Genomic DNA, 57671 nt, shown 5'->3' with positions numbered 1-57671 from the left:
TTTCGATCTGCGCCAGTTCTTCGCGATTGCGCTCCAGCAGATCGGCGAGTTTGAACAATACAGCTGCTCGTGCTGCCGGGCTGGTCCGTGACCACACTTTGAAGCCTTGTTTGGCGCTAGCTACGGCGTGATCAATGTCGGCTTGGGCAGCATCACTGACCTGAGCGATGACTTCGCCGTCGGCCGGATTGATGACTTTGATCTTGGTGGTCGAACTACTGGCGATGTGGCCGCCATCAATGTACAGACCATGCTCGCGGCGAAGGAATCGGGTCACACTTGGAAGAAGAGTCACATCACTCACGCTGGCAGGCTCCGGCAAGAAACAGGGGGGGCGGGTGCCGCCCTGCAAAAATGGTTTGTAATCACTAAGGTTACTTCTCGGCAGACCGCCGATCTTGACTCTGACTGTCATGGGAATGACTGTGCCTGCCACCTCCGCGGGTGGCTGAATAGGCACTTTGAGGCACGGTACAGCCCAACCTGCTGCTCATGGATTGAGTTTTGGCCCAATAGGTCTGAGGCTGCTGCGCTGAACTCATAGCAGCCCCTGGGCTAATAGGCTTAATCAGGTCTTAGGCCCACGTGGTGGCTGTTATCGCAAGCTAATCAGCCACGGTCTGCGTAGAAGCCCTGCAATTGAACCGAGCTTTCCGGTGTGCACGATCCGCCGTCGACGATAATGCTCTGCCCAGTGACGTAGCTCGCCTCATCGCTCGCCAGGTAGAGCATGGCGTGGGCGATGTCGTGGGGATGGCCGAGGCGTCCGATCGGCACTTGAGTGGCCATTTCCGCCTGCTCCTCGCGGCTGACCAGTTGGTCCATTGCTTGGGTGAGGATGTAACCGGGCTCAACGGCGTTGACGGTGATGCCATCCCGTGCGTATTCGAGCGAGGCGGCGCGGATGAACCCGTTCAGTCCGGCCTTGCTGGCCGCGTAGTGAGCCAGCAGCGGCATTGCCACACGTGGGCCGGTTACTGAAGACGTGAACAGGATGCGGCCATGACCGCGTTCGCGCATCGATGGCGTCACCGCCTGTGTCAGCCAGAAGGCAGCCTTCAGGTTCACCGTCAAGGTTTCTTCCAGTTGCGCGTCGGTCAGGTCGTCGATCGTCGCCATCGGGAATACCCCGGCGTTGTGCACCAGGACATCTAATGCACCGTGCTCTGCGAGTACCGCTTCGACCAGTTGTCTTGCGTTTTCGGCCGTACTGAGGTCGGTCTGCAACCATTGCGCTCGGCCGCCGTTGGCGACGATGTCGGCGACTACCTTGCGGCCTTTTTCAGCATTACGGGCCGCCACCACAACCTGAGCACCTGCTTTGGCGAACACTTCAGCGATGCCCTGGCCGATGCCTTGGCTGGCGCCGGTCACTAGGGCTACTTTTCCTTGCAAATTGAACATGTTTCACCTCTTGGTTGGCCAGGCCCGCGAGTGCGAGCCGTCGTATATCAATGGTTGGGCATTGGCTCTGCTTGGGCAGTGCCGCCATGGGTCTCGACAAATTTGGCGGCAAGATCGCACGCCAGTTCGGTCAAGAAGGGGGCGAGTTCTTTGGCAACGTCCGACCCTTCTCGGGTTTGCACCCAGCCCAGGTAAGTGAAGGCGCGCGCCATCATGAAGACCGGCAGTTTGGCCAGGACCTTCTCCGGCAGTGCGCGATGGGCTCGGTAGCCTTCGATCAGTGCGTCATGAGCAACGTTGAAGTTCGCATCCCGGCGGATGAAGTAAAGTGCTGTGGCCAGTTCGAACAGATGCCAGCCGAAACCAGAGTCATCGAAGTCCAGCAGGCGAACCGTATCGCCCGATATCATCAGGTTCTCCGGCACAAAATCGGCATGGATCAGACCGTAGTAGTCATCATGCTCGGGAGTCCGAGTTATTGCCTGCAGTTCGGAGCGCACAATGTCCCGGGCGGTCAAGATCAGCTGGCGTTGCTCCGCACTGAGACTACCCAGCTCCCAGAAGCGCCCCCAGAAGGGATCTTCGCCGGCCAGGCCTTCCGCGTCCCAGGCATGGCGCTTGAATCCCTCAGGCAGATGCCACTGCCTTCCGTGCTCATGGAGGCGTGCGGCGATGTTTCCGATAGTCCGGTAGGTGTGCTCGATCTGCTGTATATCGTCGCCGAGCCCGCCTTCAGCGGTACCGAGCTGGCAACCTTCGATCCACTCGAACAGGTCGATCTGCAGGATCTCTCCGGTCGAGGGAAGCGTGGCTAGAATGAACAGATCACCCTTGCTGGTCGGTACCACTACGGGCACTTCGATTCCGAATTGCTGTAACGCAGCCATCCACTGCAGCTCGGAACGTAGCGCTGCGTCTGAGTGGTAGCCGCCACGGTGCACACGAAGGGCGTAGCGGTGTCCATTTGTCGTCTCGACTGTGAATACCGCGTTTTCCCGGTACTTGATCAGGGCGATGTCAAGGCAGTCCATGTCCCAGTGATGCAACGACGCCCGTGCCAGGCCTTGCAGATTAGCCAGCATCTGCTCTTGGTTGATTTCAATGTGTTCGCTCATGGGCGGCTCCTACAGGGTTGCCAGGCAATCGTCGAGGGTGTTGATGAACTGATCGGCGTGCTCGGTAGTGAAAGGCAGTGGTGGACGTACTTTAAGCACGTTGTCATTCGGCCCCAGGCGGCTGATCAGTACACCGCGATCCTTCATCAGGTTGACCAAATGTCTTGCCAGGTCACTCGCCGGCTTTTTGCGCTCACGGTCCAGTACCAGCTCAATGCCGAAGAACAGCCCAGAGCCACGGACGTCGCCGATTACCTCGTGGCGCTGCTGGAGTGTGAGGAGACCTTTGAGCGTATGCTCGCCAACTTGAGCGGCGTGTTCGACCAGTCGTTCTTCCTGGATGACGTCCAGTACCGCCAGTCCTGCTGCGCAGGAGACCGGGTTTCCACCGAAGGTGTTGAAGTACATCACCTGCTCGCGGAAGGGGTTTACGATGTCTGCTCGTGACACCACTGCGCCGATCGGATGGCCGTTGCCCATGGGTTTGCCCATGGTGACGATGTCCGGGACGACGCCGACCAGGTCCTGGCCCCACATCTGCCCGGTGCGACCGAAGCCCGACTGCACCTCGTCAAAGATCAGCAAGCCACCTGCCTCGCGAACCAGGCGAGCCACCTTTTGCACGTAGTCCGAGGGAGCGCCAGGCAGACCTTCATTAGCGAAGATTGGACAGATCAAGAGACCGGCGAAACCGACGCCATCTGCCTTTAGTGCCTCAATGGCCTTTGCGACTTCAGCAACGTAGGCATCGATCAGCGCCTCGCCATGCAGCCCGTCGAGCGGGCGATAGAGATCAGGGAACGGTACCGCACGCACGTTGGGGCTCCTTGAGAGTCCGCCGGTGAACATGGTCGATAGCTCATCCACTGCCGCTGTGTTGCCGTGGTAGGTGCAGTTCGAACAGATGATGCCCTTGGCACCGGTCGTCATCCTGGCCATACGCAAGGCCAGTTCGTTGGCTTCGCTACCAGTGCAGGTGAAGATGGTCATATCCAACGACGTGTCGAACGTCGCTGTCAGGCGTTCGGCGTAATTGACGACGTTCTCGTGCAGGTAGCGGGTATGTACGTTGAGTTGAGCTGCTTGCTTGCAGAGCGCGTCCACAACCCTGGGGTTACAATGCCCAACCACCGGCACGTTGTTATAGGCATCGAGATAGCGTTTGCCATCAGCGTCAAACAACCAGACGTCTTCACCGCGCACAATATGCAACGGCGTGTCATAGAAAAGTGGCGCAGCCTTGCCTAACAACTGATTTCTGCGCTGCAGCAATTCAGTATCGGTCACCATTCACTCCTTTTATTTTGATATCGGTTTTGCATGACAAAGAGAGGGTTTCAGTCGACCGCTCAAGTCCTGCGTCTGCAAAAAATTTGATGTCGAGACCTCAGTGGTGGTACCCAAGATACAAAGAGGAGAGGCGGGGGGGTTATCCAATATTGGCATGCGCCAAATAGGGGGTGCGGTGCTGCAGTGAAGAGTGCAGCGCTGTGATGCCCCCATCCGTATTTACAGCGTGCCCACGCTAGAGGGGGCACCAGGGCTCACTTGTCATGGATTGAGCCGGGCTGGGCTGAAGCCGTATTTCGAGTTTTCACCGATGTAACGCTGCGCTTTTAAAATCCGATGCCAAATTAGGCTAACGCGCGCCTTGCCGCCTTCGTACTCTAATTCCCGTGAGGACGCTCTGACACGTCTCTGGCGTTCGCTGGATAGTGGTGGACAGCTCCACCGGTTAATGACTATGAACCAAGCAATGGAAGAATAAGAAATGAATAAAAATATAGTGTTGTGTCCACTTGCTATCTCTATCAAGGCGATTATGTCGCCGAGTGCTGATGCATTCGTGATGACTAGGGCAATCCTAATTTAAAGCCCCGGTGGGACAACACGAAAGTTCAACAATGCCTTCCGAGTCGATGTCGATTTGGAAAAATTGAATTTCATAACCGTGTATTCACGATAGTCTCAGTAGGGACAATAACAATATGAACCAGATACGTGTGCCAGATGAAGTTTCAATGAGTACAGGCTCCGTAAAGGAAGCGTTGTCTACTCCTAAGAAGAAGTTAGGATTTCTGACAATGATGGCCATTTGTATGGGGGTAGTGGTTGTCCAGGGTTCGATGATATCGGCCACGCAAGGAATTGGTGTCGGGGGTATGGGTTTCATCGCTGCTTTGTGCATAGCTTTCGTACTGGCTCAGTTCAATGCCATGTCTTTTGCTGAATTGTCCTTGATGTTTCCGAATGCAGGGACGTTAGGCACTTATACGCAAAAAGCAATCGGTCACTTTCCAGCCATCGTTGCGGTATTCGCAGGTTATGTAGTCGTGGCGATGCTGGCACTACCGGCTGAAATGTTCCTTGTTGATGCAGTGATCAATAAACTCCTTCCTGGTGTTTTTCCGGAAAAAGTGATTCCGGTGGCTATCCTAGTATTATTGACAGTGACCAATCTGGTGGGCGCGGATGTTTTTGCCAAGGTGCAAAACCTCTTGGTATTTGTTCTGGTGTGTGCGCTGGTACTGTTAAGTCTATGTGCCTTGACTGGGCTGGCGCAGCCATCCCCATCTATCACTGGTACCCCGGTGGTATGGAGCTTTGCAACAGTGCAAGATGGTAGCTTTCTCGGGCTGATCGCTCTTGCGATGTGGCTGATGGTGGGTACAGAGTACATCTGCCCGATGATCAATGAGGTTCAAAAACCGGAACGCAACATTCCCCGTGTGATGAGTTTGGCACTGCTGGTAATGCTGGGAATTTTTTCCGCGTTTGCAATCGGTGCCAGCAATTATCTCAGCGTAGAGACACTGACCACTTCGCCGTTACCGTACGCCGATTACGCAAGTGCCGTTTTCGGTAAGGAAGGGCTTCTGATCGCCGCAGTAATGGGTATTACGGCGACCTGTAGCACTATTAACACCGTGTTGGCGGCTATACCACGGATGTTGCAGGGAATGGCTGAGAACGGTCAGGTGTTCCCGCAGTTGAAGCTAAAAATCAAGGGGACTGACACCCCTTGGGTCGCCATTCTTTTCATTTCAAGCATCGTCCTGTTGCCGTTCCTGTTCTTCAGTATGAGCTCGCTTATCACTCTGGTAATTGCAGCCTCCACCAGTTGGTTGCTGGCCTATGTGGTAGCCCATATCAACGTAATGGTGTTGCGTCGACGTCTTCCCGATTTTCCTCGCCCGTATCGAGCACCCTTTTATCCTCTGCCGCAAATCATAGGTGTCATGGGTATGGTGTACATCGCATTGAACAATTCACCGTCTCCGGACATGACAGCCATGGTTTATAAGATCACCGGTGGCATTCTATTGCTCGTCAGTGTGATCGCTGCCCTGTGGGTCAAGTTTTATATGAAGCGGCGTCTATTCGAGGCTGATTTCGATTGATAGTTGGACCGAGCGCCCTCTAGAGGGCGCTCGTTCGTTACAGATTCTCTTCATCCTGAATAGCGCAGTCATAGCCACCAAACGATGATTGTGCAATGGATGCTCTCTCGTGCGCAGATCGCGTAGATCGCCCGATCGCGAAAATGGATTGCGCACTCACCCTTGCCGGGGAACGACCAGTGAAGTTGGTCAGCGAGTTTCTCGGTTTGGGGCGTTCGTAATTAACGGTTCGAATCAAGCAATCGGTATTGCCCAAGGTACGGCGAAGCTAGCCTGTGAGCGACGTTGAGTTGGTGGTCGAAATCCAACACAAGATCAGCGAGTTGCCCAGCTATGGCTACCGTCGTGTCTGGGGATTGCTGCATCGCGCCTGTGTAACCCAGTTGCTCCCCGCGATCAACGTGAAGCGGGTTTGCCGGGCATGCCGAGAGCTTTGTGAAGACGATCAAGTGGGACTACGTGGAGCACATGCCCAGGCCGGGTCGAGAAACGGCGCTGCGAACCCGGCAATTGCCTTGAATTCTACAACGAGCAGCATCCGCCCAGCGCCTTGAAGAATCGCTCACCGAGGGAGTTCAGGCGCTTGGCCACCGCATCAATTTAACAGGAAGTTGGTGTCCGGTTTTGTAGGGGCAAGTCCACAGGACGTGAATCTGGAAGCTTGCAGCATTGAGGCGCGGTAGTCCTTGGGTGACTTTTCAAATTGTTTTTTGAAGGCTCTGCTGAAGTGTGCTGAATCCATGAATCCCCACTTATAGGCGATGGAGGTGATAGATTCACGCCCCAAGTGGGGGTTGCTAAGGTCGCTCGCACTCCGCAGTAGACGGGTGCGGAGAATATAGCGGCAAACACTGTCATTTTGATTCTCGAACAGCCGATATAGATGACGAACTGAAAGCTTCATTCGCTTGGCAATCTGCTCTGGCGACAGATTAGACTGATTTAGACCTTCATTTATCAAACGCTGCGCATACAAGTGCAGGCTATTACCTGGCGGGGAATCCCCATAGCAGCCAGTTTGATCTTGCTCCTCCAGGGCCGGGCAGAGGAGGGTGGTAATGGCATTCAGTGTGGCTTCGCACTCTTCATGTCCTGCGGAACTGGCCTGCTTATCCATATACAGCTGATCAATCAGTAATCCAAGAATGCGACCGGTGACGCAGCGTGCGGAGATCCTGCCAAAAAGCGCACGCTTGGCTCCAAGGGACTTCGCCACTGCCTCTCTAGGCAGGCGCAAGGAAGATTGCTCCACTAACCCAAGTGGGGATATTTCGCAGGCGCCTACAGAGTCCATGAGGATCATGTCTCCGGGAGCCAAGTGCAAAATAACGCCATTCTGGACGATACGACTGTATCCAGCGCGCTGACTCTTGATGAAGCAGTATCGGTCATCGTCACGGTCGGAGTTAGGAGTGCGCTTTATCAATCCTGCATTGGTCCTTAACTGTGCCAGCGTCAGACCCATGTGCTCCTTTGACGTCGCTTCACCAATGAAGAGGGCCCTGTTGTGGGCAAGCTGAGTCTGGTACGAGCCACAGAGTGATCGAATGGCGTGATTCCAGTTCTCGAGCGTGTCCAGCTCAGTCTGTTGGTTGTTCATGGCGATCGGCTCCAAATCGTTAATATGTTACTCAAATGCACGAGCAACAATGCAGCAAAGGATTAAGCACGCTTTGTGCCGCTTTTTCTCCTTTTGAGATGCGTGTCGTTTTCGCGCGTTGGAATAAGGAAAGGACAAAGAAGCGTTACTGCCAAGCGAGCAGATCAAGGCAATGCCGGTGGCGAGCATGCTGTCCGTCAAGAAGGCCCGGGGCCGCTGCCAAAACATCGGGAGCGAGGTAGTTGGCTCCCGTGTATGCAACGATCAGTGCGGGCATCAGGATGTAGATGTCTTGCGGGAAAGACCGGTTGCACTGATGCTACCTGCCGCCATCAGCAAAGGTTTGCATAGGTACCAGCGGCGTTTTTATGATGATTGGATGAACGATCGACGGCGATCATGCACACACAGCCGAATAGAACGAAGCGGGGCGACGCCGCGGCTGTCAGGGCGGTCCGGAGCGGGCCAACCTGGTCACAGGTCCAGCACCAGTCGATTGCCGAGCGATCCCGAGCAGCAGACGAACATGGTTTTGCCTGCTTGCCTTTCCGAGTCACTCAGAATGGAGTCGCGATGGTCGGGTGATCCTTCCAGTACCGGGACCTCGCAGGCACCGCAGATACCTTCCCGGCAGGAGTTCATGACTTCGATGCCCTGGCCGAGCAGTGCGTCGAGGATGGTCTGCCCGGATGTCACCTCTATCACCTTGCCGCTGCGTGCCAACTCGACGACGAATCCACCTTCCAGGGAAGCCTCGTGCTCGGCGCTGAACGATTCGAAATGTTTACGTTCGGCGGGCAGCTCCCGAGTCGCCTCTTTGAATGCCTCCAGCATTGCGACAGGGCCGCAGCAATAGAAGTGCGTGTGCTCGTTGTCTCGAGCCACGATAGCTTTCAGGTCAAGGAACTCTCCGTGTTCGCCCTCGGAGTAACAGGTATGGATAGCCCGGTTGAGCGGGTGTCCTTCCATAAGCTCCAAAAGTGCGGCGCAGTCTTTGCTGCGCACGCCGTAGTGCAATTCCCAATGGGCGTCGATTTCGGTCAGGCGTTGAGCCATCGACCAGATTGGTGTGATACCGATGCCGCCAGCGATGAGGATGCTGCGCCTTGCATTTTCAGCCAGCGGGAAGTTGTTTCGCGGCCCGGCAATGGTCAGTGTATCTCCGCAGTGCAGGTTTTTATGGATATAAATTGAGCCGCCGCGACCCTTTTCGTTCAGGGAAATGGCGATGACATAACGAGAGCGATCAGAGGGCGAGTTGAGAAGCGAATAGCTGCGTACCGGAGCACCCTCCATATGCAGATCGATATGCGCTCCCGCCGTGAACGGCGGCAAATCCTCGCCGCTGTGGCTGCGTAACTCGTAAGCCAAAATTCCTTTGGCTTCATGGGTGACGGATTTTACAAAAACTTCGAAGGTTTCATTGAGCGCGGGCATAGGTAAGTCTCGGTAATACACTCTTGAACGCTTGGCGCCGAAAGCGCCCCCATCAGGGAGAATCTTATTCACGTCAGCTCGCGCGGGGACGGGCCGGTGAGCTGACGACATTGGTCAGGCGAGGTCCGCCTGCCGTTGCTGGCGCTTTTCCTCAGCGAAGATTTTGATGTCTTTATCAGCAGGGATCACTTCGGCCAGCGCGCGCAGTGAGCGATAGTCGGTTTCCCCGGCTTGAACACAATCCTCACCAGCCTCGGATTTCCTGATGCGCTCCATCAACTCTCGACGTAGCCGTACGATCGCAAGGTCGCCACTTCCAAGAAACTCTCGGGTGCGGTCCACGATAGGGATGCTTTCCGCGACGGCGTAGTCTTCGAAGATGACCCCAGGCACGCCACTCCAGCTTTCCCCTTTGCGCATGGCTTCGCGGTCTTGTCCGTAGTTGGGGGTGCCTTGACGTGAGGCTGCAAAATTGTCGTCATTGTCGTCGGTACACATCAGCGCGAAGTCCGGCAGATTGCTTTCGATCGGTTGGCGCTTGTCCCAGTAGACGTACCATTGCAGTGAACGTGTGTTGTTTACCGGGATGACCATGATCACGAAGCCTGCCTCGGCCTCGGTTGTGCCGATGAACGCAGTGCCTGGTGAGACGAACTCGGTCACTCGCAGATAGTTCTTTTCTTCGGGCATGGTGCGAACCGAAAAGGAGCGCAATCCATAGGGTTTGGATTCAAGAACGTATTTTGGAGTGTCGTTACCGGTAACCAATTGCAGACCTGCCTGAGGCAAGTTCTTGTCGGCCGTGGTGTCGTTGTGCAATAGGCCAATATGTGCGGAATCGAGCAGGGTCTCGACATTTTGCAGCCAGTTGGCTTCGTTATAGGAGGCACGTGGCCGAGTGTGCTCGCGAGTCAGGTAGGTGAAGGCGTAATCATTGAATTTGGGTGGCGCGCCCTCAGCGAGGTACACCCAGACAATGCCACCGGCTTCTTTGACGGCGAAACCTTGGCCCTTCACTTTGCTGCAGAAACTTTGATCTTGTTCTGTGGGCATGCGGGTGCATTGGCCGTCTGCGTCGAAACTCCAGCCATGGAATATGCAGGTCAGACGATTATTTTCATTTCGACCCAGTGCCAGTGAAACGCCTCGGTGCGGGCAGGCTTCGAAAAGGAATCCAACCTTGCCATCGTCGCCACGAAAAGCCACGTACCGCTCGCAAAGCAACTCAACCTTCTGCGGAGTTCCACCGGCTTCCAGCGCCTCGCTACGAAGCGCGGGAAGCCAATGTTTTTTCCAGAAGCGATGCAAGGGCGTGCCAGGGGATACATCAGTCAAAAGGCGGTTTTGTTCAGCGGTCAGCATGGGGGGCTCTCCTTATTTTTGTGGCATTGCCGCTGGCATTCCAAGACAAGGCCGGGTGCCAGAAAAGCAGGTTTGACTTAACTGTTAACTATCTTAGTTGTTAAGATAAATCGAGGTTAACGCTGGTCGTGACGAGCGTCAAGCGTTTTGGTTAACATGTTAAATAGGTGTTGGTGCGAAGGTTTTCAGTACGGGGCAAGGTGAGCGCGTGTCCTGAGGTATCATCGCCTAACCGCTACCCGATGGAATTCCGATGAACGATATTCTTTCCCCCTCTGCGAGCCCTGAAGCAATTGCCCTGGCGTGGCGCAAAGAGCGCCCCGACCTCAATCACGACGGATTGGCGATAACTTTGCGTATTCGCAGTCTCTCCATGCTCATCGACAGACATATTTCGCAAATAGCCGACGACCTCGCACTGGACCATAAGGACCTGATGCTGCTGTTTGCGCTCAGGAGAAGTGGCAAACCCTATTGCATGCGGCCAACGGATATTTTCCGCCTGCTTCGGGTGACCTCGGGAGCCGCCACCTACCGGGCAGATCGGCTAGTAGAAAAGGGAGTGGCTCAACGCATTTACGATCCTGAAGATCGACGCAGCCAACTCATTCAACTGAGTGATGAGGGAATGCGGTTGGTTGATATCGCGATTACCCGACTGGCCGAGACGAGTCTTGAATGCCTGGAGCAATTGACCCATGAGCGAGGCGAACTTGATCAACTCGGCCATCTGTTGCATGTGGTCGAAGCAGGATGGTTGCAGGCGACACCCGAGGACAGCAATCCGCTAGCGCGTACTGAGAAGCCCGTGCGTAAAGTTCCAGCAAAGACAGGTGCGAAGAAGGCGTCGGCCGAAATCATTTCAGGGAGAGAGTGAATCGCAATAGACAAACGTTGGCAAAGGATGTTGGCGCAGTCGCCCAAAAAGACAGAGCGTAGGGCGGCCATTCTTTAGTTGCATCTGTGTAGTCTAATGAAATATGTGATCACCCCTATTTTTCCGATTTCAGGATGCGTTTGAGATGCGCAAACCACATTTCGACCTTTTTACTTTCGTGGCGAGAGTGCTGATACGCTGGCGTTGCTGCGATGCGCCGAGCCACATCACAGGCGGCTTCATGGACGCTGCGTGCGATCTTGCGAAACGCAGTGTTCGGGCAGCACTTGGCTTTCATCGGACACGCTACGCAATCTGTCTGCCGACGTGCGAACGCTCGTTCTTAAAGGCTCGCCATTCGCTGCGCAGCGCGTTGCCGGCCTGGCAGCGATATTCTTCAGCCTCTTCATTCCAGCGGAAATCGATGCTCGAAAAATTGTCGCTCTTGCCTTCGGTTTTGTCCCACACCGGCACATGCGGCTCGATGTCTTTTTCCTCCACCGTCCAGCCAGCATCGGCGTTGTACCGTAAGCAGTGTCGCCGATGAGGCGTTCCGGCTTGATGTGCTTATGCCATCGATGGCATTCGCTAAATCAATCTTGTTGGTCGCAGTAGCGCTATTGGCAGGGCCATCTGTATGTCTTTCTTCTGCATCGTACTGGCCTCGATGTGGGTTGTAATACATTGCGAATCCACTGCTCGTTTGGTTGTGACGCATCGCGGCCAACGCCAGTGCATTGCCGGCACGGTACATGTGTCGTAGATATTCAAGTCGGTGTAATGGGGGAATATTCAAGTCCATCAACGTACTCCCTCGAAGGGGGCTCTGTAGAACACTCCAACGGCTGTTCAACGATCGTGAAAAAAGTCCAAATAATTTTAAAAGCTTATGCCCACAGAGGGATTTTTCTCAGGCCATGATCTGATCCGCAACACCACTCCTCAGCTAAGTCTTTGCTTCTGTTCACTAATCCCGGACAATCGCGCCCCTGTTTCGGTCAGGACGCTGCCTGTCGGATTTTTCCGACTCGTTCTGACCGGGTAGCAAATGACCGGAATGCGGAGATCCCACCGGATGAATGATCAGGCCAATAGCGTCGACGAACGCTATGTAGCGGCGACACCAGCGACTCTTTCGAACTGGAATCGCCATGACACCACATGGATGCTGGGCCTGTTTGGCACGGCCATCGGCGCCGGCACCCTGTTTTTGCCGATCAACGCGGGGCTTGGCGGCTTCTGGCCGTTGCTGGTCCTGGCGGTGTTGGCGTTCCCCATGACGTTTTACGCGCACCGTGGCCTGACCCGCTTCGTGTTGTCCGGTCGCGAAGGCGCGGACATCACCGAAGTGGTTGAAGAACACTTCGGCATCAAGGCGGGTGCGCTGATCACCTTGCTGTATTTCTTCGCGATTTTCCCGATCCTGTTGATCTACAGCGTGGCGCTGACCAACACCGTGGGCAGTTTCCTCGAACATCAACTGCACATCATGCCGCCACCGCGCGCCGTGCTGTCGCTCGTGCTGATCGTTGGCCTGCTGGCTGTGGTGCGTTGCGGCGAGCAAGCGATCGTCAAGGCCATGAGCCTGATGGTCTATCCGTTCATCGTTGCGCTGCTGTTTTTGGCGGTGTTCCTGATTCCTCACTGGAACGGCGGCATCCTCGCGACCGCATCGACCCTGCCTGAGCCGTCGGCGCTGCTGCACACCTTGTGGCTGGCGATTCCGGTGATGGTGTTCTCGTTCAACCACTCACCGATCATCTCGGCGTTCGCCGTGGATCAGAAACGTCGTTACGGTGAGCACGCCGAGGAGCGCAGTTCGCAAATCCTGTCCCGCGCCCACGCCTTGATGGTGGTGATGGTGCTGTTCTTCGTCTTTAGCTGTGTGTTGACCCTGTCGCCTGCACAACTGGCCGAGGCCAAGGCGCAGAACTTGTCGATCCTGTCGTACCTGGCCAACCACTTCAGCAACCCGACCATCGCCTTCGCGGCGCCGTTGATTGCGTTCGTGGCCATTTCCAAGTCGTTCCTGGGCCACTACATTGGCGCCAGTGAAGGCCTCAAGGGCTTGATTGTAAAAAGCGGCAAACGCCCGGCGCCGAAGACGCTGAACCGTATGACTGCCGGGTTCATGCTGGTGGTCTGCTGGATCGTTGCGACGCTGAACCCGAGCATTCTCGGGATGATCGAAACCCTTGGCGGGCCGGTTATCGCGGCGATCCTGTTCCTGATGCCGATGTACGCGGTCCGTAAGGTACCGGCCATGGCGCGTTATCGCGGTCAGGCGTCCAACGTCTTCGTGACGGCGGTGGGCCTGGTGGCTATCTCGGCGTTGATCTATTCGTTGACGGCGTAGAAACATAAGATCAAAAGATCGCAGCCTGCGGCAGCTCCTACAGGTGTACGCCAATCCATGCAGGAGCTGCCGAAGGCTGCGATCTTTTGGGGCATGAAAATGCTCGGCGCCTGACCCAGAACACACATCCCTCGAGATTAGCGACTAAGCTGTGGACTGCATCAGCGCGGCGTAGAGCCCTTTCTCTGGAGACGCTTCATGGCAGGTGCTCACGGCGAATCGACAAATCCCCGCGCCGATACGCCAAACCGATGGCTGGACGTCTTGGCCGGGTTATCGATTGCCGGCTTGTTGTTGCCCGAGGCCGTTGCTTATTCAAGCATTGCCGCGTTGCCGCCACAGACCGGGGTCATCGCGTTGTTTGCCGGCCTGCTGTGCTACGGCCTATTAGGCACCAGCCGCTTTGCCATCGTTTCCGCGACCTCATCTTCGGCAGCGGTCCTGGCCGCCGCCACCGCCACGCTGGCCAATGGTGACCCGGGCTTGCGCATGACCTTGGCGATTGGCCTGGTGTTGGTGACCGGTGGTTTCTTCCTCCTGGCCGGCCTGCTCAAGCTCGGCAGCATCACTTCATTTATCGCCAAACCGGTGCTGCGCGGCTTTGCGTTGGGCCTGGCCATTACCATCATCCTCAAACAGGTCGCGAGCGCCGTCGATGTGCACTTGGACAGCGGCAACCTGATTCGACTCATGCCGCAATTGCTGGAGCAATTGCCCCAGTGGAATCGGGTCGGCGCGCTCGTGACGGTCGTGTCATTGCTGGTGTTGTGGCTGTGTGCACGCGTGCGGCGTTTACCGGGTGGGTTGCTGGTGGTGGCGCTCGGTATTGCGGCTGGCCAATGGCTGGATTTGTCGGCCCACGGAGTGAAGCTGATCGGCGTGATCGATTTACGCCTGGACGTGCCTCATTTGCCGGTGTTGCCGTTTGCTGATTGGTTGCGTCTGGGGGAGTTGGCGTTTGCCATGGTGATGATTCTGTATGCCGAATCCTATGGATCGATCAGCTCCTTTGCGCTCAAACACGGCGACCGGGTGTCCTCGAACCGTGACCTGTTGGCCCTCGGTGCGGCCAATCTGCTGTCGGGCTTGTTCCATGGCATGCCTGCGGGTGCAGGCTACTCCGCGACCTCGGCCAATGAGGCTGCGGGGGCAGGTTCGCGGATGGCGGGTGCCGTAGCGGCGGGGGTGGTGTTGCTGATCGTCTTGACGGCGTTGCCTTACATCGCACTGACGCCCGAGCCGGTGCTGGCCGCTATCGTCATTCACGCCTTGGCCCGAGGCTTGAGTCTGCAACCATTGGGGCGCTATTTCATTTGGCGCCGCGACCGCCTGCTGGTGATCTGCGCGGTGGCAGCGGTGCTGGTGCTTGGCGTGCTGGACGGTTTGTTGGTAGCGGTGGTGATCAGCGTGGTGCTGATGCTCAAACAGATGTCATCGGCGGATATTCAAGTGCTGGGGCAAATGGCTGGCGGTCACGATTTTGTCGACCTGAGCCGCCATCCTCAAGCCAGGGAAATACCCGGCGTGCTGATTGTCAGGCCGAGTGAAGCGCTGTTTTTCGCCAATGTGGAGCGCATTCTGGGCGGCGCCTTGCACTTGGCTCGCCACGCCTCGCCGCCGATTCATACGATTATTTTGAGCCTGGAAGAATCTCCGGACCTGGACGGCACGAGCATCGAAGCGCTGGAAGCTTTCTTTTTGCGGGTGCGTGCCGAAGACACATTACTGATTCTGGCGCGGCTCAAGGACCAGGCTAAAGGCGTTCTCGCGCTGTTGCCGGCGCAGGAGCTGGAGCAGGTGATTCTCAGTGATTTGAGTGTCGACGGTGCGGTGCAGCAAGCACTCAAGTCTTTCTCATAACCTGTGGGAGCGAGCTTGCTCGCGAAGGACGTTAACGATAACGCGTTCTTCCTGAATAAACGCGTTGCTCTCAAGTCCATCGCGAGCAAGCTCGCTCCTACACTTCCAGTCCACATACAAGATTCTATGTTGAGGGTTCCCCTGCAACATAGAATCTCCCACAGGTTGTGCGGTGCACAACATGCAGGCATAAAAAAACGCCGCCCCTCGTAAAAGGGGCGGCGTTTTTTATCGCGTTGTAACGTTAGGCTTGAACGACCGGAATGTTGGCGTTCGCAGCGGCTTCACGGAACTCGGCGATCTGGTCGAAGGACAGGTAGCGGTAAACATCGGCCGCCATGCTGTCGATCTTGCCAGCGTACTCCATGTACTCCTCGACGGTCGGCAGGCGACCCAGGATGGAAGCAACAGACGCCAGCTCGGCCGAAGCCAGGTAGACGTTCGCGCCGTCACCCAGACGGTTCGGGAAGTTACGGGTCGACGTCGACACCACGGTGGAGTTCGGCTCTACACGGGCCTGGTTACCCATGCACAGCGAGCAGCCTGGCATTTCCATGCGTGCGCCAGCCTTGCCGTAGATGCCGTAGTAGCCTTCTTCGGTCAACTGGTGAGCATCCATCTTGGTCGGCGGCGACAGCCACAGACGGGTTGGAAGCTGACCCTTGACCTGTTCCAGCAACTTGCCGGCCGCGCGGAAGTGACCGATGTTGGTCATGCACGAACCGATGAACACTTCGTCGATCTTCTCGCCAGCAACGCTGGAGAGCAGACGGGCGTCGTCCGGATCGTTTGGCGCGCAGAGCACAGGCTCTTTGATGTCGGCCAGGTCGATTTCGATGATTTCAGCGTATTCGGCGTCAGCATCGGCCACCATCAACTCAGGATTGGCGATCCAGGCTTCCATCGCTTGAGCACGACGTTCCAGGGTGCGCACATCGCCGTAGCCTTCGCCGATCATCCAGCGCAGCAGGGTGATGTTGGAGCTCAGGTACTCGGTGATCGACTCTTTCGACAGCTTGATGGTGCAACCGGCAGCCGAACGTTCGGCCGAGGCGTCGGACAGCTCGAAAGCCTGTTCGATGCTCAGGTTGTCCAGGCCTTCGATTTCCAGGATGCGGCCGGAGAAGGCGTTCTTCTTGCCTTTCTTCTCGACGGTCAACAGGCCAGCCTGAATCGCGAAGTAAGGAATGGCGTGAACCAGGTCGCGCAGGGTGACGCCCGGTTGCATTTTGCCTTTGAAGCGCACCAGGATCGATTCCGGCATGTCCAGCGGCATGACGCCGGTGGCTGCAGCGAACGCAACCAGACCGGAACCGGCCGGGAACGAAATGCCCATCGGGAAACGGGTGTGGGAGTCACCACCAGTACCGACGGTGTCCGGCAGCAGCATGCGGTTCAGCCAGCTGTGGATGATGCCGTCGCCCGGACGCAGGGAAACGCCGCCGCGGGTCATGATGAAGTCTGGCAGGGTGTGGTGGGTGGTCACGTCGATCGGCTTAGGGTAAGCCGCGGTGTGGCAGAAGGACTGCATGACCAGATCAGCGGAGAAGCCCAGGCACGCCAGGTCTTTCAGTTCGTCACGGGTCATCGGACCAGTGGTGTCCTGGGAACCGACGGTGGTCATCTTCGGTTCGCAGTAGGTGCCTGGACGCACACCGGCTACGCCGCACGCCTTACCGACCATTTTCTGCGCCAGGGTGAAGCCCTTGGTGCTTTCGATCGGGGCATCCGGTTTTTTGAACAGGTCGAACGCTGGCAGACCCAGTTCGGCGCGAGCCTTATCGGTCAGGCCACGGCCGATGATCAGCGGGATACGACCGCCGGCACGGACTTCGTCCAATAGCACAGGGGTCTTCATTTCGAAGGTAGTGATGACTTCGTCGGTACCGTGCTTGCAGACTTTGCCAGCGTGCGGGTACAGGTCGATCACGTCGCCCATGTTGATGTTGGTCACATCAAATTCGATTGGCAGTGCGCCGGCATCTTCCATGGTGTTGTAGAAGATCGGAGCGATCTTGCTGCCGAAGCAGAAGCCGCCGGCACGCTTGTTCGGCACGAAAGGCACGTCGTCGCCGAAGAACCACAGCACCGAGTTGGTGGCCGATTTACGCGACGAACCGGTACCGACCACGTCACCGACGTAGGCGATCGGGAAGCCGCTGTTGCGCATTTCTTCGATCTGCTTCATCGGACCGATGGAGCCTTGCACGTCCGGCACGATGCCGTCGCGAGCCATTTTCAGCATGGCCAGGGCATGCAGCGGAATGTCTGGGCGGGACCAGGCGTCCGGGGCAGGGGACAGGTCATCGGTGTTGGTTTCGCCGGTGACCTTGAACACGCGCAGGCTGATCTTGTCGGCCAGCACAGGGCGGTTTTTGAACCACTCGCCATCAGCCCAGGATTGCAGCACGCCTTTAGCGTGAACGTTACCGTTCTTGGCTCGTTCCGCAACGTCGTGGAAGGCGTCGAACATCAGCAGGGTGTGCTTGAGTTCTTTGGCAGCCACTGGCGCCAGTTCGGCGTCGTCCAGCAGGTTAACCAGGGTCACGATGTTGTAGCCGCCCTGCATGGTGCCGAGCAGTTCAACAGCGCGTTTCTTGTCGATCAGAGGGGATTTGGCTTCGCCTTTCGCGAGGGCAGACAGGAAGCCGGCCTTTACATAGGCTGCTTCGTCCACGCCTGGCGGAACGCGATTGGTGATCAGGTCAACGAGGAAAGCTTCTTCGCCAGCCGGAGGATTCTTCAGCAGCTCGACCAGGCCTGCAGTTTGTTCGGCGTTAAGCGGCTGGGGAACGATACCCAGTGCTGCGCGCTCTTCGATATGTTTGCGGTAGGCTTCAAGCACAGTTATTACCCTCATCAGTGGTCCCAAATGGGTGTCCGGGACGCTCATCCCGAAATTGCCGTACTCATGCGCTGCGTGGCGTTGTGGGCCACTTAGCCAGAATTACCGACAATTCCTTACAGAAGCTGCTTTCAAAGTTTTACGCCTGCAGAACGGGAGCTGATGAGGGTTGGCGTTGGGCTTTTCCCCGCTGGAAAAACCCTTCGCCAACACCGCTCTGAAGGAACGACTGTGCTCGTGACGCTTTGAAAACAGCTTCTAACGGACATTGGCGCCTTAAAAGGCTGGCTGATTCTACGGCAAAAAAAAATTAAAGGTAAGTTAGGCCCTGAATTTTGAGGGGTGATGAATGTTAGACAAAGGGCTAACATGCCGATCTGTTCTGCTTTCCCGTGTTTTCCTTACCTATGCCCAATCAGACCATCAAGACCCCTTGCGTCGGCCTCTGCTCCACTGTTTACGGTGATCTGGTGTGCCGTGGCTGCAAGCGTTTCCACCATGAAGTGATCAACTGGAATGGTTACAACGAGGAAGAGAAGCGTGCGGTGTGGCTGCGTCTGGAGCAGCTGTTATCGCAGGTAATGGCCAGCAAGCTGGAAATTTTTGATCCTCAGCGTCTGCGCATGCAGCTGGAGCAGCGCAAGATTCGCTTTGTGCCGCATCAGTCGGAATATTGCTGGGCTTATCAGCTGATCGCCCGGGGTGCCCGGGTCATTAACAACCTGGAAGCCTACGGGATGGTGCTGATGCCGGAGTTTCGCGAATGGAATTTGCCGGAATTGCGGGATGCCATTGATCGGGAGTTCTTTTTGCTCTCCGAGGCGCATTACCAGCGGTACATCGCACCCGGGTTCCTCAAGGACGCCTTTGGCGGTTGATTGTTAAGGTCAAAAGATCGCAGCCTTCGGCAGCTCCTACATGGGATTGCGTGCACCCTGTAGGAGCTGGCGAAGCCTGCGATCTTTTAATGCCGGGTCACAACTTCCTCCAGATGATCCGCGATCTCCTCCGGTTTCAGCACCAGGACATCGCTCTCCACCGAATCCAGCACCACCTCCGCCGTATTGCCGATCAAAGCCCCCGACAACCCGGTTCGCGCCACGGTGCCGATCACGGTCACCGCCGCCTGCAGTTTGTGCACCATGAACGGAATCAACACATCCGCCGGACCTTCCTCGATGTGCAGGTGGTCATCGTCGATTTCGAACTCGGCCTGGAACGCCTTGCACTGCTCGCGATAGCTCGCCTCAATGGTTTCGCTGAGTTGCAACGTCGGGTCGGGCGATGACAGCATGGGTGACGGGTGGGCGCTGATGACATGCAACTGGGCCTTGGCCAGGCTGGCGATGTCGAAACCGTAGTCGACGATGGTGTTATGCAGGTGGCGGTGTTCGCCATCGGTATTGCCGACGTCGATGGCCGCCAGAATGACCCCGCCGGTCCAGGGTTTTGAGGTTTTGACCAGCAACACCGGCGTCGGGCAGTAACGCAGCAGTTTCCAGTCAGCCGGGGTCAATAGGGCCTTCTTCAACGGACTGTCCGGGTAATGCTGTTTGACCACCAGCCCGCAACCTTCCGCCTGCTGCACATCGACAATGGTTTCATGCAGGCTTTCATTCCAGGCCTGCTCGGTGGTAATGCTGTAGCCGTCCTCCAGCAGGGCGGCCTTGAGCACGCCCAGCATGGCGCTATGGTCATGTTTGCGGTCGCAGACCAGCAGGTGCAAATGGGCCTGGGTCACGCCGGCAATCAATTTGGCGCGCTTAAGCGCCAGGCTTTCCGAGTGTTCGGGTTCGATGACCACCAGAATGCTGCGAATGGCTTGCATGATCGGGATCTCCAGGAAGTAAAAAATACTGCGTGGGACAACTATAGTTGCTGGTCGGGCATTCGGGACTTGATGCATATCAACGGTTGGCGACTGGTGGTCTGCGGGCAGGCCGGTATAATCGGCGCCCTTCGTTTTGAACCTTTTATCCGTGAGCCCCATGATCCTTCCCGAAATTCACGAGTTCCTCGGCTGCCGTACTCCCGACGGCTGGGTCCAGGCCGCGCTGGCTGATCAGGAAACCCTGCTGATCGACCACAAGAACTGCGAGAAGAAGTCGGCAATGCAACTACGAATTGTGAGAAATATCCATGCTGCCTGAAGTCCATGATTTCCTAGGGTGCCGGACCCCCGATGCATGGGTTGAAGCGGCTCTGAGTCATCAAGACGTGATGCTGATTGATCACAAGAATTGTGAATTCAAGGCCGCTAGCACTGCGCTGAGCATGATCGCCAAGTACGGTGCGTATTCTGATCTGGTGATCATGATGTCTCGGCTGGCCCGTGAAGAGCTTGTGCATCACGAGCAGGTCTTGCGGCTGATGAAAAAGCGTAAGGTGGAATGGCGTCCGCTGTCAGCAAGTCGATATGCCTCTGGGCTGCGAGCGGTTGTACGAAGTCACGAACCAGTGAAGCTCGTTGATACGTTGGTGGTAGGGGCTATCATCGAGGCGCGTAGCTGTGAGCGTTTTGAAGCGCTTGTGCCGCATTTGGATGAGGAATTGGGGCGGTTTTACTACGGGTTGCTGAAAAGCGAAGCACGGCACTTTCAGGGCTATCTGAAGCTTGCATATCAGTATGGTGATGCGACGGATGTGGATCGAGTGATCGAGAAGGTGAGGGCGGTTGAGGCTGGTTTGATTGACAGCCCGGATAGCGAATTCAGATTCCATAGTGGTGTCCCGACACTGGCGTGACGTGGGTTCTAACATTCTCTCCACCATGCAAATGAAAGCACCGCAGATTAAGGTCTGCGTTTTTTTGTTTTTGCATTGTACGTAGGGGTTGTACGTAAAATTCATCAGCAAAATTTAAGGATCCGGGAAATTTGTGGTTCCAATTTTTTTAAATCGGGCTATGCCCATGAAAAGGGGGACCCATAAGCCCCTTTAGGCCGTTTTGACAGCACGTAGTCGGGTCCCCTCCCTTCCCTGACCATCTCCGTTATGACTTCGCCTAGGGCGCATGCGATCTGTTTCAGTGGTGGCGTTCCGCACGGGCTCGAGCAGCGCACGCCGTAGTGACGACCGGCTGCAATCGACCTAGGCTGTGTGAAAACGTGTTAGAGCAGATTTTACGGTCAGAACCAGAACGAAAATTGCGTTCCTACGCAAATTTTAGGTCTGCTCAAATTAATCAAGCACTGGCAGATTTACGTAGCAACGCAGACTTCAGCGCGGTGCCTGCGTTTTTACGCAGCCTGGACCCAAAACCGCCCTTCATACAAGATGGGAATCGGCCATAATCAATCGCTAAAAAGCTGTCTACAGGTATTTTGGCGATTCAGAAGTTACAGAGCGCTGTTACCTCATCATATTTGTGCAAGCGGATGCGCAGGCATTTTTTCGGTTATTCGGTAGAAAAAAATTGTGTAGCCGGGGGCTATTCTTTAGGATGTGGAAAATATGTTGCTTGCAAAGAGTAATTGTATGGTGGGCAAGATTAAGTTTTCGTTCTAAGTTTTGCGTACATGTAACTCCTTTGAGAGCGTGGGGCTTATCTGGAAAAGTTTATCTTATAGAAAGGGAGTGGTATGGCATCTCACAAAGGTCTTGTGGAACCGCATGTTCTTTTGGCGTCAAGTAATCCTATTCGACTGATAAAAAATCTGACGTACATACTCTCATCTGATCAAATACAAAAAATCGAAGATGAAGTAAATCGAAATGTTGCTTCGCTGTATGCTCTTGGTTGCTCTCATTATAGTTTTGCAATGAGTGTCGATAATAATGAGTGGCGTCAGGTGATTTCTAGGCTCTATTATGCTGCTTACAATGTTAAACGGTCTGTTTCATTGCGTTGCGACGGAGCGTATTCAACGGAGTCGTCTGATCATTCAAAGATCGAGTTTCTGCCTAATACTTTGGAAAATTTTGAGGCTTACAAACTCAGGCTAAAAAACCTTCGCGACGACAGAAATTTGGCAGATTACAGCCACTCAGCGGTTGAGGAAGATTTGCTGCATACGGTGGAATCAGCAAGGACGATGGTCACTGATTTTATATCGGATGCAAAGAAATTTTTAATGGCTAATGGGGTTCAGATATGAGTGATCTAAAAGAAGGTATGGGGCCATATGTCGAGGAAGTTGTTTTAAAATTAAGTTTGAAAATGAGCGGAACGAGATTGTCGCATCATATCAAGTCGCGTCCAGATGGTGACTATTTGGTGTTCGAAGTTGCTAAGCCCAATGGTATGTTTTTCTCGAATCTCAATGACTTGAATGACAGCCTGCCCTTAGATCATCTTTTTAAGGATAAGATTGTTCTGCAAGAGCGAAAGAAAAAGCCTTCTGCTGTTTTCGAAATGCCAGAGATAAGTATATTACGAAGTGAGTTAGTGCAAAGCTTGACCGTGCAGCGCAGTACGTTTAAAGAAGATTTCTTTAACCGTTACACACGCTCTGTATCTAACTATGAGGCGATAATTTTAACTAACGCAAATTTTATCGCATATGGGCGGCGTGGCGCAGGCAAGTCAAGTTTACTAGCATACGCGATGCACAAAATGATCGATTCATCCATGCCGGTGGCGTGGGTGGCGATGCAAACTTATAGCTCTCGAGATGATGTCCAAGCTATATGTAGCGTCTTTTCCGAAATTTTCAGCGAGTTCGGGAAGTATAGTCAAAACGGTTCAGGTCTCAAAGACCTGGAAGAGTCGCTAAGCAAAATGGGGGAGGAGGATGTTTCAGATGGCTTGGATAAGAAGCTAGCTCGAATGGTTCCTAGGATTCGTAAGGTTCTCGGTGCAATTTCAAGTACTGAAAGGCCTCTAACTATTTTCCTCGACGATCTGCATCTTTTGGATGCTTCACTGCAGCCGAGGCTGCTTGCTGCACTTTATTCTTTGACTCGGGATAATAATATTTATATAAAATTGTCAGGGATAGAACCCTTGACGAGGCTGTGGGATAGCGAGGCGAATTTAGGGCTACAATCGCCGGGTGACATTCAAGAGTTGAAGTTGGATTACAATTTGACTATTCCTGAACAGTCAAAGGAGCATATCAAAGAGATTTTGGATGCTCATGTGAAGTATTGCGGTCTTCCTGGTATCTCATATATCGTTGAAGATGCCGCTGTATCTAGACTTGTTTTGTCAGCTGCAGCTGTTCCCAGAGATGCGTTGAGTCTTTTTGCTCAAGCGATACACAAGTCTGCGATGAAGAGGCAGAAATTTGTTTCTATAACAAGCATTAACTCAGCAGCCTCTGAGAATATTGAGAGCAAGCTTAAGGATCTTGAGCTTGATGCTGGATTGGAAAAAGGCGAAGTTTGGGGTTTGTTAGAACGCGTCAAAAATTTCTGCATTGTTGAACAACGAAAAAATGCTTTTCTTGTGCGTATTGATCACTCGAGCCGTGGATATTCTTTGCTACAGAAGCTTGCTGCCTTGCGCTTCGCGCATGTCCTGCATGAGGGGATTACCCCACATAAAGCGGGCGAGCGATATATCGCGTTAATGTTGGATTTTGGATTCTATGTAGGGATACGCGCTGCTCGTAGTGTGGAGCTATTTTTAGAGGAGCCTAGAGACTTGTTAGCGAGAGAGTTGCGTAGACTTCCAATATTTAATCCTGATTTGTAACTGTTGAACAGCCGGTTTAATTATCAAGTCCCCAGTCAAATCCTGCGCTGGGGCAAAAAACTTAGTTGGCGAAAGACGGCGTTATTAGCACAAGCTATCTCGGCTACGCCGTCCAATCCAACGTCAGGAGGGCACATCACCCCTGTTGTCATAGACAAATACCAATGGTTGGTTTTGGCCGTTCTCTGCCGGTCGTATCTTCGGAGTGCATTGGCCAAACCGCACGCAAACGGTGATCAGCACCAATGTAAATGGCTGGTCAGTGCTAATGCGATTAGGTGATCAAGTGGTACTGAATTACGCACAATGGAAATTTAGGACGTCTGGAATTCCTTCATTCCATACAACGGAACCAGGTACATGTACCCACTAGTAGATACCGGTTATTGGATAGAACCACCGTGAATCCTTACCCCCAGTGTAGGGGGCCTACCACCTAGACCTCCCGCTTGACCCGGTAAACTGTTGCAACGCCCACTTCTGCGAGTCTGGCAATGTCGTCGGCCGACATTGTGGGATGTTTGGTGATTAACGATTGTACCTTTACCCATTTTTCGACATTCCTGCCCTTGCCCTTGGGTGTCCAACTTGGGTCTGCAATGCGTTTGTTTGCCAAACCTTGTTTGATACGTTCCACCCGCTTTTCTTGGTCCAGCCGAGCCATAGTCGCCATCAGGTCCAGTAACATGCTGTTGATCACCTCCATTATTTGCCCTGTGATTCCTTTGTCCTCAACCATCATGTGGCTTGTCGGCAGGTCGGCAATGACGAGCCGGAGTCCCTTGGCCTTGATTGTTGCCTTTAGTGTCTCCCAATCTGGTTGTGACAAACGACTCAGACGGTCAACGCTTTCACACACGATGCACTCACCAGACTGAGCCGCATTCAGCAGACGAATCAGTTCCGGGCGGTGCAGTTTTGTACCACTGATATTTTCCGCATAGATGTTGGCAACAATTAGGCCTTTGTCTTTTGCGAATGATTCCAGGCTCGTCTTCGCACGGAGAGCATCTTGATCTCTGGTGCTGGCACGAAGGTAAAGATGAGCTTTCATCCGATTATTATCCTTTATAGTTGATTTCGATAGATTTATGATAAACCAATCATATAGCTATCCACAAATGTCTTTTGATAGGGTGTGCGCACATCCTATCGAGCTACCAATAAAGTAGAGTTAACCGATAGTGAAAAACCATCGTTTTCGATGCTGGGTTAAGTCGGGTTAGAGGCGCGCTGTTGACCGTTAGGACGCGTTCCCATTCTGGAACGCAATAATCTCCAGTCATCCCGAGCGTCTGTAAGCTGTTTCCGCGAACCCGGTGACTTGCAGAAACCTATGTCGCGGACTAGGCTCACGCAAAGTAGCAATCCTATGTATAAACTTCATGGTGTACATTATGAAAAAATACGTCACGTATAGCATCTTCGTACTCTGCATAATATCAACTTCAATATTTGCGACAGACGAAGCCAATGGAAAAACTTGGAACAAATCATCAAGTTCAAGCAAATTAGAAGAAATGCGAAGGGTTCTTGGAAACATAGAATCCAGAGGTTGCAAAGTTACATACTCGGCAACCTATTATGTCCGTCAACTGGATGATTTTTACTCAACAACCGCAACATTAGGAATTGAACTGTCAAAGGCTATTGGCTTAATAGCAACAGGAGCTGGTGAGGATTGGGACTGTTAAGCCGCGTTAATCGAGAATGCCTCCAGAGCCATCTACAATTGCTGCGGTTAGGTTACAACGCAAAGCCGGTAGGCCTTGCAGGGTGGTCAGTTAAATCGCCTTGGACGACCACCTGGAGGGTATACACAGCACAACATTCATCATTTAGACATCAGGCTTTATGGGTTGAACCGTTCAAAGCCCCAGCAGAAAGAAAATTGGGGCTCTGGTTATTTGGCTATAGAGACTACTAGCATTAAAGAAAACGTGTGAACGACCAGTCCTCGATGTCCCCACACGTATTTCGAGCGCCGTTGATCACAAGGTTAAATCGTCAGGCGTGAGTGTCATTTTGAACGAACGGTAGGGTTGGAAATCACTCGGTTTCAGCTTGTCCATTTCTGACAAAGGACTAAAGCTTTTGACCGCCTTCACCGCCGAATTATCGAAAGGTACGTCTCCACTAGACTTGGCAACACTGACTGAAGTCACCGTGCCATCTTGCAACATATTGATCTGTAGCACCACGGCCATGCCTTTGCGTGCCGATGGTGGGCGAGCCCAACCTTCAGCAGTTCGCTCCCTGATCAGATCATCAATGCCATTAGCCATATCATCGTCAGTTGAACCCGCAGTTGTGTCTGTGCCTAATTGGATGTCAGGCCAGCCACGTTCTTTATTTTTCTGTGTGATCAACTGGGCAATATCGGGGAGATTGATGCTCAACATTAACGGCAAGACAAATCCAACCCGACCACCAATAATGACGCGAGGGATGAACACCAGCGACGGGAGCTTTAGATCAGCTCGTTTTACATCGGCGTAGCGAATGCCCGTGAAAAGTGCGCTGGATGGTGGGACATCCCAACAATCCCCACTACGAATATGTTGCTTCACAGACGACTCGATGAAGTTGTGGCGTTCTGGCTCTTTGGTGGGGATTTGCTCATAGAATTTAAATAGAGTGTCAGCACTCTTACACATAAAGCCACCAGTTACCACGTCCCGAGCGGGGCCAATATCGAAATCACCAGACTTATTGGTGATTTCAGCAAGTGCGCTTGCCGCCAGTGCCATGCCAGCAATGCACCCAACGAGCATCTTTTTGATCATGGTTCGCCTCCTCTTTGTTATGGTTGCATAATAATCCATTATGCTATAGTGGCGTAATGCCTGTAAAACAAAAAATACATCTATTTAGTGGCGGGTTGCTCCTAGTTGCACTGGAGATGTGCGGTTAGCGTAGTGTGATCATTTTTCGAAAGTAGCAAATTTTTGAAGTTGGTTATTTTTTTGATGGCGAATTTTATAAAGTTCGATTTTTTTTTGGGTATGAATTGATATCCACTGGGTCTCATGCCCCTTTAGCCATTTTGTCAGGGGACTAGTACCCTGCCGGCCTTTGAAGGTTGATCCATTTGCAATTCCCTCTTTAAATTCACAGGCTAGTTGGTTGGATGATGGAGGTGGGATTTTATTCGTAACGGCGAAGTGAAAGTTAGATAAAATCAGTTAGGTTTTGGGATGATGTTTCAATGGCGGCAGACTGAGTGTCCGGGCCTGCATTATGTGCTTGTATGTCCCGAGAATGTTGAGTTTCCGTATTGATGTGTAAGCTTTTGTAGGTGCATCAAGGAAGATTTGCTCTATCTGATATTGTGTCTGTAAATGGTTGTTGTTGGATGTACAATTTTATTTTCATATTTCCCATTGGGTAGTTAGGTTTGGGGGATTAACAAGCCTATTGGGTAATTGTTTAATTGGGCGTAAGTCGTATTACTCAAAGGTCTTATTTGAGTCAGGTGTTAATATTCTTTTATAATAGAGGTTCAGGCTTGACTTGCTGGCGCCTCTGGAGCCGTCCAGGGCGCCGCACAAGGGGTTATATTATTGTTTTTATGCTAGCCCACAGGGTTATGCCACAAGCGCGCTTAAATCGAACTCTGTGGAGTTTGCCGCATTGTACCTTGATTTCATGATGCGTAAGTCAGGTTTGCCATTGCGACGCCAATCTTTCAACATTGATGTAAGCAGGCGGCTTCCACTCCAAAGCTGATGTCTATCGGGCTTTGACTTGGTTTTGGCAAGATACGTCATCCACTCGAAGTAACTGTCGAGGTCTTCCGTTGAAGTCAGGCTGTGACCGTAGCTATCATGTTTTGGGCAAATAATTGAATAGTCATTCAGTTTTCCATTTTTTTTGAGTTTTGCGTGTAAATATTGAAGGCTGGATTTTCTATCCAGCTTGTCATTTAAAATGATGGCGTGGTGATGATGAACGCCTGTGTCGTCATTTTCGATAATCGTCATTCTTTGCGGAGAGTATTTCGATTTGCTCTTATAGAAATTGTTGATGTGGGCGCTATATTCTGAGCTAGTCATTTGATCGGTGAAGCGTGTTCTCACATGATAGCCGCGCGGGTACTTTAAAGTTTCCGTCACTCCGTATATTAGGACGTACAGCGCTTCCAGGATGTTTTCAAGTGTTGGGCGTGTTAGATTGCAATTGATTGATGTGCCCATGTATTGGTCTTGGGTGTAATTTGATTTAGATAAATTCTTCATGTTGGTTTTGATGTCTATATGATGTTGTTCCCTTCGTTCGTGCGCAAATGATCGGACATTCGGCAGGGTAGAGATAGAACAGAGAATTAAATATCCGGCCTATGGATGGGTATCAAGGCCATGATGGATAACGGTTTCAACGGGGTCGCGGGGTTTGTAAGTCGATCGATCGCAGAAGGTGGAAAATCAGTCATCAATTGCTGCTAAGAATTCCAATATTTCCGAATCTGCTGGTGATGTTTCAATTTCTTTAAAGGCGGTGGTTCCCTCTCTTTGTGCTTGTAGCATTTCTTTGAAAGTTCTGAGCCGTTCTTTGGTAAAAGTACCTTCTCTGTTTGCTATATTGTAAATGTTGCCGTTTGCGCGAAGACGGTACGCTTGAATTTTTCTACAGTAATTCATGTAAACGGATTTGCTCAGTTCGTTACCGGTGGTGTTGGCTAATATGCTGCGATTGGCAAAACATTTAATTTGATATTTTACAGATTGAAGCAATGCGTTTAGACGCATAGGGTCATCTTCGATTAGTTCGTATTGGTAGTCCCATGCCTCTTCATAATTTGTTGTGTTGGCTATGTCGTCTTCTACTAAGTAACGCTTTTCATCTTCCAGCTTTTTTCTTTCGGAAATAAGTAGTGTTATCTGGCTATCTATCTCCGGTATGGCTCCATATTGCTGTAAAGAAGTTATCAGGTTGCTTAGTTTTTTTCCGATGTCATTTAATTTGCCATCGATAATTATGCTTTTTTTCTTGGCCTTTGAAAGTTCAATGTTTTGCAAAGCAGTCTCCATCGCGAGTGTTGCAGTATCGTGGCAGATACGGAGCAATACAGGCACGGGAAAAGATGTTCCGTTCTCACACCTGTCAATACCATATATAGCTCGTGCCGAACAGTGCATGCTATTTGGACTCGACTTGTTAACCTTTACTTGAAAAGATGAGCCGCAGTTTCCGCACTTCACAAGCCCGGACAGGAAGTGTTTTGTTGGTGCTGACGCTGGTATGTAGGCATCTTCAAAGCGCTTTTGGACTTGATAGAACAATTCCTGACTGACAATGGGTGGGTAAGTCAAGATTTCACGCCAAAATCCAATTGCAGCTTTGTTTGTTAGCCATTTTCTAACGCTTGCTGGATGACATTTTTCAAATGTCGGATGACTTGTTTTTAATCTTTTGAGAATTCTACGTTCGCCGAGTCCAGATAACGCATCTTCAAAGGCGGTTTTCATTGCAACTGCAATGTCCTCCTTTAGTGTTCCGTCTGTATTCAACCAGATTGGTGTTCTTCTTTTTGGTATTAATCCTTTTCTTGCATTTTGTTCACGAATTGTATAGCTGTCTTTAATTCGTTTGCCAAGTTCAACGCTATATGTGAAAGCCTGCTCTATCTTGCCTAGCAACTGCCAAATCTGATCTGATTTAATAACTGGGCCATACATTGTATTATCTTGCAGTGTAACAATCCGTACGCCGGCTTCAAGAATTTGATTTATTAATGAAAACATCTTTGTTGCGGTCAGGCGTCCAATCCGATCAATGGCTTCAACTAAAATAATATCGCCGTCGCCAATTTCTTTAAGCTCAATGGCTTGGAGCAGTTTTCCAAGTCCGTGCTTCAAATGATCGCCTTTTGATGCGGATCGCCCTAAATCTTCAAAGGTTTTTGGATAAACTTTGTATTCCGGGTTTTCACCAAACCATTTGGCTATCAAGGCTTGCTGCCGTTCTAAGCTGCTACCTGAACCTTGTTTGATACTGGAGAAACGCGCGTAGCCGATTGCATAGGGCATTGTTTTTGACCTTTGGTGCTTTAAAAGTATGATGCAAAGTCACATGCTGGAGGCGCGATTGTATGCGCCCCTATCGGGTGTTCTGTGTTTTGCGATGACTAAGTTATACCACTAGAAAACGAGTTTCTAAACACAATGCCAGTTTTCACTGGTTTTTTTTTAATGTTGTATTTGATGTAATAAGATTCGTAGTGGTATTGCAGATTATAGTGAATTCAAGGCCGCCAGCACGGCGTTGAGCCTGATTGCCAAATATCACTCCCATGTCGATCTGATCAACCTGATGTCGCGACTGGCCCGGGAAGAGCTGGTGCATCACGAACAGGTCATGCGCCTGATGAAAAAACGCAAGATCGAGCTGCGTCAGCTCTCCGCCGGGCGTTACGCCTCGGGTCTGCGCAAAGTGGTACGTAGCCACGAGCCGGTGAAACTGGTGGACACGTTGGTGGTCGGCGCCTTTATCGAAGCCCGCAGCTGCGAGCGTTTCGAAGCGCTGGTGCCGCATCTCGACGAGGAGCTGGGCAAGTTCTACTTCGGCCTGTTGAAAAGCGAAGCAAGGCATTTTCAGGGTTATTTGAAACTGGCTTATCAATACGGTGACGCCAAGGACATCGCCCAGGTGATCGACAGAGTCCGCGCTGCCGAGCAGGCACTGATCGAGTCGCCGGATGTGGAATTCCGCTTCCACAGCGGTGTGCCTGCCGTCCAGTGTAGGAGCGAGCTTGCTCGCGATGGTCGTTAACGAAAACGCGTGTTTACTGAGTAACCGCGACGCTCTTGAGTCCATCGCGAGCAAGCTCGCTCCTACAAGTACCCCTTAGCGACTCAAACCCAGGCGTTGGTGCCAGTCGGCGATGGATTCTTCGGGATAGACCTCGAACTGTTGATCGCCGGGATGTGCCTCCACTTCCACCCAGGGCGCCTTGGAACCCAGCATCAAATGCGTGTGTTCCGGCGGCACCGGCAATGGAGTGTCGATGGCCGACGCAAACGGGTGAATCAGCTCTGGCCATTCAGGGCTGAACAACCACAAACCTGACCCGCAAAGTGAACAAAAATGCCGCTCGGCGCTGCTGCTGTGGGCGCGCTTATCCCCTTCGTCCTTGAGTCGCGCATGGTAAATCGCGATGTGCTTGCGGCCGCGAACCTTCAGGCTCGCGGCATCGCCCCCCAGGTTGATCGTATAACCGCCACCACCCTGGGTCTTGCGGCAAATCGAGCAGTAGCAACGTTGGTAAGGGTAGGGGTGGGCGCTGTCCAGGCTGAACGACACGGCGCCGCAGTGGCAGGAACCTTCGAGTTGCATGGGAACCTCCGAGAGGGTTTGATCTGATGCATGACAGCCTAGCGGTTGATCGGATCAAAGTTGGATTTGTGCTGAAGGCACTGGCCCCTTCGCGAGCAAGCCCGCTCCCACAGGGGGAATGTACTTCAACTGTGGGAGCGGGCTTGCTCGCGAAGAACGATAACGCGGTGGCACTGGACGTCCGCCAGTGGCCGGGTCAGCATGCGCGCCTCGACATCGGAAGCTGACTCATGCGACGACTACCCTCCCTGGCCGCCCTCAGAACCTTTGAATGCGCCGCACGCCACGCGCATTTCGGCCGGGCCGCCGCTGAGCTGTGCGTGACCGACAGCGCGGTCAGCCACCAGATTCGCCAACTCGAAGAGCAATTGGGCGTGTCACTGTTCGTCCGCGAAGGCCGGCAGATACGCCCGACGATGGCGGCGGGGCGTCTAATGCAGAGTTTGCAACAGGCCTTCGAGCTGATCGGCGATGCCTGCGATGAACTGCGCGATCCGTCATCGCTGGCGGTCTTGCGTTTGGCGGTCACCGCCGAACTCGCGCAAAAGTGGCTGATGAGTCGCCTCACGGATTTCTACGCCCGTTACCCGCACATCACCTTGCACCTCTACGAACAACCGATCGATGCCACGGCGCCGGGGGAAGACATCGACCTGGCGATCACTTACGGCACCGGTCCGGTGGACAGCAGCGCGTACTTCGTCAGGCCCTTGCCAGCCTTGCAATTCTTCCCGGTGTGCAGCCCCGGCCTGTTCAACCAGGGCACTCTGAAAAACCCGAAGGATCTGGCGCGCCACTGCCTGTTGCACGACGATCAGGACGGCAAGACCTGGACCGCCTGGCTCACCAGCCATGCCGGTGATCAGCGCCCGCAGCGGCAATTGTATTTCGCCCATGCGGGCCTGGCGCTGGAAGCGGCGGTGCAGGGGCAGGGCGTGGCCATGGGTGACAATCTCACCGCCCAAGAGGATTTGCTCAGTGGTCGTCTGGTCCGGCCCTTCACCTCCAGCATGACAGCGTTGGGGCAATACGCGCTGGTGTGCGAACGGGTGCGGCTGGAGCGCCCGGCCGTGGCACAGATGCTTGAATGGTTCAGCGATCAGCTGATCGATTGATGAGTTGAATTCAAGTATTGCGCAATAATCATCGTTGGCGAGCTGGGCGCTCGCGCACTTAGCCTGTGGTCATTCCAATCCCCGCTGATGAGGTTTGACCATGGCACGTTTGCTCGATTCCACTCCTAAACAAGACGGTTTCCGCCTGCCCGGCGAATTCGAAACCAAGTCCGGCTGCTGGCTCGGCTGGCCGGAGCGCACCGACGTGTGGCGCAACGGCGCCAAGCCTGCGCAGAAGGTCTGGGTGCAAATCGTCACCGCCATCTCTCAGAGTGAACCGGTCACCGTGTGTGCCTCGGCCGCGCAATTCGCCACCGCCCGCCGGCAGCTGCCACCCCAGGTGCGGGTCGTGGAAATGACCTGCAATGACACGTGGTTCCGCGACAGCGGCCCGTGCTTCGTGGTCAACGACAACAGCGGTGAAGTGCGTGGCGTCGACTTCGAGTTCAACGCTTACGGCGGCCTCGACGGTGGTCTGTATTACCCGTGGGACAAAGACGATCAGATCGCCAGCAAAATCCTTGAAATCGAGCGCTTCGACCGCTACCGCGCACCGCTGATTGCCGAAATGGGCGGCATTCAGAGCGACGGCCAAGGCAGCATCCTCACGACCGAGCAATGCCTGCTCAACCGCAATCGCAATCAGCATCTGGGCAAAGAAGAAGTCACTCGCCGGTTAACCGATTACCTCGGTGCCGAGCAAATCATCTGGCTGCCACGAGGCTGCAAGTTTGATGAAACCGACGGTCACGTCGATGATCTCGCTTGCTTCGTGCGCCCCGGCGAAGTGGTGCTGCAATGGACCGATAATCGCGATGACCCGCAGTGGGAAATCTACCAGGAGGCCTACGACATCCTGCGCAGCACCCGCGACAGCCGTGGTCGCGAACTGATCGTGCACAAACTGCCGCAACCGGACGTGCTGGAGTGGACCGCAGAAGAAGCCGAAGGCCTGGATCAGCAAGACAGTACGCACACCCGTCAGGCCGGAACAAAAATCTGCGCGTCGTACATCAACTATTACGCCGGCAATACCTCGATCGTGGTGCCACTGTTCGGCGATCGCCAGGATCAGGCGGCGCAGGCGACCCTGGCCGAACTGTTCCCGAACCACAAAATCGTCGGCATCGAAAACTCCCGGGAAATCCTCTTGGGTGGCGGCAACGTCGCCTGCATCACCATGCCGCAATACGCTGGCAAAGGAGTGTAATGATGCGCCTGCACATACTGACTCAAGCGTTATTGCTGGTGCTTGCACCCCTGTGTGTGCAGGCCGCCGACGCCGCCAAACCGGTGGTGAACCTGTACATCTGGGGCGAGTACCTGGCCCCGGATACCTTGACCAACTTCGAGAAACAAACCGGCATTCATGTGGTCGCCGATCACTTTGATTCCCTGGAAACCGTCGAGACCAAACTGCTCACCGGCCGCAGCGGCTATGACCTGGTGTTGACCGCCGGGCAGCACCTGTCGCGGGCGATCCAGAGTGGGGCGATCCAGGCCCGGGACCCTAAGCAGACCCCGCACTTTGCCGGGGTTGGCGAGGAATTCCGTCAGCACATGGCGGTGTTTGATCCAGGCAATCGTTATGCCGGCATCTATGCCTGGGGCACCACGGGCGTGGGGTATCAAGAGGAGGCGATCAATAAACGTTTGCCCAATGCACCGCGGGACAGTTGGTCGATGCTATTCGACCCGGCCGTGGTGTCGAAATTCGCTGATTGCGGGGTCAGCCTGCTCAACGATCCCAACGAAGTGTTCGCCGGCGTCATGAAGTACATGGGCCTGGACATCAACCGCCAGAGCCTCGACGACCTGAAACTGGCCGAACAGCAATTGGCGAAGATACGTCCCTACATCCGCTACTTCGACAACGACCTGAACATCAGCGACCTGGCCAATGGCAACACCTGCGTGGCGATGTCCTGGAACGGCAACGTGGCCATCGCCGCCGGGCAGGCTACGGCTGCGAACAAACCGTTCACGTTGAGCTATCGGATACCGAAAGAAGGCACATTGATCTGGTTCGATGCCATGGTTATTCCCAAGGATGCACCGCATCCCCAGGCGGGGTTGGCATTGATGGATTATCTGATGACGCCTGAAGTGATAGCGCCCATCACCGACACCATTCATTACGCCAACGCGATTACGGCGGCGGATGGCTTGATTGACCCGGCGATTCGCAATGATCCGGGGACGTACCCAACGGCTGAGGTTCGCGCCTCGTTGTATAGCAAGAATGACAACGGGAAGGATTTTAACCGGGCTTTGATTCGGGCGTTCAGTCGGTTGAAGTCGGGGTTGTGATTGGCTGTGAGTGATGTGTTGGATGTGATATCGCCTTCGCGAGCAAGCCCGCTCCCACTCTGGACCGAGTCGTTATGGGGGAACTCGGTTAAATGTGGGAGCGGGCTTGCTCGCGATGAACGATAACGCGGTCTACCGGTTAGGCACCCGCCACAAATACCACGCAGCCACCGTCCGAAACGGACTCCACGCCACCCCGATCTCGACCATCTGCTTACGCGTCGGCTGCATCTCCAACCCCTTCAGCCGCCGATACCCCTCGCGCACGCCAAAGTCATCGGCCGGTAAAATATCCGGCCGCTCCAGGCTATAGATCAGCAACATCTCAACCGTCCAGCGCCCAACCCCGCGCAAGGTGATCAGCCGCTCGATCAGCGCCTCATCTTCCATGGCCAGCGCGGTGGCGTAATCCGGCACCACAGCGTCCAGCGCGGCCCGGGCGATGCCCTGAATGGTCACGATCTTGCTCGCCGAAAAGCCGCAACTGCGCATCCGGTCAACGTCTGTCGCCAAAATCTGCTCAGGTCGCGGAAACGCTGCCGATGGAAACAACGCCAGCAGCCGACCGACAATCGCATCCCCGGCCTTTGCGTGCAGCTGCTGATAAGCAATCGCCCGCACCAAAGACTCATAAGGATCGCGCGCCGCATGCGGCTGATGCAGGCAGGGGCCGATCACGGCGATGTGGCGACGCCAATCTTCATCGATGGACGACAGAAACTCGGTCGCGGCCAGATAAGGATCAGGCATGGAGATCAGGCTTTCCCGGCAGGCTTGAGCAGGGCGTTGATTTCCCCATACGTCAAGGCCTTGAGACCGCTGCTGTCGAGTTTGCCGGTCTGCAGAAAGCTTTTGGTCACGGACACCATGGCGCCGTAAAGAAACTCGGCGATGCCCGATCCGGCGCTCAAACGCCGTACGCCCAGCGCTTTCAATGCTTCAGGCGATGGCAAACCCGGTAAGCCGAGGACGTTCACCGGCAGCGGGGTGCCCTGGCACAGTGCTGCGATTTCATATTCCGCCGTGACGCCCGCGGCAAATAGCCCGTCGGCACCGGCCGCCTGATACAACGCGGCGCGCTTGAGCGTCTCTGCTACCCGGTCTTCAGCGGGAACCAGGTTCTTGAGGTACACGTCGGTGCGGGCATTGATGAACAGCTTTACGCCACGACGGTCGGCAACCTGACGGGCGATGTCGATCTTGCGCACCAGCAACTCGGGCGCGGCTGCACCGTCCTCGATATTGATCCCGACAGCGCCGGCAGCGATCACGGCCTCGATGACTTCGGCCACCCGCGCCAGGTCATCGGAATAACCGGCCTCGATGTCCACGGTCAACGGCACCGAGATCAACCGGGCGATGGATTCGACCGTCGATACCAAGCGTTCGAGGGGCAGGGCATTGCCATCCGGATAACCATGAACCCAGGCGACTGCGGCGCTGCTGGTGGCAACGGCTTTGTTGCCGAGTTGCTCTACCAGTCGCGCTCCGGTGGCATCGGCGACGTTGGTGAGCATCAGTAAGCCGTCCTGATGCAGTGTGTGGAATTGCTGGTCGAGCCTGTCCATCGAATTTCCATCCTTATGAAATGTACGAGGTGATCAGAAAGCCAGTTGTCGAGTGACCTGAACCGCCGCATTTTCCAGCCTGAGCAGAAACGCCTCGCGCGGTTGTCCTCCACCATAGCCGGTCAACGAGCCATCTGCACCGATCACCCGGTGGCAGGGCACGACAATCGAAAGGCGGTTGTGCCCGTTGGCCAGACCGACGGCGCGGCTCGCGCCGGGTTTGCCCAGCAGGGCGGCGATGGTGCCGTAGGTGCTGGTCTGGCCGTACGGAATCTTCGCCAGTTCGGCCCAGACCTGCCGGGAAAATTCGCTGCCGGGCAAATGCAGTGGGACGTTGAACTCAGTCAACTTACCGGCGAAGTACTGCGCAAGCTCCACTTCGATCTGCTGCAAGTGAGCGTTATGCCCCGGCGCGACGGCATAGCCATGACGGCTCTGGAGTGCCTCGACTTCCCGGGTCAGCGCTGGCCGGTCAAGAAACTCCAGCAGCACCAGTCCGCGTCGCTCCGCCATGGCGATCATCGGCCCCAGCGGTGTGGTCAGGCGCGTGAACAGCAGCGGCTCGCTGTTAGCTGCCCGCCCCGGCGTGATGTGGAAGGACTTTTGAAACGCATCGCGAAAACCGCTGAGGGATTCGTAGCCGGAGTCGAACGCGGCGGCGTCGATAGAATCACCCTGTTTAATCCCACCCAGGGCCATGCCGAGACGCCGGGTGCGCAGCCAGGCGTGAAAGGTCATGCCGAAATGCTGCTTGAACCAGCGGCGCAGTTTCAGCGGTTCGACACCCTCGGCCAGCAGCTGGGCGTCGGTCCAGCGCAGGTCCGGATCGGCCTCCACCGACTTGAGCAGCCGCTGTACCCAGTCCGGGGCGATGGCGGCTGCGTCCAGCGGCTTGCATCGCAGGCAGGCGCGATAACCAGCTGACAGGCACTCGTCCGCGTGGGCGAAGAACTCGACGTTCTCGGGTTTGGGTTTGCGCGCCGTGCAGCTGGGACGGCAGAAGATGCCGGTGGTTTTGACCGCGGTAAAGAACACCCCCTCGTAGGCGGTGTCTCGTTCGAGCATGGCGCGAACCATCTCGGCGTGGGGCGGAAGCAAAGCGTTTTGTAGGTTCATGGGCGCAGCATAGATCGCGACATGGCCAGCCTCCACCGGAAAATCGACAGCGAATTCCCGCCTGTCACCTTGTCGCCGTTTTTTGTGTAGGAGCTGCCGAAGGCTGCGATCTTTTGATCTTGATCTTGATCTTGATCTTGATCTTGATCGGCGCAATCAAAATCAAAATCAAGATCAAAAGATCGCAGCCTTCGGCAGCTCCTACAGGGTGCTTGGTTCAGGCCCGGCGCGCCATCAGCAACACCGAAGCCGCCGCCGACAACAACCCTGCGCAGCAACGGTTGAACATCCGCTTGCCCCGGGGTTCGGCAAACCAGCGGTGCATGTGCACGCAAAAAAAGGCGCTTTCACCGCTGCTCAAGAACCTTGATCAAGGTTGACTGACTTCCTCAGGGCGTGAAGCGGCCATTCTCTAACGTTGGCGTTAACCGGCAGCAGGTTGCGGACGATGTCGGCAACGTCGTGGGGCGGGTGACGCCCGTGCCATCATCGAAGGAATGGTGATGAGGCGAACGTCCACGTCAGGGAAATAAAACACAAACGATGAATAAAGATGGTCTTCGAACCTATCGAAGCCCGAGGACCGACAGGACAAACAGGGCGATCACAACTGCCCCGACGATGTAGACGATGCTGCTCATGAAATCCACCTCTCAAACTGAACGGGATTGCGACACCAAGGTATTGCAAATACAAGATACGGCACCTTTGCTCGCAGTTCTGTTCGGCAGCACACATAGCTCCGTTCCTGATTAGCTCTTGAGTCTTTTGGGCCGCGCACCATGGCGTTGGGCTGGAATTCACACAGTGATTGCGGATGTATTTGGTGTCGGTGCGTTGTCGCGCCTAGGCGCTGACGATATGGAGGGGAGGGGCTGCTGATGTCCTAAGATACTTGGCTAGTGGGTCTATCCTTATTAGAGGAAGACCTTTCGCAGACACGCCCCCTCACTGGTGAAGCCCATGTCCGATTTGTCTCACCCCATGCAGAATCACCTGCTGGCTGCCATGCCCGCCGAAGTGCAAGCGCGTCTGACCCCCCAGTTAGAGTTGGTATTCTTACCGTTGGGTAAGGTCGTGTATGAATCCGGGGATACCTTGCAGCATGTCTACTTCCCTACGGACTCCATCGTCTCTCTGCTTTACGTGATGGAAGACGGCGCCTCGGCGGAAATCTCCGTGGTGGGCAACGAGGGGCTGATTGGTCTAGCCGTGTTCATGGGCGGCGAAAGCACTCCGAGCCGGGCCATCGTGCAGAGCGCTGGCCATGCATACCGGCTGAAGGGGCAGCAACTGAAAAGTGAGTTCAGTCGTCACGGAGAACTGATGCTACTTTTGCTGCGGTACACTCAGGCGCTGATCACTCAAATGGCACAAACGGCGGTTTGCAACCGCCATCACTCGGTCGACCAGCAGCTATGCCGTTGGCTTCTGCTGTCACTGGACCGCTTGCCGAGTAATCAATTGACAATGACCCAAGAGCTTATCGCCAACATGCTTGGCGTGCGGCGAGAAGGCGTCACTGACGCCGCTGGGAAATTGCAGAAGCTCGGTGTGATCGAGTACAGCCGAGGGCACATCACGGTGCTGGACCGACCGAAACTCGAGGAACTTTGTTGCGAGTGTTATGCAGTGGTCAAGAGGGAAAGTGATCGGCTTCTTCCGAATGTTAAATCTCCCCTGATTCAAAGACGCTTCTGATCGTCCACAGCCGAATGCGGTCTATCAATAAAGTTTACATAGCCAATCGTTAGGCTTACCGGCCGCCACCAGAAACTCCTGGCGCGCCAACGCCAGTCTTCCCACCAGCGCACTCGCTACCACGTTTCCGCCCCCGGGGCCGCGCGCCACAATGGGCCGGGAGAAAGAGCGTGAGAGTGGCGAGATCCATGACGGGGCTCCTGATACAAGATGCGTATTTTTATCACGGAAAGCGGGTCGTTCGGCCCATCTAGCGGGTGCCAGAAGTCACCGTACACTTGCCCATCGCTCGTCGAAAAAACAGGGTGCCGTACCTGTTTCACGCGTGTCGATCGCCTTGGGCAGTTTTCTTCAATACGCAGCGTCACGCGCCCCCTACCTTGGGTGCTGATTTCACTGAATTGAAGAAGGTGTGCGATGAGTCTGATGATGTCGATGGCGGCGTTTGCGCTGGTGGCTTCGATTACGCCGGGGCCGGTGAACATTGTGGCGTTGAGTTCGGGCGCGCAATTTGGTTTTCGCGCCAGTCAACGGCATGTCGCAGGCGCGACGCTGGGTTTTGTGCTGCTGTTGGTGCTGATGGGGTTGGGCTTGCATGAGGTGTTACAGCGATGGCCGTCGCTGACGCGGGTGGTGCAACTGGCGGGTGTGGCGTTCTTGTTGTTCATGGCCTGGAAACTGGCGGCGGACGATGGACGCCTCGATACAAAAGAGCCGGGTCGGGCACCGTCGATGGTGTACGGCGCAGTGATGCAATGGCTCAACCCGAAAGCCTGGCTGGCCTGTGTGGCGGGAATGGGCGCCTTCGTCGCTGACGGCGAAGCGCGGCTGGTGTGGCAGTTTGCTGCGGTGTACCTGGTGATCTGCTACGTGTCCGTTGGCTGCTGGGCCTACGCCGGGACTTTTTTGCGTGGCTACTTGAGCAACCCAGCGGGCATGCGCCTGTTCAACCGGGGCATGGCGTTGTTGTTGGCGGTCAGCGCGATCTATTTACTCCTGCCTTAGACGCTTCTGTGGCGAGGGGGTTTATCGGAACGCCGCACCGCCCCGTTCGGCGGCGAAGCCGTCGTAATCCATTGGATGCGGTGTAACTGGAAAAAAGGAGGGCCGCTTCGCAGCCCAACGGGGCGGTGCGGCGTTCCGATAAACCTCCTCACCACAGATCGCTTCTAGCCACAGGGTGGGTGTCCTGGCCTCAGCCGCGATACTGCCCCGGTGTCGCCGCCAGGTGTTGTTTGAACGCCCGTTGGAAATGCGCCTGATCAGCAAACCCCGCTTCCAGCGCCACGTCGGCGATCAGCTTGCCGCACCGCAATTGATCCTGGGCGAACTGGATGCGCCGGTTGACCAGATACGCGTGGGGCGTCATGCCGTAACGTTGCTTGAACGCGCGGATCAGGTACGACGGCGACAGCTGAGCAGCCTCGCAAATATCTTCGAGTTTGAGCATATGCGTGCAGTGCTCGCGGATGTATTCGGCGGCGCGCTCCAGTTTGAAATGGGGCTCGCGCAGCGGTTGATCGCCGGGGTTGAGTCGTTGCTGCACCTCGGTGAAAAACTCCACCGTGGCGCTGTGTTTACCCAGCACGTCTTGCTGTTGATCGACCAACACTTCGTACAAACCCTTCAGGCCGTGAAACAGGCTGGTGTCGCGATTGTGGCTGATGGCGAACCGGCGGAAGGCCAGGTCGTGGCTGAACCCCAGCTGGTGCTGCAAATCGGTGAGCCACGACGTGTCGACGTACAACATCAGGTAAGACCAGGGCTGATCGTCGATCGGATTGCAGGCGTGAACATCGCCCGGATTCATCAGCACTACGGTGCCGGCGCTGACCTGAAACTCCGATTGCTCATGAATGTAAGTGCTGCACCCGGCGGTGATTGCACCGATGGAAAAGTGCGCGTGGGAATGCCGGGTGTAGCAGACCTCGCGTCCATCGGCGATGGAGCGGGCTTCGATGAAGGGCAGGGCGTCGTCGCGCCAGAAGCGCGGGGCTTTGTCAGCGTCCTTGGCAAGAGTGTGCTTCATCGTCAGTATCCTCGGCAGGCAAGCGAAGGAGTGTATTAGCTCTCGCCGTCAAAGGCTCGCTGCAACACCGCGATGTCGAGTTTTTTCATTTGCATCATCGCTTGCATGGCGCGTTGGGATTTTGCGGTGTCCGGGGCTTTCAGCATGTCCATCATTGCAATCGGCACGATCTGCCACGACAGGCCGAATTTGTCCTTGAGCCAACCACATTGCTCGTTCTGTGGATGAGCGGACAGAGCCCCCCAGAAATGGTCGACTTCATCCTGGGTCTGGCAATTGACCTGAAATGAGATCGCTTCGGTGAATTTGAACACAGGGCCGCCATTGAGGCCTGTGAACGGCTGCCCATCCAGTTCGAAACTGACCGTCATGACCGAGCCTACAGGTCGGCCATGCGCCTCCTGGCCCGCCTTGCCATAGTGGGTGATGGCAGTGATTTTCGAATGATCGAAGATTGAACAATAAAACGTTGCCGCCGCTTCAGCCTGATCGTCGAACCAGAGGCAGGGAGTCAGTTTTTGAACGCGTTGCATGGTGTTGCTCCTCTACGGATTGCTCATGCCGGACTTTCAGAGTAGTCAGCCTCTCGTCGTCTGGCCGTACCGTAGATCGACAAATGCAGCGGGTTAATCAAGTTTAATGGAGTCGATATGACTATTTATGGAGTCATATCGACCAATACGAATGATGGTCTTTTTGACTTGATGGGTGTCAGGGTCTTGATTTTTAAGGGATCAATAACTGGCACGACACTTGATACATCCCACGTACAACTGAACTGCTTCAGGAGTACGGAAAATGTTCGATTTTTTCAGCCATCCTCAGAACGTTCTGCGCCTGTCGAGCCGAGTGCTGGGTGTTGGCCTGGTGATGCTGTTGGCGGGCATCTACGCTGCTTACCTCTACGCGGGGCACCTGCCTATCGCCGCGTTGGTGCCGATGCACGCCATGACCATCATCGGGCCAACCCTGCTCAAAATCGGCTACGTCATGCGTCTGCTGTCCCAGCATCGGTTGAGTCCAAACCTGGTCGGGGCGATGGCCTGATGCGCAAGTTCGCTGCCGCGCCAGTTTTCAGCTTTGGTTTTCGACCCTTCTTTCTCGCCGGCGCCGGGTTCGCAGCAACCGCCGTGGCGATCTGGGCGCTTTGGTTGTACGGCCGTTTACCCGGCGCACAACCCCTCGGCGGGATGCTGGCCTGGCATCGACATGAGATGCCATTCGGGTTCGCCACGGCCATCATCGCCGGGTTCCTGCTGACGGCGGTGCCAAACTGGACGGGGCGTCCGGGGCTCAAGGGCTGGCCGCTGATCGGGCTGCTGCTGGTGTGGCTGGTGGCCAGACTGGCATGGCTGATGCCGATACCGGCGGCGTTGCTGCTGGGCTTGCAAATTCCTTTTCTGCCGTTGCTGGCCTGGGGGCTGGGGCGGGATCTCGTGGCTGCGGGCAAACGCGACAATTACCCGATTCTGCTGATGGTTGCGCTGCTGGCCGGCTGTCAGGCGATGACCTTGTGGGGGCTCTCGACGGATGACACCAGCCTGCAACGGCGGGGTGTGCTGGCGGCATTGTGGTTGGTTGGCGCACTGATGAGTGTCATTGGCGGGCGGGTGATTCCCTTCTTCATTCAACGTGGCTTGAACCGTCCCGTAGCGCCCGCGGTGAGTCCATGGCCAACCAGGGCCCTTTTGATAAGCGGATTACTGGCAGCGGTGTCGTTTGCCGCCGGTTTGAGCGACGTCCCCCGGCGCTGGCTAGCGGTGCTGTTTCTACTGATGAGCGCGTTGCATCTGCTGCGCCTGTGGCACTGGCATGACCGGGGCATCTGGCGCGTGCCGCTGCTCTGGTCGCTGTATCTGGCTTACGTCTGGTTAGTGCTGGCGACATTGGCCATGGCGCTGTGGCACGCGGGCGTCATGCCGCAACAAAGCCTCGCGACCCATTCGTTGGCGGTGGGCGGCATTGGCGGGCTGATCCTGGCGATGATTGCACGGGTCAGCCTGGGCCATACCGGGCGAGTGTTGCAGCCCTCGAAAGGCATCATTTTCGGTTTTTCCCTGGTATCGATCGCGGGTGTGTGCCGGGTGTTGCTCGTGCCGTTTTCCGGGGTTGGATTGGGGGTGTCGGCGTTGCTTTGGTGTGCTGCTTTTGGTCTGTTTCTGGCGCGCTACACCGGCATCTTGCTCAAACCTCGGCTCTAGTGCCGTGAACCTGCCTCGCAACATAAGTTCATTCCAAGGCCGTTTTGGGATTGGGATTGGGTGGGGGTACATATCCATTTTTTTGGTAGCGGCCGCTGGCGGTTTCGCTCTTACAGCGAGTCACTTTTTACAAACGCCTAAAAAGTAACCAAAAACGCTTGCCCCTCCATTCGGTGCCTCGCTAAGGCTCGGCATGCCCTCACTCCGGCATTGCTCCGGGGGCCCGCCGCCATCGGCCATCCATGGCCCAGAGTGTGTAAAAATCCAAGCCAACCCTTGCTATGATTTCCCGGGATTTCATCGTAAGGGTTAGCCATGAAACGCTTCATTCAAGGTGAACACCGAGGTCAAAGTACCTTGCTCCCCGAGAGCCTGGACGATTACGTCAGCGACACCAATCCGGTGCGCGTTGTCGATGTCTTCGTGGATGAGCTCGACCTGATCACCCTGGGTTTTGAAAGCGCGGTCCCAGCTGAAACGGGCCGACCGGGCTACCACCCCGCCGTCATGCTGAAGATCTACATCTACGGCTATCTCAACCGTATTCAGTCGAGCCGACGCCTTGAGCGCGAGGCGCAGCGCAACGTCGAGCTGATGTGGCTGACCGGTCGCCTGATGCCGGACTTCAAGACCATCGCCAACTTCCGCAAGGACAACGGCAAGGCCATTCGAGGCGTTTGCCGCCAGTTTGTTGTGCTGTGCCAGCAACTAGGGCTTTTCTCGGAAAACCTGATTGCCATCGACGGCAGCAAGTTCAAGGCGGTGAACCACCGCGACCGCAACTTTACCAGCGCCAAGCTGAAGAAGCGGATGGAAGAAATCGAATCGAGCATTGCCCGTTATCTGAAGGCACTGGATGCCGCTGATCGTGAAGAGCCCAAGCCCTCGGACCCAAAAAGCGGCGGCCTGGAAGAGAAAATCGCCAAACTCAAGGAGCAAATGAAAGCGCTTCAGGAGATAGAAATTCAAGTTGAGACATCGCCGGATAAGCAGGTCTCGCTGACCGACCCGGACGCCCGCTCGATGATGACGAGCGGTAAAGGCATCGTGGGTTACAACGTACAGACCGCGGTCGATACCAAGCACCACCTGATCGTTGCGCACGAAGTGACCAATGTGGGCCACGACCGTGATCAGCTCAGTTCGATGGCGGTGCAGGCCCGTGAGGCGATGAAACTCGAATCGTTGTCGGTGGTGGCTGACCGCGGGTATTACAAAAGCGGGGAGATCCTTGCCTGCCATGAAGCAGCGATTACCGCGTATGTGCCGAAGACGCAGAGCTCGCGGGCCAAATTCGATGGCCGCTTTAACAATGATGCTTTCATCTACGACGCGGACAAAGACGTGTACGTCTGCCCCGCCAAGGAAGTGCTGACCTGGCGCAACGCTTGCGTCGATAATGGCAAGACGCTGAACAGTTACTGGAGCTCGAACTGTCGGTCCTGCTCGATAAAGGCGCAATGCACACCGGCCAGAGAGCGAAAGGTTCGTCGCTGGGAACATGAAGCGGTGCTGGAGGAGATGCAGGTCCGCCTGGACGAAGCGCCGGAGATGATGAAGATCCGCAAACGGACAGTTGAACATCCTTTCGGGACGCTCAAACAATGGATGGGTGCGACGCACTTTTTGACCCGACGACTTGCCGGGGTGAGCACCGAAATGAGCTTGAATGTGCTCGCTTACAACTTGAAAAGGGTGATGAAAATCCTCGGTGCGCAGAATCTGATGAAAGCGCTGGCGGCCTGAAAAGCCCCCGTTTTGTCTGGTAGACGAGCTGTGATGCGCCGCCAGAGGCCCCTTGATAACGGGCTGGAGCTACGAAAAACGCTTTTGGTTTAATGAGCCAGCCAACACTCGTCGGCGCACGCGCCGACGATGTTTGAGCCCGTTTTTACACACTCTGGGCCGGGGGCGGCTACCTCGGCATCCTTGCCGAGGTGCCCCCTGCGCAACGCCTGCATTCGGCCTCTGGGAAAGGGGCGGCAAGTCTGAAGCAACATCAAGATCAAAAGATCGCAGCCTTCGGCAGCTCCTACAGGGGGAATCGTGTGCTCTGTAGGAGCGAGCTTGCTCGCGATGAATTCGAAGGCAACGCATTTTTCCAGACAGTACGCGTTATCGTTCACGTCCATCGCGAGCAGGCTCGCTCCCACAAAAAGCAGATCGGCGTACTGCTTTGGCTGTTCACCACTCAACAGGCCGAGCGTTAGCTCGCCTGCAGCTGTTGATCTCGATGCACCGCCCCCTCGAGAGGCCGAGTGGAGGTTCTGCGCAGTGGGCAACCCGGCAAGGATGCCGGGTTAGCCGCCCCCGGCCATGGATGGCCGATGGCGGCGGGCCCACGGAGCAGGACCGGAGCGAGGGCATGCCGAGCCTAAGCGAGGCACCGAACGAAAGGGGCAGAAGCGCTTTGGTTACTTTCGCGCTTTTCGAAAGTGACTCGCTGTAAAAGCGAAACCAATAGCGGCCGTTACCCAAAAAACGGATATACACCCAAGAAAAACCCCAGGTAAATCCCCCACCACACATATGCACGCGCAAGAAGAGTCAAGCCTAAGCGAACAGCATTCCGCCCATTGAGGCGGCCTGGGTGTGACCGGTGGTCGATGAATAGGTCCGCCAGATCAAACTGGGCTTAGCTGAAAGGATAACGCCGACCGTTGCTCCTACAAAAAACACCGGCGTCACCGTAAGTCTGAGGAAATTCGCAATGCTGACCCTCAACATTAACGGCAAGGATCAGGAGCTGGATGTCCCCGCAGACATGCCGTTGCTCTGGGTCCTGCGCGATGTCGCGCACCTCACCGGCACCAAATTCGGTTGTGGCATGGCCCAGTGCGGCGCCTGCACCGTGCACGTCGATGGCGCGCCACTGCGCTCTTGCATCACACCCGCCACGGCCGTGGCCCATGGGCAGAAAATCCTCACCATCGAAGGCCTGTCCACCGACGGTTCGCATCCGGTGCAGCAAGCGTGGGCCGAACTCGATGTGGTCCAGTGCGGTTACTGCCAGTCAGGGCAAATCATGTCGGCCGCGGCTTTGCTCGCGAAAATCCCCAAACCCACCGACAGCGACATCGATCAGGCGCTCTCCGGCAACATCTGCCGCTGCGGCACCTATCCAAGGATCCGTGCAGCGGTCAAGCGCGCCGCCGAGATCGGTTGATGCCACGTTAGTTGAGGGAGACTGAGCAATGAACAGCATCAATCGTCTGTCGCGCCGGGGATTTCTGAAAGGCAGTGCACTGTTGGGCAGTGGTCTGGTGGTGGCGTTCGTCATTCCCGGCGCCCATCGCTTTGCCCTGGGCGCCGAGAATCAAGGCAACGTGTTCGCGCCCAATGCTTTTTTGCGAATTGGCAATGACAACAGCGTCACCGTGCTGCTTGGCCATTCGGAGATGGGGCAGGGTATCTGGACCGGTCTGACCATGCTGATCGCTGAAGAACTGGACGCCGACTGGTCGAAAATCCGCGTCGAACATTCGCCCGCTTCGGCCGCTGATTATGGGCTGGCCGCATTTGGCGGGATGCAAATCACCGGTGGCTCGACGTCGACCTGGATGGAGTTTGACCGCTACCGCCAGGCCGGCGCGGCGGCGCGTTTGATGCTGATCGATGCGGCCGCCAAGCGCTTCAACGTCGCGCCCTCCGAGATTCGTACCGAGTCAGGTGTGGTCATTGCCGGTGACCATCGCGCCACTTACGGTGAGCTGGCCGATGACGCCGGCAAGCTGCCGGTGCCGGATCCGGCCTCGATCAAGCTCAAGGAGTCCAAGGACTGGAAACTCATCGGCAAACCGACCCAGCGTCTGGATACCCCGGAAAAAATCACCGGCCGCGCGAAGTTCGGCATGGACGTGCAGTTCGACGGGCTTATGACTGCCATGGTCGCGCGCTCGCCGGTGTTCGGTGGCAGCGTCAAAGCCTACGAAGGCGCTGAAGCGCTGGCGATTCCGGGCGTGCACAAAGTGGTGCAAGTGCCCACGGGCGTGGCGGTGATTGCCGATCATTACTGGGCCGCGAAGCTGGGGCGCGACGCACTGAAAGTCGAGTGGGATCTGGGGCCGAACACCGGGCTCGACAGTCAGAAACTCCTGGAAAGCTTCCGCAAACTCGCCACCACGCCTGGCATTTCGGCCAGCAAGGCGGGCGATGTCACTGCCGCACTGGGCAAAGCCGCCAAGACGATCGACGTCGAGTACAGCGTGCCGTATTTGGCCCATGCGCCGATGGAACCGCTCAATTGCACGGTGAAAATCAGCAAGGACACCTGCGAAATCTGGACGGGCACCCAGTTTCAGACGCTGGATCAAATGATCGCGGGGAAAATTACCGGGCTCAAACCTGAGCAGGTCAAGATTCATACCGAATTTCTCGGTGGCGGTTTCGGTCGCCGGGCCAATCCGACCTCGGATTTTGTCGCTGAAGCGGTGGAGGTGGCCAAGGCTGCGGGCGCGCCGGTGAAAACGGTGTGGTCGCGGGAGGACGACATTCGCGGCGGCTATTACCGCTCGGCCTTCCTGCATCAGGCACGCATCGGGCTGGATGCCGGCGGTATGCCCATTGCCTGGAAGCACGTGATGGTCGGGCAGTCGATCATGGATGGCACCGCGTTTGCAGCGACCATGGTCAAGGACGGCGTCGACAAAACCTCGGTCGAAGGCGTCGCCGACAGCCCTTACCTCGAAGGCCTGGCCAATCATCAGGTGGAATTGCACTCACCGAAAACCGGCATCAGCGTGTTGTGGCTGAGGTCGGTGGGGCACAGTCATAGCGCTTTCGTCATGGAATCGCTGATTGATGAAATGGCCGAGTCGGCCGGCAAAGATCCGGTGGAATACCGACGAACCTTGCTCAAGGCGCATCCGCGACACTTGGGTGTGCTGAATCTGGCGGTGGAGAAAGCCAACTGGAATGCGCCATTGCCGGACGGCCATGCATTGGGTGTGGCGGTGCATGAGTCTTTTGGCAGCTACGTGGCCCACGTTGCCGAGGTGTCCCAGGACAACCTGGCAATCCGCGTGCACCGGGTGGTGTGTGCGGTGGATTGCGGGATTGCGGTCAACCCGATGAGCATCGCTGCCCAAATGGAGTCGTGCATCACCTTCGGCCTCGGATTCACCTTGCACAGCAAGCTGACCTTCAAGGACGGTCAGGTGGTGCAATCCAATTACCACGACTATCAGGTCCTGCGGCTCAACGAAATGCCAGTGGTCGAAGTGCATATCGTGCCAAGCACCGAACGGTCCGGCGGCATCGGCGAGGCCGGTGTCCCACCCACAGCGCCGGCAGTGGCCAACGCGGTGTTTGCCCTGACCGGGCAGCGCCTGCGGGAACTGCCCTTGCAATTGTCGGGGGTGTGAGATGAGACGCCATCTGATTCTGGGTGCGGTGGTGTTGGTCGGCCTCGCGGTCTACGCCTCGGAAGTGTTAGCTGACGATAAGGAAGCCTTGCAGGCTTTCGACACCGTGCAGAAAGTCTTCCAGAGCCCGCGCTGCCAGAACTGCCATATCCCCGGTGATTCGCCGTTGCAGTTCGACGCTGGCATTCCCCATGCGATGAACGTGGTGCGAGGCATGGACGGCAAGGGCGCCGCCGGATTGCCGTGTGCCACCTGCCACGCCGAAAACAACCCGCCGGCCAGCTACGGCCCTCATGCACCACCGGGAGCGCCGCACTGGGGGCTGCCGCCCGCGGCGCACAAAATGGCCTGGATCGGCCTGCCGGCCGACCGGTTGTGCGCCCTGATCAAGGACCATTCCAGCAACGGCGACCGCGATTTCGCGGCGCTGATCAAACATGTCAGCGACGACAAACTGGTGTTGTGGGGCTGGAACCCGGGCGGCAATCGCGCTCCGGTGCCCGTGCCGCACGACATTTTCGTCACTCAATTCAAGCTGTGGGCGGAGGCGGGTGGCCCGTGTCCGGTGGTGGGGAGCTGACCGGCGGTCCGTTACCAGGGAGTCAAACCGGGTACGGACGACTCTAAAGTACATATCCGCCAATGGAGTATCCGATGCTGATCCCAGGCAAACCGCACAAATCAGGTGTACGTGCAGGGACGCCACAACAGGAGCGCGAGCTGCTGCGCGATCTGGCCCGCAAAGCCGAGCAAGAGTTGATCGGGGTGCAGATGGCGAGCATGGATGAGCTGACGCTGCTGCCCAATCGGCACGGTTTCATTGCCCTGGCTCAATTGGGCCTGGACGCGTGCCAACAACTGGGCAGGCCGGCGACGCTGCTGTTCTTCAATCTCGACGAGTTCAAGCGCATCAACTACCTGTTCGGCCGCACAGAGGGCGACAACGCGCTGAAAACCTTTGCCGATGTACTACGCATCGGCTTTCGGGAAAGCGATGTGGTCGGGCGGCTGGACAGTGCCACTTTCGTGGCCTTGCTCGTAGGGTCCGCCTCGGTGGAAGTCAGCGCAATCAAGGTGCGCCTCGAAGAAATGCTCGATGAGCGCAATGCCATGGCGCATCGCGGGTATGAGATACGTTTCAGTATTGGGCAGATCGAATATGACCCGGTCCTTCATGGTTCGGTGGAAGAGCTTTTAGATGAGGCAGAGAGGGTATTGGGCCGCTAGTGTGGTGTTGAGTCGGCGGGCCCCTTCGCGAGCAGGCTCGCTCCCACACTGATTTTCTGTGATTACATAAATTTGTATGCAACACAAACCCACTGTGGGAGCGAGCCTGCTCGCGAAGGCGGTCGGGCAGACAATACTATTTGGCAAACAACTGGCTGATGTCCTTGAAGGCCTTGAACTCCAGCGCATTGCCGCAGGGATCGAACAGAAACATCGTCGCCTGTTCGCCCACTAATCCCTGAAACCGAATGCCCGGTTCAATCACGAATCGAGTGTTGAGGGCTTTCAGTCGTTCGGCCAGGGCCTCCCATTCGTTCATGCTCAACACCACCCCAAAATGCGGCACCGGCACATCATGACCGTCCACGGCATTGGTGTGCGCCGCTTCCTGGGCGGCGCTTTTCGGCGCCAGGTGAATCACCAGTTGATGACCGAAAAAGTTGAAGTCGACCCAATGGTCGCTCGAACGGCCTTCTTCCAGGCCGAAGGTTTCGCCATAGAAACTGCGCGCAGCCGCTAGGTCATACACCGGGATGGCTAAATGAAAAGGAGAGAGTTGCATCGAATTGCCTCGCAGATGTCGGTCAATGGACTGAGTTTAGCGCTGTGCTTTTTGATTGAAAGACGATAGTTTTTGCGTCGAGCACAAATTATTTCGATTGATCGAGAACGCCATGTTGCGGGAATTGAAAACCTTCATCGCCGTCACCCGTTACGGCACCTTCGCGGCAGCCGGAATGCACATCGGCCTGACTCAGTCGGCAGTCAGCGCGCAGATGCGCAATCTGGAGCACGCGTTGGGTATTCGGCTGTTCGACCGTACCGGGCGTCAGGCGATTCTCAATGCGGCGGGGCAGCGGGCATTGCCGATGGCCCGGGACATGCTGGAAACCTTCAGTCGCATGGCTGTCTGCGATGACGTTGGCGAATACCGTGGCGAGTTGAAAATCGGCGCCGTGGCGACGGCGCAGACAGGGTTGTTGCCCCAAGCGTTGGTTCGATTACGGCAACAGGCACCGTTGCTGGAGGCGAAACTGGTGCCCGGCGTCTCACTGAATCTGTTGAGTCAGGTCGACACCGGGGAGGTGGATCTGGCAATTCTGATCAAACCGCCGTTCGAGTTGCCCAAGGAACTGTCGGCGCAGGTCATTCGCCGGGAACCGTTCGTGTTGATTGTGCCGCCGAACCTTGAGGGTGACGACCCCTTGCCGTTGCTGGCACAGCATCCTCATGTGCGCTACGACCGTAATTCATTCGGTGGACGCCTGGTGACGCGGTTTTTGCGCGAACAGCAAATCGATGTGCAAGTAGCCCTGGAGCTGGATGAGCTGGAAGCCATCGTGAAAATGGTCGAGTGCGGGCTGGGTATCTCGTTGCTTCCCGAAGCCGGGTTGTGGCTCGAGTATGGCGCGAAGGTCAGAATCATTCGCTTGGGCGAACTGACGTTCTACCGTGAGATCGTCCTGTTGCAGCGCTACAGCCAGCGCACACAGCCGATCCAGCAGCTATTTGCCAACTGCCTGACCCAAAGCTGACTAAACACCAACCCTCTGTAGGAGCGAGCTTGCTCGCGATGGGGGTCGGCACACCTCGGTAAATCAGGGGCGCCGCGTTATCGTTAACGCCCATCGCGAGCAAGCTCGCTCCTACAAGGGATTGGCCATAAAAAAACCCGCCTATCGAGGCGGGTTTTTTAGTTGGCTAGCCGAAAATTACTCTTCGAGGCTGCCCATGGCCGTGGTGTTGAAACCACCGTCCACGTACATGATTTCACCGCTGATGCCGGACGCCAGGTCCGAGCACAGGAACGCGCCGGCGTTGCCGACTTCGTCGATGGTGACGTTGCGACGCAGCGGCGTTTGCGCTTCGTTGGCGGCCAGCATCTTGCGGAAGTTCTTGATGCCGGAAGCAGCGAGGGTGCGGATCGGGCCAGCCGATACGCAGTTGACGCGGGTGCCGTCCGGGCCCAGGGAGCCGGCCAGGTAACGCACGCCAGCTTCCAGGGAAGCCTTGGCCATGCCCATGACGTTGTAGTTCGGCATGGTGCGCTCGGCGCCCAGGTACGACAGGGTCAGCAGGCTGCCGTTGCGGCCTTTCATCATTTCGCGGCCAGCCTTGGCCAGGGCCACGAAGCTGTAGGCGCTGATGTCGTGAGCGATGCGGAAACCTTCACGGGTGGTGGCTTCAGTGAAGTCGCCGTCCAGTTGGTCGCCCGGCGCGAAGCCAACGGAGTGCACGATGCAATCCAGGCCGTCCCACTTCTTGCCCAGTTCGACGAAGACCTTGGCGATTTCTTCGTCGCTGGCCACGTCGCACGGGAAGCACAGGTCCGGGTTGGAACCCCAGCTCTGTGCGAACTCTTCGACACGACCTTTCAGTTTGTCGTTCTGATAAGTGAAGGCAAGCTCAGCGCCCTCGCGATGCATGGCGGCAGCGATGCCGGATGCGATGGACAGCTTGCTGGCGACACCGACGATCAGTACGCGCTTACCGGCGAGAAAACCCATGTGTTGCTCCTCTCTTTCAGGTTATTGCGCAGTGGCTGGTGCCAGAAAAGCGGCTTCCAGCAACTGCTGTGTATACGGATGTTGGGGGGCGGCAAAGATACTTTGCGCGTCTCCCTGTTCGACCACTTGGCCATGCTTGACCACCATCAGCTGGTGGCTCAGCGCTTTGACGACAGCCAGGTCATGGCTGATAAACAGGTACGTCAGGTTGTACTTGGTTTGCAGTGAACGCAGTAGCTCTACCACTTGGCGTTGCACTGTCCGGTCGAGGGCCGAAGTCGGCTCGTCCAGCAGAATCAACGCCGGTTTTAACACCAGTGCCCGGGCAATGGCGATTCTCTGCCGCTGCCCGCCGGAAAATTCGTGGGGGTAGCGGTTCCGGGTTTCCGGATCCAGGCCTACCTCCTTGAGTGCCGCAATAATCGCTTGTTCCTGTTCCGCCTCGGTGCCCATTTTATGGATCCGCAGGCCTTCGCCAACGATCTGGCTCACGCTCATCCGCGGGCTCAGGCTGCCAAACGGGTCCTGAAACACCACCTGCATCTCCCGGCGCAACGGTCGAACCTGTTGCTGCGTCAGGCAGTCTAGCTGCTTGCCTTCAAAACGGATCGCGCCTTTGCTGCCAATCAACCGCAAAATCGCCAAGCCCAGTGTCGACTTGCCGGAACCGCTTTCTCCCACAATCCCCAGGGTCTGGCCCTGGGGCAGGCTGAAATTGATGCCGTCTACCGCTTTGACGTGATCCACCGTGGTTTTAAGAAAGCCTTTTTTGATCGGGAACCAGACTTTCAGGTCCTCGACTTGCAGCAAGGGCGGGCCAATCACGTTGGTCGCCGGCTTGCCGCTGGGCTCCGCTGCCAGCAGTTCCCGAGTGTACGGATGCTGCGGCGCGCGGAACAGCTCTTCGCACGATGCCTGTTCGACGATGCAACCTCGCTGCATGACACATACGCGATGCGCAATTCTTCGCACAAGGTTCAAATCGTGACTGATCAGCAGCAATGCCATGCCCAGACGGGCCTGCAATTCCTTGAGCAATTCGAGGATTTTCAGCTGAACGGTGACGTCCAGGGCGGTGGTCGGTTCGTCGGCAATCAGCAATTCCGGCTCGTTGGCCAGGGCCATCGCGATCATCACCCGCTGGCGCTGACCGCCGGACAATTCGTGGGGCAGGGCCTTGAGGCGCTTATGCGGTTCTGGAATGCCGACCAGTTCCAGCAATTCCAGCGTACGTTTGGTCGCTACTTTACCGATCAGGCCTTTGTGAATACCCAGCACCTCGTTGATCTGCTTTTCGATCGAGTGCAGCGGATTCAGCGAGGTCATCGGCTCTTGAAAGATCATCGCGATCCGGTTACCGCGGATGTGGCGGATGGTTTTCTCTTTCAGGCTCAGCAGGTTTTGCCCGGAATATTCGATGGTCCCGGACGGGTGTCGGGCGAGCGGGTAGGGCAACAAACGCAGGATCGAGTGGGCGGTGACCGATTTGCCGGAACCACTTTCGCCCACGAGCGCCAGGGTTTCACCGCGCTTGATGTCGAAACTGACGCCCTCGACGACACGCTGGCAGCGCTCACCAACGACGAATTCGACGGCCAGGTCGCGCACTTCGATCAGATTGTCCTGATTCATTTCACTTCCTCGGGTCGAAGGCATCGCGAGCGGACTCGCCGATGAACACCAGCAAACTCAACATCAACGCCAGCACGGCAAACGCGCTCATGCCGAGCCAAGGCGCCTGCAAGTTGGATTTGCCCTGCGCCACCAGCTCGCCGAGGGACGGCGCGCCGGGCGGCAGGCCGAAGCCGAGGAAATCCAGGGCGGTCAGGGTGCCGATAGCGCCGGTCAGGATGAACGGCATGAAGGTCATGGTCGAGACCATCGCATTGGGCAGAATGTGGCGGAACATGATCGCACCGTTCTGCATCCCCAGCGCCCTGGCCGCGCGTACATATTCCAGGTTGCGTCCGCGCAGGAACTCGGCGCGGACCACATCCACCAGGCTCATCCAGGAAAACAGCAACATGATCCCCAGCAGCCACCAGAAATTGGGCTGCACGAAGCTGGCCAGAATGATCAGCAGATACAGCACCGGCAGGCCGGACCAGATTTCCAGAAACCGCTGCCCGGCCAAGTCGACCCAGCCGCCATAGAAACCCTGCAAGGCCCCGGCGATCACACCGATGATCGAGCTAAGGATGGTCAGCGTCAGGGCAAACAATACCGAAATCCGGAAGCCGTAGATCACCCGGGCCAGTACATCGCGCCCCTGATCGTCAGTGCCCAGCAAGTTGTCGGCCGAGGGCGGCCCGGGTGCAGGCACTTTCAGGTCATAGTTGATGCTTTGGTAACTGAACGGAATGGGCGCCCACAGCACCCAGGCGTCTTTGGCCTTGAGCAATTCGCGGATGTACGGGCTCTTGTAGTTGGCTTCCAGCGGGAATTCGCCGCCGAAGGTGGTTTCCGGGTAGCGCTTGAGGGCCGGGAAATACCAGCCATTGTCGTAGTGCACCACCAGCGGTTTGTCGTTGGCGATCAATTCGGCGCCGAGGCTGGCGCCGAACAGCACCAAAAACAGCCACAACGACCACCAGCCTCGCTTGTTGGCTTTGAACAGTTCGAAACGTCGTCGATTGAGCGGGGACAGGTTCATCTCAATGCTCCCGGTTTTCGAAGTCGATGCGCGGATCCACCAGGGTGTACGTGAGGTCGCCGATCAATTTCACCACCAACCCTAACAATGTGAAGATAAACAGCGTGCCAAAGACCACCGGGTAATCACGGTTGATCGCTGCTTCAAAGCTCATCAAGCCCATGCCATCCAGCGAGAAGATCACTTCGACCAGCAGCGAGCCGGTGAAGAAAATCCCGATGAACGCCGAAGGGAAACCGGCGATCACCAGCAGCATCGCATTGCGGAACACATGGCCGTAGAGCACTCGATGCTGGGTCAGGCCCTTGGCCTTGGCGGTCACCACGTACTGTTTATTGATTTCGTCGAGGAAGCTGTTCTTGGTCAGCAGGGTCATGGTTGCGAAGTTGCCGATCACCAGCGCGGTCACGGGTAACGCGAGGTGCCAGAAGTAATCGAGCACCTTGGCGCCCATGCTCAGCTCGTCGAAGTTATTCGAGGTCAGGCCCCTTAGCGGGAACCAGTTGAAATAACTGCCTCCAGCGAAGACGACGATCAACAGAATGGCGAACAGAAACGCCGGGATTGCGTAACCGACAATGATCAACGAACTGGTCCAGACGTCGAAATGGCTGCCGTGTCGGGTGGCCTTGGCGATCCCCAGCGGTATCGACACCAGGTACATGATCAGCGTGCTCCACAACCCGAGCGAGATCGACACCGGCATCTTTTCCTTGATCAGGTCGATGACCTTGGCGTCGCGGAAGAAGCTGTCGCCGAAGTCGAGGGTGGCGTAGTTCTTGATCATGATCCACAGGCGTTCCGGCGCCGATTTGTCGAAGCCGTACATGTGCTCGATTTCTTTCACCAGCATCGGGTCCAGGCCCTGCGCGCCGCGATAGGCGGAGCCGGCCACGGAGACTTCGGCGCCGCCACCGGCGATCCGGCTGGTGGCGCCTTCAAAGCCCTCGAGCTTGGCAATCATCTGTTCCACCGGCCCACCGGGGGCGGCCTGGATGATCACGAAGTTGATCAGCAAAATGCCGAGCAACGTCGGGATGATCAGCAGCAGTCGCCGAAAAATATACGCCAGCATCTGATTACTCCGTGCCCGCAGGGTCGGCTTGCAGTTTGGTTTCGATCTCTATCGCCGGCGCCACGTTGGGCTTGATCCACCAGGTGGCAATGCCGACGTCGTACGTGGGTGAGATTTTCGGATGACCGATGTGGTTCCAATAAGCGACGCGCCAAGTCTTGATGTGCCAGTTGGGGATCACGTAATAGCCCCATTGCAGCACGCGGTCCAGTGCGCGAGCGTGGGCCACCAGACTTTTGCGCGAATCAGCGTTGATCAGTTGCTCGACCAATTGATCCACCACCGGATCCTTCAACCCCATGGAATTACGGCTGCCGGGTTTGTCGGCGGCGGCGGACATCCAGAACTCGCGCTGTTCGTTACCCGGCGAGTTGGACTGCGGGAAGCTGCCGACGATCATGTCGAAGTCACGTGAACGCACGCGGTTGATGTATTGCGAGACGTCGACCCGACGGATCACCAGGTCGATGCCCAGGTCGCTGAGGTTACGCTTGAACGGCAACAGCACACGCTCGAATTCGGTCTGGGCCAGCAGGAATTCGAGGGTGACGGGTTTACCGGTGGCGTCGACCATCTTGTCGTCGACGATCCGCCAGCCGGCCTCTTGCAGTAATTGATAGGCCTTGCGTTGCTGGGTGCGGATCATGCCGCTGGCGTCGGTCACCGGGTTCTGGAACGCCTCGCTGAACACCTGCTCGGGGATCTTGCCGCGGAACGGATCGAGAATCGCCAGCTGATCGGCGTCCGGCAGGCCGGTGGCGGCCATCTCCGAATTCTCGAAATAGCTGCGGGTGCGCGCGTAGGCGCCGTTGAACAGTTGCTTGTTGGTCCATTCGAAATCCAGCAACAGGGTCAGCGCCTGGCGCACGCGCACGTCCTGAAACACCGGGCGGCGCAGGTTGAACACGAACCCTTGCATGCCGGTCGGGTTGCCGTTGGGGATCTGTTCCTTGACCAGCCGGCCTTCGGTCACCGCCGGGATGTTGTAGGCGTTGGCCCAGTTCTTCGCGGTCATCTCCAGCCAATAATCGAACTGCCCGGCCTTGAGCGCTTCCAGCGCCACGGTGTTGTCGCGGTAGTAGTCGGTGGTCATCACATCGAAGTTGTAGAACCCGCGATTCACCGGCAGGTCCTTGCCCCAGTAATCCTTGACCCGCTCATAACGCACCGAGCGCCCGGCCTTCACTTGGCTGACCTTGTACGGGCCGCTGCCCAGCGGTATTTCCAGATTGCCCTTGGTGAAATCGCGTGTGGCCCACCAATGCTTGGGGAGCACCGGTAACTGGCCAAGGATCAACGGCAGTTCACGGTTGTTGCTGTGCTTGAATTTGAACAGCACCGTGAGCGGGTCTTCAGCGATCACGTCATCGACGTCACTGTAGTAACCGCGGTACATCGGCGCGCCGTCCTTGACCAAGGTCTGGAAGCTGAACACCACGTCCTCGGCGCGTATCGGATGACCGTCGTGGAAGCGGGCTTCGGGACGCAGGTAGAAACGCACCCAACTGTTGTCCGGGGCTTTCTCGATCTTGCCGGCGACCAGGCCGTACTCGGTGAACGGTTCATCGAGGCCTTG

The 57671-nt window shown here is 56.0% G+C and carries 48 protein-coding genes and 5 pseudogenes (2 of these 53 running past the window's edge); 25 read left to right on the top strand and 28 right to left on the bottom strand.

Annotated features, from left to right (window positions below):
• The 4 genes from JFU37_RS18015 to JFU37_RS18000 form a co-directional block, all read right to left on the bottom strand.
• Positions 1-304, bottom strand: the start of a protein-coding gene (locus JFU37_RS18015; RefSeq protein ID WP_201116935.1) for an aldehyde dehydrogenase family protein. Its footprint begins 1184 nt before the window's first position; only the first 304 of its 1488 coding nucleotides appear in the window; the start codon lies at positions 302-304; its stop codon lies beyond the left edge, outside the window.
• A 305-nt stretch (positions 305-609) separates the two neighbouring features.
• Positions 610-1404 carry an SDR family oxidoreductase gene (locus JFU37_RS18010; protein WP_201116932.1) on the bottom strand — a complete coding sequence of 265 codons (795 nt, stop codon included), beginning with the start codon at positions 1402-1404 and terminating at the stop codon, positions 610-612.
• 47 nt (positions 1405-1451) lie between these two features.
• Positions 1452-2519 carry a phosphotransferase enzyme family protein gene (locus JFU37_RS18005; protein WP_201116930.1) on the bottom strand — a complete coding sequence of 356 codons (1068 nt, stop codon included), beginning with the start codon at positions 2517-2519 and terminating at the stop codon, positions 1452-1454.
• A gap of 9 nt (positions 2520-2528) precedes the next feature.
• Positions 2529-3806 (bottom strand): aspartate aminotransferase family protein, encoded by a 1278-nt coding sequence (locus JFU37_RS18000; protein ID WP_446739548.1) that lies wholly within the window; start codon positions 3804-3806, stop codon positions 2529-2531.
• A 701-nt stretch (positions 3807-4507) separates the two neighbouring features.
• Between JFU37_RS18000 and JFU37_RS17995 the strand changes: the two genes are divergently transcribed.
• Together JFU37_RS17995 and JFU37_RS30720 are read left to right on the top strand one after the other, a co-directional pair.
• Complete coding sequence (locus JFU37_RS17995; RefSeq protein WP_242485770.1) at positions 4508-5920, top strand: APC family permease; 1413 nt, start codon at positions 4508-4510, stop codon at positions 5918-5920.
• A gap of 417 nt (positions 5921-6337) precedes the next feature.
• Positions 6338-6524, top strand: a pseudogene (locus tag JFU37_RS30720) (IS3 family transposase); the annotation flags it as partial.
• Here JFU37_RS30720 and feaR read toward each other — a convergent pair.
• From feaR to JFU37_RS17980, 3 genes are all read right to left on the bottom strand, one after another.
• A complete protein-coding gene (gene feaR, locus JFU37_RS17990; protein WP_201116924.1) occupies positions 6516-7520 on the bottom strand; it encodes a transcriptional regulator FeaR in 1005 nt (334 codons plus the stop codon). The pseudogene JFU37_RS30720 and the gene feaR overlap by 9 nt on opposite strands.
• A gap of 474 nt (positions 7521-7994) precedes the next feature.
• Entirely contained in the window at positions 7995-8957 is a 963-nt protein-coding gene (locus JFU37_RS17985; protein ID WP_201116923.1) for a PDR/VanB family oxidoreductase, read from the bottom strand.
• Positions 8958-9071: 114 nt separating this feature from the next.
• On the bottom strand, positions 9072-10319 hold the full coding sequence (locus JFU37_RS17980) for a Rieske 2Fe-2S domain-containing protein (protein WP_201116922.1): 1248 nt from the start codon (positions 10317-10319) through the stop codon (positions 9072-9074).
• Positions 10320-10572: 253 nt separating this feature from the next.
• On the opposite strand from JFU37_RS17980, the gene JFU37_RS17975 reads away from it, so the two are divergent.
• On the top strand, positions 10573-11196 hold the full coding sequence (locus JFU37_RS17975; protein ID WP_201116918.1) for a MarR family winged helix-turn-helix transcriptional regulator: 624 nt from the start codon (positions 10573-10575) through the stop codon (positions 11194-11196).
• Positions 11197-11314: 118 nt separating this feature from the next.
• On the opposite strand, the pseudogene JFU37_RS17970 reads toward JFU37_RS17975, so the two are convergent.
• Positions 11315-11759, bottom strand: a pseudogene (locus tag JFU37_RS17970) (IS5/IS1182 family transposase); the annotation flags it as partial.
• Positions 11760-12271: 512 nt separating this feature from the next.
• Here JFU37_RS17970 and JFU37_RS17965 point away from each other — a divergent pair.
• Both JFU37_RS17965 and JFU37_RS17960 read left to right on the top strand, forming a co-directional pair.
• A complete protein-coding gene (locus tag JFU37_RS17965; protein WP_201116917.1) occupies positions 12272-13552 on the top strand; it encodes a serine/threonine transporter in 1281 nt (426 codons plus the stop codon).
• Between the two features lie 198 nt (positions 13553-13750).
• Positions 13751-15412, top strand: a complete 1662-nt coding sequence (locus JFU37_RS17960) for a SulP family inorganic anion transporter (RefSeq protein ID WP_201116916.1) — start codon at positions 13751-13753, stop codon at positions 15410-15412.
• 244 nt (positions 15413-15656) lie between these two features.
• Here the strand turns inward: JFU37_RS17960 and acnB are convergent, their stop codons facing one another.
• A complete protein-coding gene (gene acnB, locus JFU37_RS17955; RefSeq protein WP_201117140.1) occupies positions 15657-18257 on the bottom strand; it encodes a bifunctional aconitate hydratase 2/2-methylisocitrate dehydratase in 2601 nt (866 codons plus the stop codon).
• A gap of 407 nt (positions 18258-18664) precedes the next feature.
• On the opposite strand from acnB, the gene JFU37_RS17950 reads away from it, so the two are divergent.
• Positions 18665-19135 carry a DUF1289 domain-containing protein gene (locus JFU37_RS17950; protein WP_201116915.1) on the top strand — a complete coding sequence of 157 codons (471 nt, stop codon included), beginning with the start codon at positions 18665-18667 and terminating at the stop codon, positions 19133-19135.
• Positions 19136-19221: 86 nt separating this feature from the next.
• On the opposite strand, the gene JFU37_RS17945 is transcribed toward JFU37_RS17950, so the two are convergent.
• Positions 19222-20085 (bottom strand): universal stress protein, encoded by an 864-nt coding sequence (locus JFU37_RS17945; protein WP_201116914.1) that lies wholly within the window; start codon positions 20083-20085, stop codon positions 19222-19224.
• Positions 20086-20245: 160 nt separating this feature from the next.
• Between JFU37_RS17945 and miaE (JFU37_RS17940) the strand changes: the two genes are divergently transcribed.
• The 4 genes from miaE (JFU37_RS17940) (at position 20246) to JFU37_RS17925 (ending at position 23895) form a co-directional block, all read left to right on the top strand.
• Positions 20246-20407: a tRNA isopentenyl-2-thiomethyl-A-37 hydroxylase MiaE gene (gene miaE, locus JFU37_RS17940; protein WP_242485769.1), complete on the top strand. Its 162-nt coding sequence runs from the start codon at positions 20246-20248 to the stop codon at positions 20405-20407.
• Positions 20397-21002 carry a tRNA-(ms[2]io[6]A)-hydroxylase gene (miaE, locus tag JFU37_RS17935; protein ID WP_201116913.1) on the top strand — a complete coding sequence of 202 codons (606 nt, stop codon included), beginning with the start codon at positions 20397-20399 and terminating at the stop codon, positions 21000-21002. Before miaE (JFU37_RS17940) ends, miaE (JFU37_RS17935) begins: the two co-directional genes overlap by 11 nt.
• Before the next feature lie 836 nt (positions 21003-21838).
• Complete coding sequence (locus tag JFU37_RS17930; protein ID WP_201116911.1) at positions 21839-22354, top strand: hypothetical protein; 516 nt, start codon at positions 21839-21841, stop codon at positions 22352-22354.
• Positions 22351-23895 (top strand): ATP-binding protein, encoded by a 1545-nt coding sequence (locus tag JFU37_RS17925; protein ID WP_201116909.1) that lies wholly within the window; start codon positions 22351-22353, stop codon positions 23893-23895. The genes JFU37_RS17930 and JFU37_RS17925 overlap by 4 nt, the downstream gene beginning before the upstream one ends.
• Before the next feature lie 436 nt (positions 23896-24331).
• Here JFU37_RS17925 and JFU37_RS17920 read toward each other — a convergent pair whose 3' ends face one another.
• Entirely contained in the window at positions 24332-24949 is a 618-nt protein-coding gene (locus JFU37_RS17920) for a recombinase family protein (protein ID WP_201116907.1), read from the bottom strand.
• Between the two features lie 343 nt (positions 24950-25292).
• On the opposite strand from JFU37_RS17920, the gene JFU37_RS17915 reads away from it, so the two are divergent.
• Positions 25293-25589 (top strand): hypothetical protein, encoded by a 297-nt coding sequence (locus tag JFU37_RS17915; protein WP_201116904.1) that lies wholly within the window; start codon positions 25293-25295, stop codon positions 25587-25589.
• Between the two features lie 297 nt (positions 25590-25886).
• On the opposite strand, the pseudogene JFU37_RS30715 reads toward JFU37_RS17915, so the two are convergent.
• From JFU37_RS30715 to JFU37_RS17900, 3 genes and pseudogenes are all read right to left on the bottom strand, one after another.
• Positions 25887-26171 (bottom strand): annotated as a pseudogene (locus tag JFU37_RS30715) (energy transducer TonB family protein); the annotation flags it as partial.
• Between the two features lie 1311 nt (positions 26172-27482).
• Positions 27483-28091 carry a hypothetical protein gene (locus JFU37_RS17905; protein WP_201116900.1) on the bottom strand — a complete coding sequence of 203 codons (609 nt, stop codon included), beginning with the start codon at positions 28089-28091 and terminating at the stop codon, positions 27483-27485.
• 228 nt (positions 28092-28319) lie between these two features.
• Positions 28320-29924, bottom strand: coding sequence for a recombinase family protein (locus tag JFU37_RS17900; protein ID WP_201116898.1), 1605 nt, complete (start codon positions 29922-29924; stop codon positions 28320-28322).
• Positions 29925-30135: 211 nt separating this feature from the next.
• Between JFU37_RS17900 and miaE (JFU37_RS17895) the strand changes: the two are divergent.
• Positions 30136-30666, top strand: a pseudogene (miaE, locus tag JFU37_RS17895) (tRNA isopentenyl-2-thiomethyl-A-37 hydroxylase MiaE); the annotation flags it as partial.
• 75 nt (positions 30667-30741) lie between these two features.
• Here miaE (JFU37_RS17895) and JFU37_RS17890 read toward each other — a convergent pair.
• Positions 30742-31230, bottom strand: coding sequence for a GFA family protein (locus JFU37_RS17890; protein WP_201116896.1), 489 nt, complete (start codon positions 31228-31230; stop codon positions 30742-30744).
• A gap of 230 nt (positions 31231-31460) precedes the next feature.
• Between JFU37_RS17890 and JFU37_RS17885 the strand changes: the two genes are divergently transcribed.
• From JFU37_RS17885 to JFU37_RS17875, 3 genes are all read left to right on the top strand, one after another.
• A complete protein-coding gene (locus JFU37_RS17885; RefSeq protein WP_201116894.1) occupies positions 31461-32345 on the top strand; it encodes a LysR substrate-binding domain-containing protein in 885 nt (294 codons plus the stop codon).
• 100 nt (positions 32346-32445) lie between these two features.
• Positions 32446-33555: an agmatine deiminase gene (gene aguA / locus JFU37_RS17880; RefSeq protein WP_201116892.1), complete on the top strand. Its 1110-nt coding sequence runs from the start codon at positions 32446-32448 to the stop codon at positions 33553-33555.
• A 2-nt stretch (positions 33556-33557) separates the two neighbouring features.
• Entirely contained in the window at positions 33558-34655 is a 1098-nt protein-coding gene (locus tag JFU37_RS17875) for an extracellular solute-binding protein (protein ID WP_201116890.1), read from the top strand.
• Positions 34656-34787: 132 nt separating this feature from the next.
• Here JFU37_RS17875 and JFU37_RS17870 read toward each other — a convergent pair whose 3' ends face one another.
• The 4 genes and pseudogenes from JFU37_RS17870 to JFU37_RS17850 all read right to left on the bottom strand — a co-directional run.
• Complete coding sequence (locus tag JFU37_RS17870; protein ID WP_201116888.1) at positions 34788-35405, bottom strand: DNA-3-methyladenine glycosylase family protein; 618 nt, start codon at positions 35403-35405, stop codon at positions 34788-34790.
• A 5-nt stretch (positions 35406-35410) separates the two neighbouring features.
• Positions 35411-36223, bottom strand: coding sequence for an isocitrate lyase/PEP mutase family protein (locus JFU37_RS17865; protein ID WP_201116886.1), 813 nt, complete (start codon positions 36221-36223; stop codon positions 35411-35413).
• A 33-nt stretch (positions 36224-36256) separates the two neighbouring features.
• Positions 36257-37339, bottom strand: a complete 1083-nt coding sequence (locus JFU37_RS17860; RefSeq protein WP_201116885.1) for a bifunctional transcriptional activator/DNA repair enzyme AdaA — start codon at positions 37337-37339, stop codon at positions 36257-36259.
• A gap of 217 nt (positions 37340-37556) precedes the next feature.
• A pseudogene (locus JFU37_RS17850) lies at positions 37557-37667 on the bottom strand (LysE family translocator); the annotation flags it as partial.
• Between the two features lie 635 nt (positions 37668-38302).
• On the opposite strand from JFU37_RS17850, the gene JFU37_RS17845 reads away from it, so the two are divergent.
• Positions 38303-39040 carry a Crp/Fnr family transcriptional regulator gene (locus tag JFU37_RS17845; RefSeq protein WP_201116884.1) on the top strand — a complete coding sequence of 246 codons (738 nt, stop codon included), beginning with the start codon at positions 38303-38305 and terminating at the stop codon, positions 39038-39040.
• A gap of 417 nt (positions 39041-39457) precedes the next feature.
• Positions 39458-40045 (top strand): LysE family translocator, encoded by a 588-nt coding sequence (locus tag JFU37_RS17840; RefSeq protein WP_201116883.1) that lies wholly within the window; start codon positions 39458-39460, stop codon positions 40043-40045.
• A gap of 190 nt (positions 40046-40235) precedes the next feature.
• Here the strand turns inward: JFU37_RS17840 and JFU37_RS17835 are convergent, their stop codons facing one another.
• Positions 40236-41069 (bottom strand): AraC family transcriptional regulator, encoded by an 834-nt coding sequence (locus JFU37_RS17835; RefSeq protein WP_201116882.1) that lies wholly within the window; start codon positions 41067-41069, stop codon positions 40236-40238.
• A 35-nt stretch (positions 41070-41104) separates the two neighbouring features.
• Complete coding sequence (locus tag JFU37_RS17830; RefSeq protein WP_201116881.1) at positions 41105-41602, bottom strand: VOC family protein; 498 nt, start codon at positions 41600-41602, stop codon at positions 41105-41107.
• A gap of 265 nt (positions 41603-41867) precedes the next feature.
• Between JFU37_RS17830 and JFU37_RS17825 the strand changes: the two genes are divergently transcribed.
• The 3 genes from JFU37_RS17825 to JFU37_RS17815 all read left to right on the top strand — a co-directional run bounded on the left by JFU37_RS17825 (position 41868) and on the right by JFU37_RS17815 (position 45016).
• Positions 41868-42116, top strand: a complete 249-nt coding sequence (locus tag JFU37_RS17825; RefSeq protein ID WP_201116880.1) for a transmembrane sensor/regulator PpyR — start codon at positions 41868-41870, stop codon at positions 42114-42116.
• Positions 42116-43270: an NnrS family protein gene (locus JFU37_RS17820; protein ID WP_201116878.1), complete on the top strand. Its 1155-nt coding sequence runs from the start codon at positions 42116-42118 to the stop codon at positions 43268-43270. Before JFU37_RS17825 ends, JFU37_RS17820 begins: the two co-directional genes overlap by 1 nt.
• 315 nt (positions 43271-43585) lie before the next feature.
• Positions 43586-45016, top strand: a complete 1431-nt coding sequence (locus JFU37_RS17815; RefSeq protein ID WP_201111875.1) for an IS1182 family transposase — start codon at positions 43586-43588, stop codon at positions 45014-45016.
• A gap of 89 nt (positions 45017-45105) precedes the next feature.
• Here the strand turns inward: JFU37_RS17815 and JFU37_RS17810 are convergent, their stop codons facing one another.
• The gene (locus JFU37_RS17810; protein ID WP_201117165.1) at positions 45106-45465 is read right to left on the bottom strand and encodes a hypothetical protein; all 360 of its coding nucleotides are present in this window, start codon (positions 45463-45465) and stop codon (positions 45106-45108) included.
• Between the two features lie 515 nt (positions 45466-45980).
• Between JFU37_RS17810 and JFU37_RS17805 the strand changes: the two genes are divergently transcribed.
• The 4 genes from JFU37_RS17805 (at position 45981) to JFU37_RS17790 (ending at position 49860) form a co-directional block, all read left to right on the top strand.
• Positions 45981-46436, top strand: coding sequence for a (2Fe-2S)-binding protein (locus tag JFU37_RS17805; protein WP_010459764.1), 456 nt, complete (start codon positions 45981-45983; stop codon positions 46434-46436).
• 28 nt (positions 46437-46464) lie between these two features.
• Positions 46465-48633, top strand: a complete 2169-nt coding sequence (locus JFU37_RS17800; protein WP_201116876.1) for a xanthine dehydrogenase family protein molybdopterin-binding subunit — start codon at positions 46465-46467, stop codon at positions 48631-48633.
• Position 48634: 1 nt separating this feature from the next.
• The gene (locus tag JFU37_RS17795; RefSeq protein WP_201116874.1) at positions 48635-49213 is read left to right on the top strand and encodes a hypothetical protein; all 579 of its coding nucleotides are present in this window, start codon (positions 48635-48637) and stop codon (positions 49211-49213) included.
• Between the two features lie 74 nt (positions 49214-49287).
• Complete coding sequence (locus JFU37_RS17790; protein ID WP_201116872.1) at positions 49288-49860, top strand: GGDEF domain-containing protein; 573 nt, start codon at positions 49288-49290, stop codon at positions 49858-49860.
• Between the two features lie 136 nt (positions 49861-49996).
• Here the strand turns inward: JFU37_RS17790 and JFU37_RS17785 are convergent, their stop codons facing one another.
• Positions 49997-50422, bottom strand: a complete 426-nt coding sequence (locus JFU37_RS17785) for a VOC family protein (protein ID WP_201116871.1) — start codon at positions 50420-50422, stop codon at positions 49997-49999.
• A gap of 112 nt (positions 50423-50534) precedes the next feature.
• On the opposite strand from JFU37_RS17785, the gene JFU37_RS17780 reads away from it, so the two are divergent.
• Positions 50535-51395 carry a LysR family transcriptional regulator gene (locus tag JFU37_RS17780; protein ID WP_201116867.1) on the top strand — a complete coding sequence of 287 codons (861 nt, stop codon included), beginning with the start codon at positions 50535-50537 and terminating at the stop codon, positions 51393-51395.
• Between the two features lie 177 nt (positions 51396-51572).
• Here the strand turns inward: JFU37_RS17780 and fabI are convergent, their stop codons facing one another.
• The 5 genes in view from fabI to JFU37_RS17755 are tightly spaced (at most 21 nt apart) and all read right to left on the bottom strand, a layout consistent with a single transcriptional unit that may run on beyond the window.
• On the bottom strand, positions 51573-52367 hold the full coding sequence (gene fabI, locus JFU37_RS17775; protein WP_008152082.1) for an enoyl-ACP reductase FabI: 795 nt from the start codon (positions 52365-52367) through the stop codon (positions 51573-51575).
• 21 nt (positions 52368-52388) lie between these two features.
• Positions 52389-53999 (bottom strand): ABC transporter ATP-binding protein, encoded by a 1611-nt coding sequence (locus JFU37_RS17770; protein WP_201116866.1) that lies wholly within the window; start codon positions 53997-53999, stop codon positions 52389-52391.
• Between the two features lies 1 nt (position 54000).
• Positions 54001-55020 (bottom strand): ABC transporter permease, encoded by a 1020-nt coding sequence (locus tag JFU37_RS17765; protein WP_201116865.1) that lies wholly within the window; start codon positions 55018-55020, stop codon positions 54001-54003.
• Position 55021: 1 nt separating this feature from the next.
• A complete protein-coding gene (locus JFU37_RS17760; protein ID WP_201116864.1) occupies positions 55022-56095 on the bottom strand; it encodes a microcin C ABC transporter permease YejB in 1074 nt (357 codons plus the stop codon).
• A 4-nt stretch (positions 56096-56099) separates the two neighbouring features.
• Positions 56100-57671 carry the 3' portion of an extracellular solute-binding protein gene (locus tag JFU37_RS17755; protein ID WP_201116863.1) on the bottom strand. The gene runs 270 nt beyond the window's last position, so 1572 of the gene's 1842 nt are visible here — the last part of the coding sequence; the start codon falls outside the window, past its right edge; the stop codon is at positions 56100-56102.

Source organism: Pseudomonas sp. TH41 (assembly GCF_016650695.1).
Lineage (GTDB): Bacteria > Pseudomonadota > Gammaproteobacteria > Pseudomonadales > Pseudomonadaceae > Aquipseudomonas.
Note: the sequence above shows the minus strand (reverse complement) of the source record. Positions and strands in the feature narration are given on the sequence as shown.

Coding starts and splice junctions, on each gene's coding strand:
- JFU37_RS17865 (WP_201116886.1), bottom strand. CDS start 36,223: ATGGACAGGCTCGACCAGCAATTCCACACACTGCATCAGGACGGCTTA.
- JFU37_RS17950 (WP_201116915.1), top strand. CDS start 18,665: ATGCCCAATCAGACCATCAAGACCCCTTGCGTCGGCCTCTGCTCCACT.
- JFU37_RS17860 (WP_201116885.1), bottom strand. CDS start 37,339: ATGAACCTACAAAACGCTTTGCTTCCGCCCCACGCCGAGATGGTTCGC.
- feaR (WP_201116924.1), bottom strand. CDS start 7,520: ATGAACAACCAACAGACTGAGCTGGACACGCTCGAGAACTGGAATCAC.
- JFU37_RS17890 (WP_201116896.1), bottom strand. CDS start 31,230: ATGCAACTCGAAGGTTCCTGCCACTGCGGCGCCGTGTCGTTCAGCCTG.
- JFU37_RS17985 (WP_201116923.1), bottom strand. CDS start 8,957: ATGCCCGCGCTCAATGAAACCTTCGAAGTTTTTGTAAAATCCGTCACC.
- JFU37_RS17905 (WP_201116900.1), bottom strand. CDS start 28,091: ATGGGCACATCAATCAATTGCAATCTAACACGCCCAACACTTGAAAAC.
- miaE (WP_201116913.1), top strand. CDS start 20,397: ATGCTGCCTGAAGTCCATGATTTCCTAGGGTGCCGGACCCCCGATGCA.
- JFU37_RS17965 (WP_201116917.1), top strand. CDS start 12,272: ATGAATGATCAGGCCAATAGCGTCGACGAACGCTATGTAGCGGCGACA.
- JFU37_RS17980 (WP_201116922.1), bottom strand. CDS start 10,319: ATGCTGACCGCTGAACAAAACCGCCTTTTGACTGATGTATCCCCTGGC.
- JFU37_RS17815 (WP_201111875.1), top strand. CDS start 43,586: ATGAAACGCTTCATTCAAGGTGAACACCGAGGTCAAAGTACCTTGCTC.
- JFU37_RS17885 (WP_201116894.1), top strand. CDS start 31,461: ATGCGACGACTACCCTCCCTGGCCGCCCTCAGAACCTTTGAATGCGCC.
- JFU37_RS17900 (WP_201116898.1), bottom strand. CDS start 29,924: ATGCCCTATGCAATCGGCTACGCGCGTTTCTCCAGTATCAAACAAGGT.
- JFU37_RS17915 (WP_201116904.1), top strand. CDS start 25,293: ATGAAAAAATACGTCACGTATAGCATCTTCGTACTCTGCATAATATCA.
- JFU37_RS17835 (WP_201116882.1), bottom strand. CDS start 41,069: ATGAAGCACACTCTTGCCAAGGACGCTGACAAAGCCCCGCGCTTCTGG.
- JFU37_RS17795 (WP_201116874.1), top strand. CDS start 48,635: ATGAGACGCCATCTGATTCTGGGTGCGGTGGTGTTGGTCGGCCTCGCG.
- miaE (WP_242485769.1), top strand. CDS start 20,246: ATGATCCTTCCCGAAATTCACGAGTTCCTCGGCTGCCGTACTCCCGAC.
- JFU37_RS17770 (WP_201116866.1), bottom strand. CDS start 53,999: ATGAATCAGGACAATCTGATCGAAGTGCGCGACCTGGCCGTCGAATTC.
- JFU37_RS17780 (WP_201116867.1), top strand. CDS start 50,535: ATGTTGCGGGAATTGAAAACCTTCATCGCCGTCACCCGTTACGGCACC.
- JFU37_RS17925 (WP_201116909.1), top strand. CDS start 22,351: ATGAGTGATCTAAAAGAAGGTATGGGGCCATATGTCGAGGAAGTTGTT.
- JFU37_RS17920 (WP_201116907.1), bottom strand. CDS start 24,949: ATGAAAGCTCATCTTTACCTTCGTGCCAGCACCAGAGATCAAGATGCT.
- JFU37_RS17820 (WP_201116878.1), top strand. CDS start 42,116: ATGCGCAAGTTCGCTGCCGCGCCAGTTTTCAGCTTTGGTTTTCGACCC.
- JFU37_RS17830 (WP_201116881.1), bottom strand. CDS start 41,602: ATGCAACGCGTTCAAAAACTGACTCCCTGCCTCTGGTTCGACGATCAG.
- JFU37_RS17945 (WP_201116914.1), bottom strand. CDS start 20,085: ATGCAAGCCATTCGCAGCATTCTGGTGGTCATCGAACCCGAACACTCG.
- JFU37_RS17765 (WP_201116865.1), bottom strand. CDS start 55,020: ATGAACCTGTCCCCGCTCAATCGACGACGTTTCGAACTGTTCAAAGCC.
- JFU37_RS18005 (WP_201116930.1), bottom strand. CDS start 2,519: ATGAGCGAACACATTGAAATCAACCAAGAGCAGATGCTGGCTAATCTG.
- JFU37_RS17870 (WP_201116888.1), bottom strand. CDS start 35,405: ATGCCTGATCCTTATCTGGCCGCGACCGAGTTTCTGTCGTCCATCGAT.
- JFU37_RS17785 (WP_201116871.1), bottom strand. CDS start 50,422: ATGCAACTCTCTCCTTTTCATTTAGCCATCCCGGTGTATGACCTAGCG.
- aguA (WP_201116892.1), top strand. CDS start 32,446: ATGGCACGTTTGCTCGATTCCACTCCTAAACAAGACGGTTTCCGCCTG.
- JFU37_RS17995 (WP_242485770.1), top strand. CDS start 4,508: ATGAACCAGATACGTGTGCCAGATGAAGTTTCAATGAGTACAGGCTCC.
- JFU37_RS17760 (WP_201116864.1), bottom strand. CDS start 56,095: ATGCTGGCGTATATTTTTCGGCGACTGCTGCTGATCATCCCGACGTTG.
- JFU37_RS17875 (WP_201116890.1), top strand. CDS start 33,558: ATGCGCCTGCACATACTGACTCAAGCGTTATTGCTGGTGCTTGCACCC.
- JFU37_RS17840 (WP_201116883.1), top strand. CDS start 39,458: ATGAGTCTGATGATGTCGATGGCGGCGTTTGCGCTGGTGGCTTCGATT.
- JFU37_RS17800 (WP_201116876.1), top strand. CDS start 46,465: ATGAACAGCATCAATCGTCTGTCGCGCCGGGGATTTCTGAAAGGCAGT.
- JFU37_RS17975 (WP_201116918.1), top strand. CDS start 10,573: ATGAACGATATTCTTTCCCCCTCTGCGAGCCCTGAAGCAATTGCCCTG.
- JFU37_RS17825 (WP_201116880.1), top strand. CDS start 41,868: ATGTTCGATTTTTTCAGCCATCCTCAGAACGTTCTGCGCCTGTCGAGC.
- JFU37_RS17845 (WP_201116884.1), top strand. CDS start 38,303: ATGTCCGATTTGTCTCACCCCATGCAGAATCACCTGCTGGCTGCCATG.
- fabI (WP_008152082.1), bottom strand. CDS start 52,367: ATGGGTTTTCTCGCCGGTAAGCGCGTACTGATCGTCGGTGTCGCCAGC.
- JFU37_RS17805 (WP_010459764.1), top strand. CDS start 45,981: ATGCTGACCCTCAACATTAACGGCAAGGATCAGGAGCTGGATGTCCCC.
- JFU37_RS17930 (WP_201116911.1), top strand. CDS start 21,839: ATGGCATCTCACAAAGGTCTTGTGGAACCGCATGTTCTTTTGGCGTCA.
- JFU37_RS18010 (WP_201116932.1), bottom strand. CDS start 1,404: ATGTTCAATTTGCAAGGAAAAGTAGCCCTAGTGACCGGCGCCAGCCAA.
- JFU37_RS17790 (WP_201116872.1), top strand. CDS start 49,288: ATGCTGATCCCAGGCAAACCGCACAAATCAGGTGTACGTGCAGGGACG.
- JFU37_RS17960 (WP_201116916.1), top strand. CDS start 13,751: ATGGCAGGTGCTCACGGCGAATCGACAAATCCCCGCGCCGATACGCCA.